At 65.8% G+C, this 57,671-nt stretch carries 40 protein-coding genes, 1 tRNA gene and 1 pseudogene (1 of these 42 running past the window's edge); 9 read left to right on the forward strand and 33 right to left on the reverse strand.

From position 1 onward, the window contains the following. The 4 genes and pseudogenes from VGC77_RS18560 to VGC77_RS18575 all read left to right on the forward strand — a co-directional run. A pseudogene (locus VGC77_RS18560) lies at window positions 1-814 on the forward strand (glycosyl transferase family 2); the annotation flags it as partial. 147 nt (window positions 815-961) lie between these two features. After that, a tRNA-Lys gene (locus tag VGC77_RS18565) sits at window positions 962-1,037 on the forward strand. A gap of 328 nt (window positions 1,038-1,365) precedes the next feature. Beyond that, the gene (locus VGC77_RS18570) at window positions 1,366-1,923 is read left to right on the forward strand and encodes a collagen-like protein (protein WP_331173045.1); all 558 of its coding nucleotides are present in this window, start codon (window positions 1,366-1,368) and stop codon (window positions 1,921-1,923) included. A gap of 193 nt (window positions 1,924-2,116) precedes the next feature. Further along, the gene (locus tag VGC77_RS18575) at window positions 2,117-2,482 is read left to right on the forward strand and encodes a hypothetical protein (protein WP_331173046.1); all 366 of its coding nucleotides are present in this window, start codon (window positions 2,117-2,119) and stop codon (window positions 2,480-2,482) included. A gap of 191 nt (window positions 2,483-2,673) precedes the next feature. On the opposite strand, the gene VGC77_RS18580 is transcribed toward VGC77_RS18575, so the two are convergent. The 3 genes from VGC77_RS18580 to cysK form a co-directional block, all read right to left on the reverse strand. Beyond that, the gene (locus VGC77_RS18580; RefSeq protein WP_331173047.1) at window positions 2,674-2,871 is read right to left on the reverse strand and encodes a hypothetical protein; all 198 of its coding nucleotides are present in this window, start codon (window positions 2,869-2,871) and stop codon (window positions 2,674-2,676) included. Between the two features lie 534 nt (window positions 2,872-3,405). After that, window positions 3,406-3,645 (reverse strand): BrnA antitoxin family protein, encoded by a 240-nt coding sequence (locus VGC77_RS18585; RefSeq protein ID WP_331173048.1) that lies wholly within the window; start codon window positions 3,643-3,645, stop codon window positions 3,406-3,408. A gap of 53 nt (window positions 3,646-3,698) precedes the next feature. After that, a complete protein-coding gene (gene cysK, locus VGC77_RS18590) occupies window positions 3,699-4,679 on the reverse strand; it encodes a cysteine synthase A (protein ID WP_331173097.1) in 981 nt (326 codons plus the stop codon). A 248-nt stretch (window positions 4,680-4,927) separates the two neighbouring features. On the opposite strand from cysK, the gene VGC77_RS18595 reads away from it, so the two are divergent. Beyond that, a complete protein-coding gene (locus VGC77_RS18595) occupies window positions 4,928-5,143 on the forward strand; it encodes a hypothetical protein (RefSeq protein ID WP_331173098.1) in 216 nt (71 codons plus the stop codon). Between the two features lie 197 nt (window positions 5,144-5,340). Here VGC77_RS18595 and VGC77_RS18600 read toward each other — a convergent pair whose 3' ends face one another. The 14 genes from VGC77_RS18600 to VGC77_RS18665 all read right to left on the reverse strand — a co-directional run bounded on the left by VGC77_RS18600 (window position 5,341) and on the right by VGC77_RS18665 (window position 34,194). Continuing rightward, the gene (locus VGC77_RS18600; protein ID WP_331173049.1) at window positions 5,341-6,714 is read right to left on the reverse strand and encodes an aspartate aminotransferase family protein; all 1,374 of its coding nucleotides are present in this window, start codon (window positions 6,712-6,714) and stop codon (window positions 5,341-5,343) included. A gap of 82 nt (window positions 6,715-6,796) precedes the next feature. Beyond that, window positions 6,797-8,113, reverse strand: coding sequence for a lysine 2,3-aminomutase (locus tag VGC77_RS18605; protein ID WP_331173050.1), 1,317 nt, complete (start codon window positions 8,111-8,113; stop codon window positions 6,797-6,799). 327 nt (window positions 8,114-8,440) lie between these two features. Continuing rightward, on the reverse strand, window positions 8,441-9,211 hold the full coding sequence (locus tag VGC77_RS18610) for an acyl-CoA dehydratase activase (RefSeq protein WP_011472513.1): 771 nt from the start codon (window positions 9,209-9,211) through the stop codon (window positions 8,441-8,443). Window positions 9,212-9,224: 13 nt separating this feature from the next. Continuing rightward, on the reverse strand, window positions 9,225-10,442 hold the full coding sequence (locus VGC77_RS18615; RefSeq protein ID WP_331173051.1) for a 2-hydroxyacyl-CoA dehydratase family protein: 1,218 nt from the start codon (window positions 10,440-10,442) through the stop codon (window positions 9,225-9,227). A 9-nt stretch (window positions 10,443-10,451) separates the two neighbouring features. Continuing rightward, window positions 10,452-11,582: a 2-hydroxyacyl-CoA dehydratase family protein gene (locus VGC77_RS18620; RefSeq protein ID WP_331173052.1), complete on the reverse strand. Its 1,131-nt coding sequence runs from the start codon at window positions 11,580-11,582 to the stop codon at window positions 10,452-10,454. Further along, a complete protein-coding gene (locus tag VGC77_RS18625; RefSeq protein ID WP_331173053.1) occupies window positions 11,579-20,884 on the reverse strand; it encodes an amino acid adenylation domain-containing protein in 9,306 nt (3,101 codons plus the stop codon). The genes VGC77_RS18620 and VGC77_RS18625 overlap by 4 nt, the downstream gene beginning before the upstream one ends. Beyond that, a complete protein-coding gene (locus tag VGC77_RS18630) occupies window positions 20,868-24,080 on the reverse strand; it encodes an amino acid adenylation domain-containing protein (protein WP_331173054.1) in 3,213 nt (1,070 codons plus the stop codon). Before VGC77_RS18630 ends, VGC77_RS18625 begins: the two co-directional genes overlap by 17 nt. Continuing rightward, window positions 24,077-27,388 carry an amino acid adenylation domain-containing protein gene (locus VGC77_RS18635; RefSeq protein ID WP_331173055.1) on the reverse strand — a complete coding sequence of 1,104 codons (3,312 nt, stop codon included), beginning with the start codon at window positions 27,386-27,388 and terminating at the stop codon, window positions 24,077-24,079. Before VGC77_RS18635 ends, VGC77_RS18630 begins: the two co-directional genes overlap by 4 nt. 12 nt (window positions 27,389-27,400) lie before the next feature. Continuing rightward, the gene (locus tag VGC77_RS18640) at window positions 27,401-28,558 is read right to left on the reverse strand and encodes an acyl-CoA dehydrogenase family protein (protein WP_331173056.1); all 1,158 of its coding nucleotides are present in this window, start codon (window positions 28,556-28,558) and stop codon (window positions 27,401-27,403) included. Further along, window positions 28,555-30,333 (reverse strand): asparagine synthase (glutamine-hydrolyzing), encoded by a 1,779-nt coding sequence (gene asnB, locus VGC77_RS18645; RefSeq protein WP_331173057.1) that lies wholly within the window; start codon window positions 30,331-30,333, stop codon window positions 28,555-28,557. The genes VGC77_RS18640 and asnB overlap by 4 nt, the downstream gene beginning before the upstream one ends. A gap of 2 nt (window positions 30,334-30,335) precedes the next feature. After that, the gene (locus VGC77_RS18650) at window positions 30,336-31,367 is read right to left on the reverse strand and encodes a hypothetical protein (RefSeq protein WP_331173058.1); all 1,032 of its coding nucleotides are present in this window, start codon (window positions 31,365-31,367) and stop codon (window positions 30,336-30,338) included. Then, window positions 31,367-32,899, reverse strand: coding sequence for a class I adenylate-forming enzyme family protein (locus VGC77_RS18655; RefSeq protein ID WP_331173059.1), 1,533 nt, complete (start codon window positions 32,897-32,899; stop codon window positions 31,367-31,369). The genes VGC77_RS18650 and VGC77_RS18655 overlap by 1 nt, the downstream gene beginning before the upstream one ends. Before the next feature lie 28 nt (window positions 32,900-32,927). Beyond that, window positions 32,928-33,197, reverse strand: coding sequence for an acyl carrier protein (locus VGC77_RS18660; protein ID WP_331173060.1), 270 nt, complete (start codon window positions 33,195-33,197; stop codon window positions 32,928-32,930). Between the two features lie 547 nt (window positions 33,198-33,744). Continuing rightward, complete coding sequence (locus VGC77_RS18665) at window positions 33,745-34,194, reverse strand: hypothetical protein (protein ID WP_331173061.1); 450 nt, start codon at window positions 34,192-34,194, stop codon at window positions 33,745-33,747. Window positions 34,195-34,681: 487 nt separating this feature from the next. Here VGC77_RS18665 and VGC77_RS18670 point away from each other — a divergent pair, with 487 nt between their 5' ends. Next, window positions 34,682-35,359, forward strand: coding sequence for a 4'-phosphopantetheinyl transferase family protein (locus tag VGC77_RS18670; RefSeq protein WP_331173062.1), 678 nt, complete (start codon window positions 34,682-34,684; stop codon window positions 35,357-35,359). Between the two features lie 117 nt (window positions 35,360-35,476). Here VGC77_RS18670 and tgt read toward each other — a convergent pair whose 3' ends face one another. The 5 genes from tgt to coaD all read right to left on the reverse strand — a co-directional run bounded on the left by tgt (window position 35,477) and on the right by coaD (window position 39,447). Further along, complete coding sequence (tgt, locus tag VGC77_RS18675; RefSeq protein ID WP_331173063.1) at window positions 35,477-36,610, reverse strand: tRNA guanosine(34) transglycosylase Tgt; 1,134 nt, start codon at window positions 36,608-36,610, stop codon at window positions 35,477-35,479. Continuing rightward, window positions 36,607-37,683 carry a tRNA preQ1(34) S-adenosylmethionine ribosyltransferase-isomerase QueA gene (gene queA / locus VGC77_RS18680; RefSeq protein WP_331173064.1) on the reverse strand — a complete coding sequence of 359 codons (1,077 nt, stop codon included), beginning with the start codon at window positions 37,681-37,683 and terminating at the stop codon, window positions 36,607-36,609. Before queA ends, tgt begins: the two co-directional genes overlap by 4 nt. Window positions 37,684-37,853: 170 nt before the next feature. Continuing rightward, the gene (locus VGC77_RS18685; protein ID WP_331173065.1) at window positions 37,854-38,324 is read right to left on the reverse strand and encodes a peptidylprolyl isomerase; all 471 of its coding nucleotides are present in this window, start codon (window positions 38,322-38,324) and stop codon (window positions 37,854-37,856) included. 32 nt (window positions 38,325-38,356) lie between these two features. Beyond that, window positions 38,357-38,920, reverse strand: coding sequence for a peptidylprolyl isomerase (locus VGC77_RS18690; protein WP_331173066.1), 564 nt, complete (start codon window positions 38,918-38,920; stop codon window positions 38,357-38,359). A gap of 29 nt (window positions 38,921-38,949) precedes the next feature. Continuing rightward, window positions 38,950-39,447 carry a pantetheine-phosphate adenylyltransferase gene (coaD, locus tag VGC77_RS18695; protein ID WP_331173067.1) on the reverse strand — a complete coding sequence of 166 codons (498 nt, stop codon included), beginning with the start codon at window positions 39,445-39,447 and terminating at the stop codon, window positions 38,950-38,952. A 322-nt stretch (window positions 39,448-39,769) separates the two neighbouring features. Between coaD and VGC77_RS18700 the strand changes: the two genes are divergently transcribed. Continuing rightward, window positions 39,770-40,027, forward strand: a complete 258-nt coding sequence (locus VGC77_RS18700) for a hypothetical protein (protein WP_331173068.1) — start codon at window positions 39,770-39,772, stop codon at window positions 40,025-40,027. Between the two features lie 154 nt (window positions 40,028-40,181). Here the strand turns inward: VGC77_RS18700 and VGC77_RS18705 are convergent, their stop codons facing one another. Continuing rightward, window positions 40,182-40,943 (reverse strand): SDR family oxidoreductase, encoded by a 762-nt coding sequence (locus tag VGC77_RS18705; protein WP_331173069.1) that lies wholly within the window; start codon window positions 40,941-40,943, stop codon window positions 40,182-40,184. Window positions 40,944-41,018: 75 nt separating this feature from the next. Next, window positions 41,019-42,209, reverse strand: coding sequence for an MFS transporter (locus VGC77_RS18710; RefSeq protein WP_331173070.1), 1,191 nt, complete (start codon window positions 42,207-42,209; stop codon window positions 41,019-41,021). Window positions 42,210-42,303: 94 nt separating this feature from the next. Here VGC77_RS18710 and VGC77_RS18715 point away from each other — a divergent pair, with 94 nt between their 5' ends. Continuing rightward, on the forward strand, window positions 42,304-43,227 hold the full coding sequence (locus tag VGC77_RS18715; protein WP_331173099.1) for a LysR substrate-binding domain-containing protein: 924 nt from the start codon (window positions 42,304-42,306) through the stop codon (window positions 43,225-43,227). 261 nt (window positions 43,228-43,488) lie between these two features. Here VGC77_RS18715 and gyrA read toward each other — a convergent pair whose 3' ends face one another. The 9 genes from gyrA to dusB form a co-directional block, all read right to left on the reverse strand. Continuing rightward, window positions 43,489-46,278, reverse strand: a complete 2,790-nt coding sequence (gene gyrA, locus VGC77_RS18720; protein ID WP_331173071.1) for a DNA gyrase subunit A — start codon at window positions 46,276-46,278, stop codon at window positions 43,489-43,491. A 423-nt stretch (window positions 46,279-46,701) separates the two neighbouring features. Next, complete coding sequence (gene hflX / locus VGC77_RS18725; protein ID WP_331173072.1) at window positions 46,702-48,084, reverse strand: GTPase HflX; 1,383 nt, start codon at window positions 48,082-48,084, stop codon at window positions 46,702-46,704. Window positions 48,085-48,095: 11 nt separating this feature from the next. Further along, window positions 48,096-48,344 carry an RNA chaperone Hfq gene (hfq, locus tag VGC77_RS18730; protein WP_006020546.1) on the reverse strand — a complete coding sequence of 83 codons (249 nt, stop codon included), beginning with the start codon at window positions 48,342-48,344 and terminating at the stop codon, window positions 48,096-48,098. A gap of 188 nt (window positions 48,345-48,532) precedes the next feature. Then, window positions 48,533-49,390 (reverse strand): D-amino-acid transaminase, encoded by an 858-nt coding sequence (locus VGC77_RS18735; protein WP_331173073.1) that lies wholly within the window; start codon window positions 49,388-49,390, stop codon window positions 48,533-48,535. Window positions 49,391-49,524: 134 nt separating this feature from the next. Beyond that, on the reverse strand, window positions 49,525-50,895 hold the full coding sequence (locus tag VGC77_RS18740) for a sigma-54 dependent transcriptional regulator (protein ID WP_331173074.1): 1,371 nt from the start codon (window positions 50,893-50,895) through the stop codon (window positions 49,525-49,527). Window positions 50,896-50,912: 17 nt separating this feature from the next. Further along, a complete protein-coding gene (locus tag VGC77_RS18745; RefSeq protein WP_331173075.1) occupies window positions 50,913-53,201 on the reverse strand; it encodes a PAS domain-containing sensor histidine kinase in 2,289 nt (762 codons plus the stop codon). A gap of 183 nt (window positions 53,202-53,384) precedes the next feature. Then, entirely contained in the window at window positions 53,385-54,827 is a 1,443-nt protein-coding gene (ntrC, locus tag VGC77_RS18750) for a nitrogen regulation protein NR(I) (RefSeq protein ID WP_331173076.1), read from the reverse strand. A 9-nt stretch (window positions 54,828-54,836) separates the two neighbouring features. Beyond that, entirely contained in the window at window positions 54,837-56,009 is a 1,173-nt protein-coding gene (locus VGC77_RS18755) for a nitrogen regulation protein NR(II) (RefSeq protein WP_331173077.1), read from the reverse strand. Then, window positions 56,006-57,076 (reverse strand): tRNA dihydrouridine synthase DusB, encoded by a 1,071-nt coding sequence (gene dusB, locus VGC77_RS18760; protein ID WP_414709695.1) that lies wholly within the window; start codon window positions 57,074-57,076, stop codon window positions 56,006-56,008. The genes VGC77_RS18755 and dusB overlap by 4 nt, the downstream gene beginning before the upstream one ends. Before the next feature lie 204 nt (window positions 57,077-57,280). On the opposite strand from dusB, the gene VGC77_RS18765 reads away from it, so the two are divergent. Then, on the forward strand, window positions 57,281-57,671 hold the 5' end (the start) of the coding sequence (locus VGC77_RS18765; protein WP_331173100.1) for a bifunctional 2-C-methyl-D-erythritol 4-phosphate cytidylyltransferase/2-C-methyl-D-erythritol 2,4-cyclodiphosphate synthase. Its footprint extends 806 nt past the window's final position; only the first 391 of its 1,197 coding nucleotides appear in the window; the start codon lies at window positions 57,281-57,283; its stop codon lies beyond the right edge, outside the window.

Here is a 57,671-nt window from a genome sequence, read left to right on the forward strand (position 1 = left end):
ATACGGCTTCGGCCTGCTTCCTGACACCTACGAAGCGTTCAAAAAGCAGCGGCACCGCTGGGCCTATGGCGGCTTCCAGATTTTCAAAAAACATTGGCGGCGTTTCCTGCCCGGCGCGACGCGGCTGTCGCCGGATCAAAAGCGGGAGTTTGCGCTCGGCTGGCTGAACTGGCTGGGTGCGGAAAGCCTCGGTGTGGTGGTTGCAATCCTTAATCTCATCTGGGTACCGGTCGTGTCGTTCGCCGACATCGCCATTCCCGACAAAATTCTCACTTTGCCGATTATCGCCTCGTTCTGCGTGTCACTGCTCCATTTTATCGCGCTGTATCGCCTGCGCGTGCCGGTGAAGACGGCCCAGATGCTGGGCGCGATGGTCACGGCGATGTCGGTGCAATGGACAGTATCGCGCGCGGTTGCAAACGGATTGATTACCGATCATCTGCCGTTCGCCCGCACATCGAAGGGCGGATTGTCGCTGATGTCGGTCGAATTCCAGGCGTTCTGGGAAGCCGTGATCGGCGTGCTGCTGTTGGTCGGCGCCGCGGTGCTGGTGGCTTCGAACGCCTACAAGGAAGTCCACGAAATCTACATCTTCGCAGCCGTCCTGGTGCTGCAGAGCCTGCCGTTCCTGGCTGCGGTGGCGATTGCGATCCTGGAGAATTCGCGGATCAATTCGTTTGCGTTCTGGAAGAATACCGGCGTGCGCACCGCCGAATTGATCGGGCTGCGGCCGGTGGCGCTGCCCAAGGCGATGCCGGCCGTGATGCCGGCGCCGCAGCCGGTGGCCTCGGAAATTCACCGCGACACCGCCTAATCGGTCCGCGGCGAAGTTCAGGAAACGAACGAAAGCCGACCTATAAATCCATGCGGCGCCACGCCGTTTCGGCGCCCACAGCAGCGGCGTAGCGGACCGCAGCGGACTTGACCCGCTTCGTTGCGCCCCCTACACAGCGCGTCACGTGAGCGCGTAGCTCAGACGGTAGAGCACGTGACTTTTAATCATGGGGTCGAGGGTTCGAGTCCCTCCGCGCTCACCATGTTTCCCGCTCGAAAAACTTGCGGCAAAGCTGTGGCAGCCGGCCCACGCCGAGCGCCGGCCGAGCGCCGTGGCGGATGGCATGCCGGCGCGGCCCCGACGCCGCGCCCGCCCCCTCGACCAGCCCGTCCCCCTTGCCTCCACCTCACCCTTGCCGCGACAAGATGCAGCAGTCTCAGGGGCCGGGCGCCGGCCAAGCTGTTATGCTTTTCGACGACGATGCCGGCGGGTCGGCGTGGCGCGCCAACCGCGGAACGAGAAGCCGTGCACCGGATTGCATCGGTTGATCGCGACCCGGATCGGGCGTTCGAGGAACGAAGGGAACCCACATGCTGAAACAAACTCTGCTGCTTGGCTGCGTCGCGCTGCTGGCCTCAGGGCCCGCGTCAGCGCTCGATCTCGATGAGCTGGCGATCCAGAGCGGCAAGCTGGTGATCATCGGCCGCACCACCAGGCCCAACCAGGAGGTCGTGGTGGTGGGCAGCGGCGACAAGGTGCAGAGTTCGTCGTCCCGCCGTTTCCGCTTCGCGCTGTCCTATCTGCCGGAGAGTTGCAAGCTCGACCTGCAGGCCGGTCCCGAACTGCTGAAGGACCTGCTGGTGGCCAATTGCGCGCCGCGCGGGCCAAAGGGTGAGCCCGGCGCCAAAGGCGAGCCGGGGCCACGCGGCGACGCCGGCGCGCAGGGCGAGCCCGGGCCGAAGGGCGATGTCGGCGCCAGCGGCGAAGCCGGTCCGCGCGGCGAGCCCGGACCGAAGGGCGATGTCGGTGCCCGCGGCGAAGCCGGGCCGAAGGGCGATCCCAGCCCCAGGGGCGAATCGGGGCCGAAGGGCGAGCCCGGTCCCAAGGGTGAGCCCGGACCGCAAGCCGAGCCCGGCTCCAAGGGCTGATGGGCGAGTTGATCAAGCGGGCGGATCGGCGCCCAGCGCAGGCAATGCGCCGGACGCGCCGCCGCCCGCTGCGAGATGGATCCCCGCTGCCCGAGCCGCGGCCATTGTTTCAATTTACGTTCCGTTAACCGCGGCCGGGTCTACTGTCTGCGTCGCAGCGCCGGGCGCTGGTCGACGCGGCGGAGTGATCGGCATGGCCGACTTGTTGAGCATCATCGCGGCGAACTACACCGCCGTCGGATTGAACCCGGGCACCGCCACGCCCTACAAGAACGTCGACGCCAAGAGCTATCAAGGCACCTGGGAAGGCACCTATAGCGACACCAAGAAATTCAAGATCACCATCACCGACGTCAGCGGCTTTCGCGCCCAGGTCAGGTATGAGAGCGCCGGCACCATCAAGTTTCAGTCGGTGCTGATCAAGGACAATGCCTTCCGGGTCGGCGACAGCAAGTTCACGCTGACCGGCACCGGCAAGGCCACGGTCAAGAACGCGGTGACCGATCCGGTCACCGGCTCGACCAGCCTGGTCACCGGCAACGCCACGCTGGACACCTGAGCCGCATCCCGGTCACCTGAGGCCTCCCGTCGCCGGGTTCGGCGGCAACGTGACTCGTCGCTGGCGAAGCGGCGTCAGCCGGCTCAGGCTTATAGCGTTTTCGGGCGAAGTGGATCCCGGTTCGCGTGAAGAAAACGCGTCAAAATAACAATTGTGGGCTCCGGTTCTGATCTATCAGAACCGGAACAGCGCTAGCTTTTCGGGCTGGCCAGCGCGTCGGCGGTCTTCCGGATCGTCTCGGCGATCAACAGCGCCTGGTCTTTGTTGACTGCGAAATCCCGCACCCCCTTGGCGGTGGTCAGCGACAGGATCATCAGGTCCGGCTGCTGCTCCGGCCAGCCGGTGGCAAAGCCGGTCACGAAGTCGGCCGAGGTGGAACGCTGGGTCATCGATCATCCTTTGAGCGCATTGCGGCGAGTGGACGGCACGCGTGGGTCGCTGCTCCACGGCGGCGGAGATACGCCGCCGCGCCGATCAACACAAGCGGGCGTCCGCTGCAGCCCGGCCCGCGGCCAATCAGCGTGTGTCGACCGTGCTCGCCCGGGGCGCATCCTTCGAGACGCCCGGCTTCGCTCTTCGAGCTTCGCCGGGCTACTCAGGATGACGGTGATGATGCTGAACGGCTTGATGCGGTGCCTTCGGATCGGTCGTGCGTACCATTGCTCCGCGCCGCCCGAGGTCCTCCCCCCACCACGCGCCGTCATCCTGAGGCGCCCGAGCAACGCGAGGGCCTCGAAGGATGGGCCTAGAAGCGAGACAGCGCTCAACAGCGTTCAGCCCATCCTTCGAGGCCCGCCTGCGCCGCGCCGCGATCGCACTGTCCCGGCGGGCACCTCAGGATGACGGCAGTGTGCTGGATGAGCGCAGCATGGCGACTGGGTGAAGCGCACAGGAGCGCGGCACGGCCACGATCCGCGCGCCAACTACTTCCCCGCCGCCTTGCGCAGCGCATCGTTGATGCGGTCCTGCCAGCCCGGCCCGCCGTCCTGGAAATATTCCAGCACGTCCTGATCGATCCGCAGCGAGACCATCTCCTTGACGCCGGGAATCGCAACGGGCTTCGCCGGCAATTCGGCGACCTTGGTGGTGGTCTTCTTGAAGGCCGCTTCGGCTTCGCTGCGCGCATCGGCCAGGGTGCGCGGGCGGCGTGGAGGTTGTGCCATCGAATGACTCTCTTGAACGGGCTGGCGGGCGGTGAATGCGTTTCCGGAAAAACTCAGATTCCCTCGAACAGCGCGGTCGACAGATAGCGCTCGGCGAATGACGGCACGATCGCCAGGATCACCTTGCCTTCGCTGTGCGGCCGCTTGCCGATCTCCAGCGCCGCGGCGATCGCCGCCCCCGACGAAATGCCGCCCGCAATGCCTTCGTTGCGCGCCAACGCCCGCGAGGTCTCGAGCGCAATGGCGCTGGAAATCTGGATGATCTCGTCGATCACCGAGCGATCGAGAATCTCCGGCACGAAGCCCGCGCCGATGCCCTGGATCTTGTGCGGGGTATGGCTGCCGCCGGACAACACCGGGCTCTCCGCCGGTTCCACCGCGACCACCCGAAGCGCCGGGATCCGCGGCTTCAGCACTTGACCGACGCCGCTGATGGTGCCGCCGGTGCCGACGCCGGCGACGAAGTAATCGATCTGCCCGCCGGTGTCGTTCCAGATCTCCTCCGCCGTGGTGCGGCGATGCACTTCGGGATTGGCGAGGTTCTTGAACTGCTGCGGCATCACCGCATTCGGTGTGCTGCGCACCAGGTCCTCGGCGGCGGCGATCGCGCCCTTCATGCCCTGCGCCGCCGGCGTCAACACCAGTTCGGCGCCGAGAAACGCCAGCATCTTGCGGCGCTCGATCGACATCGACTCCGGCATCACCAGCTTCAGCCGATAGCCGCGCGCGGCGGCGACATAGGCCAGCGCAATCCCGGTGTTACCCGAGGTCGGTTCGATCAGCACGGTGTCGGCGTTGACCGCGCCGGCCTGTTCCATGGCGATGATCATCGCCGCCCCGATGCGATCCTTCACGCTGGTCGCCGGATTGAAGTATTCCAGCTTGGCCAGAATCGTCGCCTTGACGCCATGCTGTTCCGGCAGCCTTCGCAACCGCACAATCGGCGTATCGCCGATCGCGTCGACGATGCTGTCAAACACCCGGCCCCGGCCCGGGTCGCGCGCGTGCACTGCATTCGGATCGGACGTCGTCATCATTGAACATCTCCCACGCGGCAAGACTGCCTGAAAACAAGCAAGTAGCACAAATTATTGCCACTGTGGCGCGGCGTTGCAAGCGACAAACCGCGCGACTGATCGCTGCACTGCAACCGAAAATCGCGGCTGCAAGAAATCACACAAGAAACGCATTTGTGTTGCGACATCGTCAGAGTTTCCAGTGTATGATTTCAGCAACTGATCCGTTGCGCCTGATCCTGAGCCCGATCCTGAGGAGGTCCCCGATGCCAGCACTCGCTGAAGTCCTGTCGACCAATACGCCTCGTCCCGCTCCGCGTGGCAGTGATCTGCCCACCTGCCCGGTTTGCGCCGATTCGATGGTCGCCGCCGAGGCTTCGGCATTCGTCGCCGACAACGTCATCAGCTATCTGTGGAGTTGCGATACGTGCGGCTATGGCTTCGTCACCAAACATGCGGTGAAGCGATTCGCCTGCAACTGATGCCGTGTAGTTGAAGCCGGTCGATCTGATCGTGGCGCGTTGAGCGCCACTTTTGATTTCGGATCTCCGCGATCCGCAGTCGATGGAAATCCAACTCAAGACAGATCCAACTCTAGACAGATTCAACTCTAGACAGATTCAACTCAAACCAGACCTGTCGCGCTGGAATTGCTCATCCTTAAGTTCCCGAAGCGAATCTAGATGAGCCGAGCGGCCGCTGCATCGGCGGCAAGCTTGTCGAGCGAACGGGCGATCCGTTCCAGGATGAGATCGATATCGGCGCGCGTCGCCACCAGGGGCGGCGCGACGATGAACCATTGCCCGAACCGGCCGCCCGCCGTCTCGCGCGCGTAAACCAGGAGGCCGAGGTCGAGCGCGTGGCGGCGCAGCCGGTTGAGGGCCTGAAACTCCCGCGGCAAGGATGCTTTGGTCGATTTGTCGGCGACCAGTTCGACCGCGAGCAGCAAGCCCAGTCCGCGAACATCGCCAACCAGAGGGCAAGATTGCTTCAGCGCCTCAAGACCGATCCGCAGCTCCGCTCCCCGCCTCGTGGCATTGGCGCAAAGATCCAGCCTGTCGAATTCGTCGAGCACCGCCAGTCCTGCCGCGCACGACACCGGGTTCGCATTGTAGGAATAGCTGAAATTGAATCCGCTCAGGCGCGCCAGCGTATCGGCATGCGTTGCTGACACGAACATCGCTGCGAGCGGCGCGTAGCCGGCCCCCAGACCCTTGGCCTGCACGATGATGTCGGGCCGGCTGTCGGGCCAGTGATGCGCGGCGAAGAACTTGCCCGTTCGGCCGGCGCCGCTGACCGCCTCGTCGAAAATCAGGAATACGCCGTGACGGCTGCAGGTGGCGCGAATGGCTTTGAAGAAACCCGGTGGCGGCACCACCGCGCCGGTCGAGACCCCGCCGATCGGCTCGACCAGGAGGGCCAGAACGGTTTCGGGACCGAGCGCAACGATCGTCTGCTCAATGGCCTGGGCGCAGGCCGCGGCGCTCGACTCCGGCGTCTCGCCCGGATTCAGGCGATAGGTGAAAGGTGCAGGCACCGCGTGCGCCGCCACGGCGAATCCTTCGAAGAAAGGCAGCAGCAGATCGTTTCCGCCAGCCGCCAGCGATGCGATCGTCGCCCCATGATAGGAGGGATTGAGCGAAATGATCCGGCAGCGCGCGGCCTGATTGGTCGCAAGCGCATATTGCCGCGCAAACTTCAGCGCATTGTCGATCGCCTCGCTGCCGCCCGACGCGAAACTGACACGTTCGAACCCGGCGCCGGCCATCCCGCTCAGCCGCGCGGCATAATCGAGATTGATCCGGCTTCTGGCGACCTGGGTGTAGGCGTAATCGAGCTGCAAAGCCTGCCGCGCCATTGCGGCGACGACGTTGCGATTGCCGTGCCCGAGCGCGCTCACCATCGGGCCCGACGATGCGTCGATGTATTCCTTGCCGTCCTCGTCCCAGAAACGAATCCCCTCGGCCCGTGCCATCATCGGGAGCGGCACCGGCTGCGGCCGGGCGTAGAACACATCCTGGGTCCCGCCGATCTCGGGGAAGCCGATCGCCATCATCCATCCTCGTGCGGATTTCCGGGCCCGGCCGCCGTCGGGGCACCACCCCGGACTGCGGCTCGCCGTCGTTGGCGCGGCATCAGTCCAGCAGGCATTCGGTGAGCGCGTGCAGCGGAGCCGTTCGATCGCGGTCGCCGGCCTGCTCGAAGGCAAACCGCTCGCCCCCGAATGCCGGCCGCATCTGATCGAGCCAAGTTGCGCCGGGATCGAAAGCGGCGAAGAACACCGTCTGGTTCAGTCTCGCGTCCCGTGCCTGAACGAAATCGCAGACCAGGATCTGCTCCTGCGGATCGGCCGATGGCATGGCGCCGCCGCCGTTGTGCAACACCGCGGGCAGTTGGCGATCCAGCAATTCGCTGCGCGCGACGACCCCGAGGATTCTGATCTTTCCGGGAAGCACGGACATCGTCGGCCCTTGCGCCGCGCGCGCCAGGCCGGAGACGTTCGCGGCAGCACGCCGGAAGATCTCGTGGGCGCGGACCAGCGGCACCGAGAAATAGTCGCGGGGGCCGGTGTCTCGCTCGATGAACATGTAATACGGGATCAGTCCGAGCCGCACGCCGCTGCGCCATAGTTCCGACCACAGCTCCGGGGCATCGTTGACGTGACGGATCAGCGGCGCCTGCATTCTGATCTGGGCGCCGGTGTCGCGGATGCGCCGGATCGCCTCGCGGGCAAGCGCTGGCTTAAGTTCGACCGGATGCGTGTAGTGCCCCATGATGGCGAGATGGCGGTTTGCCGCAGCAACCTCCTCGAACAGTCTGAGGCAGTCGTCGGCATCGGCATCGGACACGAACCTGTGCGGCCAGTAGGCGACCGATTTGGTGCCGATCCGGATGTTCTGGATGTGCGCCAGCTCGGGAGCCAGCAGCGGCTCGATGTAACGCCGGAGCGTTCGGGTTGCCATGATCATCGGATCGCCTCCGGTGATCAGGACGTCGGTGACTTCGGGGTGCGCACGAAGATAGGCGACGAGGTCGGAGGTGCTCCGCGTTTCGATCCGCATGCCTTGCATGCCGACAAACTGCGCCCAGCGGAAACAATAGGTGCAATAGGCGTGGCAGGTCTGGCCCTGGGCCGGAAAGAACACCACGGTCTCGCGATATTTGTGCTGCACGCCCGGGAGCGGACGACCGGCGAGCGTCGCCGTGTTGTGGGTGAGCTGGCCGCCGGGATGCGGGTTGAGGCGGCGGCGAATCCGATCGACCGCGCGCGCCAGCGCCTCGCTATCGTCGGCGCTCTCCACCAGGGTTCGAACGTCCTCGAAATCAGCCTCCGACAGCATGCCACGCTGTGGGAATACCAGCTGAAAGATCGGATCGTCCGGCACCCGCGACCAATCGATCAGGTTCTCCACCACGTAGCGGTTGGTGCGGAACGGCAGCACCCGCGCCACGATGTCGATCTCGTGACGAAGCTGCGCGTCGAGTTTCTGCCACTCCGGCAGTTCGGAAAGGTTGCCGCGGCCGATCGCATGATAGTGGGTCGGCTCTGTCGAGCCGGGCATCGTCACGGTCGTCATGCTCGCCCCCCGAACAAGCCCTCGCTTCGCGGTCGCGCGACACCAAGCATGATCAGGTTTCTCGGAACCGTCCCGCTCCGCCCCTGCCGCTGCAGCCTGGCCTTGTCCGAGGATCGCTGCTTGGTTCGCCGGATCATGCTGTGAGTTTCCATTTCATCTCGATCTTCGATCGGACGGTCGGCGCTGATTTTGCGGACCGCCTCAGGCCAGTCGCTGGGCGATGTAGGCGGCCCCGATCGCGCCTCGCACCTGCGGATTGTCGACGATGTAGATGCTGGTCTGCAGTTTATCTTCGAGCGCGCGGACCACGCCGCTGTTGAGCGCCACGCCGCCGCTCATCCCCACCGGCCCGCTGATTCCGACCTGGCGCAGCAGCACCACCGCGCGCTGGGCGATCGAGTCGTGAACGGCGCGGACGATGTCGGGCACCGGCGTTCCAACGGCGACCAGGGAAACGATCTCGGTCTCGGCAAAGACCGCGCAGGTGCTGCTGATCCGCAGCGGGTTGCGCGCCAGCGCCGAGGCTTCGCCGAGCTCGGAGAGCCCGATGCCCATCGCGCGCGCCGTCACCTCGAGAAAGCGTCCGCAGCCGGCGGCGCATTTGTCGTTCATGACGAACTGTTCGACGCGCCCGCCGTCGTCGATCCGGATGGCCTTGCTGTCCTGGCCGCCGATCTCCAGAATGGTCCGGATGTCCGGGTTCCTGAGATGCATGCCGATGCCGTGGCAGGTGATCTCCGAAACGTGCTTGTCGGCGAACGGCAGGTTCTCCCGCCCGTAGCCCGTCGAAACCACGAATTTGACGTCGCCCCGCGTCAAGCCGGACGCCGCGAGCACGTTTTCAAACGTCGTTTCGGCGGCTTTGCGGTTGGTGCCGCCGGTCAGGACCACGTCGAAAGCCACCACCTCGTCGTTCTCCATCAGGACCGACTTGGTCGACAGCGAGCCGATATCAATGCCGAGCGTAATCATCGCATCCTCTCATTCACTGCAATGTTTCCAGAAACGCGTCGACGCGGTTCTTGATATGGGGAAAGGCGTAATTGTTGCGGTCGACGGGATCGATGCTGATCGTCAGGTTCTTGATTCGCTTGCGCGCCGCCAGGGATCGGAACGTCGGACCGATGGCCATCATGTTGCGGCACCCCCAGGTGTTGGCGATGATGTATCCCTCGATCTGGTAGGCGTCGGTGATGTGGTCGAGGTCGCATTCCATTCGTTCCGCGTTCCAGTGATAGCGGATCGCGCGCTCGGCGATGCTGCGCAGCGGCTGCTCTTCGTCGAGCCCCATCAGGTTGGCTTCCCACAACGGCGCCCAGTACAGCACGTCGACGGAGCGGCCGAGATGCCGGAGCAGCTCGTCGGATTCGCCCGGGGTCTGGCCGATCCACATCACCCGCGGGCGCTTCGGCGCCCTGCTCTCGGCCAGCACCACCGCCTCCTCGTACAAGGTCTTGCAGAGATCGATGTTCTCCGGGGCGCCGAAATAGTTCATGCCAAAGATCTCCAGAAGCTCGCGCGCCACGCCGGGCAAAGCGTGGCGTTCGAGCAGCCGGGCCGCTTTGCTGTAGTACGCACGGGCGCGATTCGAATTCGCGATGCTGCTGCGCAAGAACTCCGGATCGGGATCGGACTGAAACACCCCGGCGATCCGCTTCAGCATGATCTCGATCTGCTGGACGAGATAGTCGAGCGCATCCTGATCCAGCAGATTCGGCGTGTGCAGCGCGAAGGTCGGCACGCCGTAACGCTTGCCGGACATGAAGATGGTCTTGAGAAGCCCTTCGCAGGGTTGATCGTTGGTGAGCACGAAGTCGGGCCGCGGATAGCATTCGGCGAGCATCATCCCGAATGGCCCGCGGAGGAACGAGCAGATGTCGCGGGACAGCTCGCGCTCTTGGGTGAGCCGGAACACCTGATCGATATCGAGCGACTGGGCCAGCATGTTCGACATCGACTCGATGTTCCACGGCAGAACGCCGGCGGCGAACACGATCTCGGTCGGGAATTGCTCGGAAACGTAAGCTACCTTCGCATCGGCCCTGTAGGCCTCGGCGATCCGGTCGCAATTCACGATCGAGCGCATCCGGGTCGCGGCGAGCCCCGGCGCGGTCTCTTCCGAGGGCGCCCGCTGGCGTCCGATCAGACGCAGCATGTTCTCGTATTGAGTCGCGCGCTGCTGCGCGATGCTGTCCAGGTCCATCTCGCCTCCTCAGAAAAATCGCGGCTCCAGGAACGTCTCGATGCGCGTCTTGATGCTGGCGATATTGCTGCCGTTGTGCTCGCCTTCGATGAACAGAACGGGGATCTTCTGCTCGCGCAATTTCTCCTTGATGTAGGGGTAGTCGTGCAGGTTGGTGTCGCAGAATTTCAGGGCGAAGTAGATCACCGATTCCACGCGATAGTCCCGCACCAGGTCGAACAGGTGGCGCAGCCGGATGTCGGTATCGATGCAGCGCGCGCTGGTGTGCTTTTCCAGATAGTAATCCGCGATGGCCGCGACCGGCTCCGCGTCGGCGTCGATCCTGCCTTCGAAATACTTGACCCCGTTACTGATATCCCCGCAGACGATATCGGCGCCGGTGGCCTCGATGACCTCCACGATCGCCGGCTGGTCGAAATAGCTGCCGCAGATCAGCACCCGGTGCCGCGGCCGGCCGGCCCGGGGTTGCTGCGACGCCGCAGCGTCGAGCAGCGCCGCCAAGCGATCGTTGAACTCGTCCTTCAGGCCCGTTGTTGCCGCCTTCACGAGGTCAATCGACTGCTGGCCCGTCAGCAGCGGGATGCCGCGCTTGTTGCCGTCGTAGAGCCGCTGCATCAGCTCACGCGTGCGGTTGCACCGCGCGATGCCGTCGCGCAGCGCGCCCTCGCCGATCGGCCGGCCGTAGCGCTGCTCCAGCCGGCCGATCAGCTTGCGGAGCTGACCGGCGAAGAACGATTTCGACAACGGGCTCGCATCGTTGGGAAGTTCGAGGAACCAGCTTTCACAGCCGGGAACGGTCCGCGCCCAGGTCTCCCACAGCCGCTTGCGCATATCGCAGGCGTCGACGAACACCACCGCGTCCGCGAAGCCGTAGACGCCGGCGAGACCCTCGCCGAAACAGCTCAGCACGTAGGAGCAGTAGTTGCTGCCAAGATGCACGCTTGCCCTATCGGTCTCGGTGCTGAACTCGCCGGTCAGCCGGAACGGGACCGCGCCCGCGGCCAGCAGGATCTCCTCGGGGGTTTGGATCGACAGGTAACCGATCTTCGGCCGGTCGATCCCGGCGAGGAGCGCGAGGCGATCGCGGTGCAGGTCGAGCACATCCTCGACCGCGGCGGCGATGGATTCGTGTCGCGTCATGGCGGCGTCGTTTCCCCTGTTGGCGTGATGGCCTGGCGTTCGCCGCGCAAGGCCTCCGAGAGATGGCGGGAAAGGTTCGCGATCGACGGCGCCTGCAGCCATCGGCACAGGTTCGGGGCAACGCCGAACCGGGCCGTGAGCCGCGCCTGCAGCGTCATCGCCGCAAGCGAGGTCAGGCCGACATCGCGCAGGTCGGCCGCGGGGTCGGCCGCGGACACGCCGACAAGCTCCTCGACGATGGTCCGGATCTCGGGAACGAGGCTCGGGTCCGCAGCATCTTCCGTCGGGATCGGCGGCGATGGCTCTTCCGGTATTGGCAGAGCCTCGACTGCGACCCGATCCGTCTCGTCGCGCGGGATGGCGGCGACCTGGACATAGGCCTCCGGGATCATGTAGCCCGGCAGCCACTCGGCGAGATGCCGCTTCAGGTCGCGGACCAATGCCGAGGCCGAGTCCGGCAGCGCGCCGGTGGTAACGACGAGCGCGCACAACGTCGGTGGAGACTGATCCGCATCGCCCCGCACGACGGCCGCGTCCGCAATGTTTGCGTGCCCGCGCAAGCAATGTTCGATCTCGGCCAGATAGACCCGATGGCCGTCGATCTCCACATCGCCGCGTTCCATCAGTTCGATGCCGCCGTCCGCGAGCCGCCTTGCGCGAAGTCCGGAGCGGAAGATGCGAGCGTCGGGGACGTGCGGGTTTGCCGTGAAACGCCGCGAGGTCGAAGGCTCGTCGCCGAGATAACCGCGCGCCAGGCCGGCCCCGCCGAGGCAGAGTTCGCCGGTCACCCCGATCGGCAGAAGGCTGTCGTCGTGACCGAGGATGTAGGTCTGCGAACCGATGATCGGCGCGCCGACGAGGCTGCCGGCGGTCTCGGCCGTCACCGGCTTGCACGTCGTCACCTCGCTGTGCTCCGGCAGGCCGAAACAGCTGACGAGTTCGTAATTGCCGCGCCGCAGCGGGGTGATGGCGCTGCCGGTCGCAATCAGCGTCCTCAACGGCAGATCCGCGGTCCCGGCGAGCCGTTCGCACAGCATCGCCGGCAGCCAGCCGACCGTCACGCCGTGGTCGCTCACGCCCTTGACCAGCGTCGTGGCAGACCGCCGCGCTTCCTCCGGTGCGATCCAGACCGAGGCGCCGGCGCACAGCGTCGAGATCAGCGTGAGCAAGGCGGCGCCCGAACTCAGATCGCCGTACATCACAGTGCGATCCGCCTCGACGATCGCGAACCTGGCGACGAACCATCGGGCGCGGTCGAGCAGCGATCGGTGCTCGATCATGACGTGCTTCCGAATGCCGCCGCGGTCGGTCGCGAGGCTGACGACGGCGAGCGCGTTCGGATCAGCCGGACCATCGGGAAGAGCCGCGACCGTTTCCGCGTCGCTCGCGGCGTCGAGCAGCAGCGCCGGGATGCCGAGTTCGTCCGGCTTGGCGTCGCGGTCGCAGAGCAGCAGTGCCGCGCCAGTCTCGGCGAGCCGGGCCGCGACCCGCCGCGGCGGATCGTCGGTTGCGAGCGCAACGCAGGTTGCGCCGGTGGCCCAGATTGCAAGGACCGCACTGACCATCTCCACCGAGGGACGAGCGAGCAGCGCCACGATCATTCCCGGCCCGACACCTTCCGCCGCCAGCCGCCTACCGAGCTGCCGCGTGCGCTGGTGGAGGGCGCGGTAGGTCACGGTGCCGCCGTCAAAGGCCACGGCGACGCGATCCGGAGCGGCGCGGACCCGCCGCTCGAACAGAGTGACCACGGTTGCCGCCGCCCAAGCGTCGTCGGCGCCGGCCGGAGCGGTGTCCCCGACGCCGGCTAGCAAGGCTGCCTTTTCGGCCGGCGTCACGATCTCGATTTGCCGCAGCGTCCGGCCGGGATCTGCAACGACCTGGCCGAGAATGTGCAGATAATGGCCGACAATCCGCGCCGCGGTGCTGCGGCGGAACAGATCCGTGTTGTATTCGATTTCGATATCGAGGCGCCCCGGCCGCTCGACCGCGCCCATCGTCAGGTCGAACTTGGCGACGTCGTAATGCGGGTCGATCTCTTCGATCTCGAGGCCCGGGATCTCGATGCTGGTGAAGGCTTGATCCTGAACGACGAACACCGCGCTGAACAACAACTTCCCGGTGGCGGCGTTGTGCTGCACCATGATGTCCCAGAGCTGATACTCCTGGTGCTCGACGGCGCCGCGCACCCCGGCCTTGACCTCCTGAAGGAATTCGTCGAAGCGCCGCTCGGCGCGCGGCCGGCTGCGGATGACGTGGGTGCTGACGAACATCCCGACCACGTCGTGAACGTCGGCGAGATAGCGACCGACCGTCGGCACGCCGACGATGATATCCTCGCTGCCGCTGTATTTGGAGAGCAGCACGTTGTAGGCGGCGAGCAGCAGCACGTAGAGCGTGACGCCCTCGCGCGCGCAAAGCGCCTTGAGGTCGTCGTGCAGCGCAGCGTCAGCGGTGCAATTGATCCGGCTTCCGGCGAATCCGAATGCCTCTTTGCGCGGAAAATCCGACTCTAGCCGGATCGTGTCGGGAGGCGAATCCAGGACCCGGCGCCAATAGGCTTCATGGACGCGCATCCGATCGCTGCGCAAATGGCCCTGAAGCCACTCCGCGAAATCCTTGTAGGTGATGTCGGGACGCGGCGGATGCGAACCGGCGTAGAGCGCCGCGATCTCCTTGAACAGCAACCCCATCGAGGTGCCGTCGCTGACCAAATGGTGCATGTCGATCAGGAGAACATGGCGGCCGGGACCGCGCGGCACCACCGCCGCGCGGATCAGCGGCGGCGCCGACAGCTGGAACGGCCGGATGAAGTCGCGCGTGACCTCCCCGATCTCCGCATCGCCGCAGCCCGGCAGACGGGCGATCGAGAAATCCACCTTCGGAACGACGTATTGAACCGCGCCGCCGTCCACGCTGATGAACCCGGTGCGCAGCGCTTCATTCCGGTCGATGACCTCGCGGAACGCGTCTTCGAGCCGGGCAATGTCGAGGTCGCCGCCGATCTCGAACGCCATCGGAAGGTTGTATTCGACGCCGCCGCGGGCCGTGCAGACCGCATAGAGCAGCGCCTGGGTCGGCGTCGCGGCGTAGTGCAGGCGGTTCTCCACCGGCACCAATGGCGGCGCCACGCTGTCCGACCCCGTCGCGAAGTCCTCCGCCAACCTGGCGACGGTCGGCCGGTCGAACACCGCGCCGAGCGCGACGGCGGTGCCGAACGCCTTGTTGGCCTTGGCGATCATGATGGTGGCGCGCAGCGAATCGCCGCCGATCGCAAAAAAATTGTCGTGAATGCCGACCTGCTGCCGGTCCAGAACCTGCTGCCAGATCGCGGCCAGCCGAGCTTCGGTCGACGTGCGGGGAGCCTCGCCGGCGGCCGGAGCGTCGCTGTCCGCGGGCGGCAGCGCCGCCAGATCGACTTTGCCGCGCGCATTCAGCGGGATTTCGTCCAGCATCACGAAAACCGCCGGCAGCATGTAGTTGGGAAGCCGCTGGCTGAGAGAGCCGCGCAGATCGGCGAGCCGCGCGGCGTCGCGCCAGGCGATATAGGCGTAGAGCTGCTTGTCGCCGTTGCGATCTTCGCGGGCGACGACGACGGCGTCCTGCACCGCCTCATGGCCGAGGATCGCGGTTTCGACCTCGCGCGGCTCGATGCGGCAACCGCGAATCTTAACCTGGCCGTCGCTGCGTCCGAGATAGTCGATCGATCCATCCGGCCGCCACCGCGCCACATCCCCGGTGCGGTACATCCGTTCGCCCGGCTCGAACGGGTTGGCGACGAACTTCTCGGCGGTTCGCACCGCATCGCCGAGATAGCCGCGCGCCAGCCCCGCTCCGGCGATGCACAGTTCGCCCGGAACGCCGATCGGAATCGGCTTGTCGGCCTTGTCGAGCAAATAGACGCGGATATTGCCAATCGGCTTGCCGATCGGGATCGGTCCGTCGGCCGCGACGACCGGGCCGCTGGTGGTCACCACGGTGCTCTCGGTCGGCCCGTAATTGTTGACGAGCTGGTAGCGGCCGCGGCCGCCGCGGCGCAGCCGGTCGCCGCCGGTCAGCAACAGCCGCAGCGACCGATTGTCGAACTGCACGAAGAGTTCGCAGATCTGCGTCGGCAGGAAGCTGACGGTGATGCCGGCGTCGTCGAAATAGCGCGCCAGCCGGGCCAGGTCGAGCCGGATCTCCTGCGGGACAATGTGCAGCGCGGCGCCAGCCTGCAGCGAGGGAAGGATCTCCCACACCGAGGCATCGAAACTGAAGCGGGCGTATTTGGTGGTGCGGTCGGCGCTGGACAGCGCGAAGCTGCGGATGTGCCAGGCGCACAGATTGTTGACCGCGGAATGCTCGACCATGACGCCTTTCGGCAGCCCGGTGGTTCCGGAGGTGTAGATGACGTAAGCGAGGTTTCGGCTCGATGCGGTGCCCCCGAGATTGCTGTCGTCACCCTGGTAGAGCGCCGGCTGGCTGAGGTCGAGCGACGGCCGCCCCGCCTCGCCCCACGGCTCCGCGCCGGCGAAAACAACCAGCCTGGCCTTGCTATCCTGCAGCATCATCGCGGCGCGATCGGCGGGGCAGTCGGCGTCGATCGGCAGATAGGCCGCCCCGGCTTTGAGAATCGCCAGGATGCCGATCATCATTTCGAGCGACGGCTCCGCCACGATGCCGACCACGTCCTCAGTGGCGATGCCGCTGCGCCGCAGCAGCCGCGCCAGCTGGTTGGCGCGCCGGTTCAACTCGCCGTAAGAGAGCGTCTTCGTGCCGGACACGACCGCCGCTGCATCCGGCGTGCGGTCCGCTTGGTCCTCGATCAGTTCGTGAACGGTGCGGTCTGCCGGATAGCTGGCCTCGGAGCGGTTGAACTCCACCAGGACTTGCCGGCGCTCCTGCTCGGTCAGCGGATCGAGATCGCGGAGCACCCGCGCCGGGTCGGACGCGATCTGCTCCAGCAGATGCACGAAGTGACCCGCCATTCGCTCGATGGTGTCGCGCCGGAACAGGCCGGTGCAGTACTCCAGTTCGAAGACGATGCCGTCCGCGCGCTCTTCGGCCAGCAACGTCAGGTCGAACTTCGAGATCTTCCAGGGCACGTCCTCAAGCCGCACGGTGACGCCATCGGCCTGGAACGCGTTGCGTCCGCCCTCGAGCGTCGCAAACACCGTGTCGAACAGCGGATTGCGGCCGAGGTCGCGTTCGATCTCGAGCCTGTCCACCAACTCTTCGAACTGGTAGTCTTGGTTGCTGTAGGCATCCAGCGCGTGCGCCTTCACGGTGTCGAGATAGTCGGCGAAGCGAAGCTCGCCGCGCGGCCGGTTCCGTGTCGCCAAGGTGTTGACGAACATCCCGACCACCCGCTGCAGCGAGGCCATCCTCCGCCCCGCCACCGGGATGCCGACGACGATGTCGTCCTGGCCGGTGTACTTCGACAGCAGTACCGTGTAGGCGGCCAGCAGCGTCATGAACAGGGTCGCGCCGGCCGCCCGTCCGATCGCGCGCAGCCGTTCGGCGAGCGCCGCATCGATCGCGAAGCGCACGAGGTCGCCATCGAACGAGCGGATCGCCCCGCGCGGAAAGTCGGTGGCAAGCGAGAGGACCGGCGCTCCCCCCTCGAACACCGCTCGCCAATACGCCTCCTGGTCCCGAACCTCCGCGCTCGCGGAACGGAGCTGCTGCCAGGCGGCGTAGTCCTTGTACTGGACAGCCGCGCCCTCCAGCGTCCGGCCTTCGTAGAGCGCGCGCAGATCGTCGATGATGATGTCGATCGAAAGCCCGTCGGCGACGATGTGGTGGAGGTCGACGAGAATCCTGTGCTCGACCGGGCCGGCCTGCAGGATGGTCGCTCGAAGCAGCGGCGCCCGCTCGAGGTCGAACGGACGCACAAATTCCTGGATCGCCTGCGCCAGCGATGCGGAGGCGCCGGAAGGCCGGGCTTCGAAGGCGAAATCGACCTTGGCATGCACCTTCTGGACGATCTGGTCGTCGATCAGCAGGAACGAGGTCCGCAGCGACTCGTGCCGCGCCAGCAGCGCGCGGAAGGCGCCTTGCCAGCGCGCCCGATCGAACGGCCCGGTCACGTTCAACGCGAACGGGACGTTGTACTGAACATCCTGTGGCGCCAGCTGATGGATGATGAACAGTCGCTTCTGCGCCGCCGAGACCGGGTAATAGTCCCGCGGGGCAACGGCTGCTATTTCTGCGCGCGGGTCCTTGCCGGCTTCATCGACCAGGCCGGCGAGGCCGCGGATGGTACGGCGCACAAAGGCGTCGCGCAACGTGACACCGGCCTGCAGCTCGCGGTTGACGCGGGCAATCATCAGGGTGGCCTTCAGCGACTGCCCGCCGAGATCGAAGAAGTCATCGTCGAGGCCGATCCGCTGAACGCCCAGCACCTGCTGCCAAATGGCGGCGATCGCGCGTTCCGCCGCGGTGCGGGGCGCGGCTGAATCGCGGCTTCCGGTCGGCTCGGCCGGGTCGGGCAGCGCTGTCCGGTCGACCTTGCCGCTGCGCCCGATCGGAAGGCGATCGACGATCACCACGCGCGACGGCACCATGTGCGCCGGCAGCCGCTGCGCCAGAAGGCGACGGAGGTCGGCGGTCTCGATCGCGCCGGCCGCGACGACATAGGCGCATAGATAGCGATCGCCGGCGGCGTCGGTCCGCGGCGTCACCACGGCGTCGATCACCCCGGGGCAGCGCAGCAGCGCCGTCTCGATCTCTCCGAGTTCGATCCGGAAGCCGCGCAGCTTGACCTGATCGTCGTTGCGCCCGAGGAATTCTAGCGCACCGCTTGGCAGGGCGCGCGCGAGATCGCCGGTCTTGTAGAGGCGGATCTCGCGGCCACCGAGATGCCGGATGACAAACCGCTCGGCCGTCATCTCGGGATTGTTCAGGTAGCCATCGGCCAGGCAGACCCCGGCGATATGCAACTCGCCGATCGCTCCCCTCGGCACCGGCAGCCCGTAGCGGTCGAGCAGCAGGACCGCGGCATTGTCGATCGCCGTTCCGATCGGCACCGACGCCGCCTTGTCGAGAGCCGGGTCGAATTTGTAGATCATGCAGCCGACCGTCGCCTCGGTCGGTCCGTACTCGTTGTAAAGCTCGACACGGCCGTCGAAGCCGCTGTCAACTTTCCCCGCCAGGCCGGTCTTGAAATCCTCACCGCCGACGATCAGCGCGCGCAGCCGACGGTTGGCGGCAGCCCCGTCGCGCAGCGCCTCGGCGAGCAACGCCAAATGCGTCGGCGTCACCTTGAGCAGCTCGACCCGATCGTCGCGAAGAATATCCCGCATCAATCCGATGGCGTCGTCGTTGCGGTACACGACGATCCGGTTTCCCGAAACCAGCGGCGCGAACACCGACGTAATGGTGAGATCGACCGAAAGCGGCGAATGCAGCGCGAAGGCGGCGGGCGCATCGCCGATATAGGTCCGCACCGCCCAGCCGACGTAATTGGCGAGCGCGCGGTGCGAGATCATCACGCCCTTCGGCACGCCGGTCGAGCCCGAGGTATAGATCACGTAAGCAAGGTCACGGCCGGTCGGCGCGGTGCGGTCCGGCAGGTCGCCGTCCACGTCGCTGGTGGCGCGGTCGAGGATGAGATCCACCGGACCGAGGCCCGCGAGCGGATGGGCGTCGCTCGGCAGCAGCGCCACCGCCATCCCCGACCCCGCCGCGATCGCCCGGAAGCGGTCCGCCGGCGTGTTCGGCTCGAGCGGAAGGAATGCGGCGCCGAGTTTGAGGATGCCGAGGATCGCCGCAACCGCCTCGATCGACGGCGCGGCGACGAGGCCGACGATCGCCCCCCGTCCCGCTCCGGCCGCCTGCAGCCGCGCCGCGACCGCGTTCGCGAGGCGGTCGAGCGTCGCGTAGTCGATCGTCTTGCCGTCGCAGGCAATCGCGGGTGCCGCCGGATTTGTGCGAGCCTGGATCTCGAACAGTTCCACCACGCTCTGCGCCGCCTCCGTCGGCTGCGGCAAACCCGTGACAACGGCGCGCCTTTCCTCGACGCTCGACACGTCGATGTCACGCAGCGGAATTGCGGGGTCGGCCACAACGGCCTCGAGCGCCGTGACGTAATGGGTGGACAGGCGTTCGATCGTGTCGCGACGGAACAGGTCGGTGCAATACTCGAAGTCGAATTCCAGCTCGCCGTGCTGATGCTCGATCACGGTCAAGGTGAGGTCGAATTTGGCGATCGCGTAGTCAAGCTCGTAAGAGCTGAATTCGATGCCGCCATAGGCCGTCGGCGTCGCATGCGACGACAGTGCTGTGAACATCGTGTCGAACAGCGGGCCGCGGCCGAGATCGCGCGGCGGCGCGATGCGATCGACCAGATCCTCGAACTGACTGTCCTGGTTCTCGAACGCATCGAGACACTCGCCGCGAACCTGCTGCAGATAGTCGCTGAAAGCGAGCTCGCCGCGAGGCCGGCTGCGCAGCGCCAAGGTATTGACGAACAAGCCGACCACGCCCTGGAACCGTTCGGCGTTGCGGCCGGCTGCGAGCGTGCCGACCACCAGGTCGTCCTGGCCGGTATATTTCGAGAGCACGACGTAGTAGGCGGCGAGCAGCAACATGTACATCGACACGCGGTGGCGCGCCGCGAGTTCGCGCAACGCGGCACTGAGCTGCGGATTGGGGCGAAGCGTCACCCGGTCGCCGTCGAACGACTGCGTGCTCGGCCGCGGGAAGTCGGTCGGCAGGTTCAGCGCCGGCCGCTCACCCTCGAGCAGGCCGAGCCAATAGTGCTGCTGCTGCCCGGCCGCCTCGCTGCCGGCGAAGTCGCGCTGCCAGAGCGCGAAATCCTTGTAGTCGGCCGGCAGCGGAGGCAGCGTCTGGCCGTCATAAAGCCGGCCGAGCTCGTCGCTCAGGATGTCGATCGACACGCCGTCGCAGATGATGTGGTGCAGATCGAGCAAAAGCACGTGCTCGAGCGAGCCCAGCCTGATCAGACAAGCCCGCAGCAGCGGCGGGCGATTGAGATCGAACGGCCGGACAAAACGCCGCTTGATCGCCTCGACCTCGCTCTTGCCGCGTGCCCTCTCGACATCGAGCGGGACGCGGAGCGGCGCCTGACGCGTCTGGATGATCGTCCCGCCAGCGATCCCGAACGACGTCCTCAGGCTGTCATGGCGCGTCACCAGCGCCGACAGCGCGTCCTGCAGCCGGGCCGTGTCGAGCTTGCCGTTCAGCCGGATCGCGACCGGCACGTTGTAGGCGATACTGTCCGGCGACAGCCGGTTGAGGACATACATCCGCCTCTGGTTCGCGGACGCGGGAAAGTTGCCCTGCTCAACCGGCGACGCCATCTCGGTGCTCCATTTGCGCCAGTGAGCCGACCAGCCGCGCCAATTCCGCCACGGTTGGCGCATCGAACACGTTCCTGAGCGTGATCTTCAGTCCGAACATTTTGCTCAGGCGCGAGGCCAGGGCGCTGGCCTTCAGGGAATGGCCTCCGATCTCGAAAAAATTCGCGGTCGCGCCGACATTCCGGGTCTCGAGCAACTCTTCCCAGACCCTGGCGATGGCGATTTCCGCCGCACTCTCGGGGGCGCGGAGGGACCGCGGTTCGGCCATCCACCGCCGTGGCTCGGGCAGCGCGCTGTAATCGATCTTGCCGTTCTCGGTCAGCGGCATGAAATCGATGCGGCAAAAGGCGGACGGCAGCATATAGGCCGGAAGCCGAGCCGCCAGTCGCTGCCGCAACTCCTGCGCGCCGACGTCGGCGGCGGCGATGTAATAGGCGCACAGGAACACGCTGCCGTCGTCGGCCTTGGCGGGGACGACGCAGGCCTCGTGAAGCCGGCCGTCCTCTAGAAGCCGGTTCTCGATCTCGCCGGGCTCGATGCGGAAGCCCCGGATCTTGATCTGCCGGTCGGCCCGGCCCACGAATTCCAGCACCCCGTCGGCACGGCGGCGGACCAGGTCGCCGGTGCGGTAGAGCCGCTCGCCCGCGACGTGAGGGTTGGTGACGAAACGCTCGGCGGTGAGCGCGGGACGATGAAGATAGCCGCGCGCGAGGCCGACGCCCCCGACGTACAACTCGCCGACCACGCCGATCGGGCTCAACAGCCTGTGACGGTCGAAGACATAGGCCGTCGAATTCGGGATCGGCCGGCCGATCGGTATCGTCCGCGGCTCGACCCCGGTGACCACGTGACAGGTCGAATAGGTGGTGTTCTCACTTGGGCCGTAGGCGTTGATCAGCGTCAGCCGCGGGTTGGCTTTCCGAATCCGCTCGACGTGCCGGGTCGACGCCACGTCGCCGCCGGTGATGAGATAGCGCAGCGGACGGAACACCGCGGGGTCGGCATCCGCGAACTGGTTGAGCAGCGCCGGGACGAGAAACAGGATCGTGATGTTGTGCCGGGCGAGTTGCTCGCCAAGCGCGGCGTGGTCCAGCAGGGTCTCGTCGTCGATCTGGTAGAGCGGCAACCCGTTGAGCAAGGCGCCCCAGATCTCGAATGTGGTCGCATCGAAGGCCGGCGCCCCGGTCTGAAGCATGCGGTCGTCGGGGCGGAATTCGAGATAATCGACATTGGTCACGAGATTGACCACGCTGCGATGCTCGACCATGACGCCTTTGGGTTTTCCGGTCGACCCCGAGGTGTAGACGACGTAAGCGAGATTCGACGGCGCGGTCACATGCGCCAGCGGCCCATCATCGATGCCTGCAGCCTCGGCGTCGCGCAGACGCAGCACCGGGACGTCGAGATCGAGGTCGCGCCGGTCGTCGTTCGGCATGATCACGACCTGCGGCCGCGCGTCGCGCAGAATGTCGCCCAAAAGCCGACTCGGGCTGTCCCGGCCGAGCGGCAGGTAAGCGCCGCCCGCTTTGAGCACGGCGAGTTCGCCGAGCACCATCTCAACCGAGCGGCGGCCGATGACCGCGACGATGCTGTCCGGCCCGACCCCGCGGGCCCGCAACAGCCGGGCGAGCCGATTGGATGTGCGGTCGGCGTCGGCATAGCTGATCCGGCCGATGGCGTCGGCCAGCGCGATCGCCGCCGGCCGGCGGCGCGCCTGCTGCTCGAACAGCTCGTGGATGCAGCTCTGTGCGGCGAACGGCGACGGCGGCGGGTTGCATCCTTCGAGCAGCTGACGCGCCTCGGCGTCGCCGACCACGGCGAGACGATCGAGAGCAATGTCCCAGCCACCCGCCAGCCGGTCGAGCAAGGTGATGTAGTGGCGCCCCAACCGGGCCACGGTGCCGCGTTCGAAAATGTCGGTGTTGTGCTCGATCCGGATTTCCGCCCCCGCCGATCCCCAATGGATGTCGAAGATCAGATCGACCTGAACCGCCTGGGTCTGGGTGGCGACATCGATCCAGCGGGCCTGCGCAACGCCATCGAATTCCGTGGTATCCTCGGGGTCCGGCACCAGGTTGAACATGGTTCGGACCAACGGAATGCGGCCATTGCCGCGGGCCGGAGCCAGCTTCTGAATCAGCCGCTCGAACGGATAGTCCTGCATGAAATAGGCTTCTTCGACCCGTTCGTGCACCGCCTGCACCAGCCGTTCGAAGCTGTCGTCGAAGCGGACGTCGGCGCGCACCGCCACCATGTTGACGAAGAATCCGACGGTGTTGGCGAGTTCCGCGCTGTAGTGCCGGCCCGAGAACAGCACCCCGGAGGTGATGTCCTGCTGCTGACAGATCTTCTGCAAGAGCACGAGGTAGGCGGCGAACAGGCTGGAAAACAGCAGAACGCGCTGCTCCCAGCTCTGCTTCTGGAACGCCTCGATCAGGTGGAGCGGAATCGCGACGATCTCCAATCCGCCGTTCAAGGACATCGCCGATGACGGCGCCGCATCGGTGGGCAGATCGAGCGCCGGCGGTTCGCTTTCGAACCGTGCCAGCCAATAGGCCTCCTGCTCGCGGGTCCGCTCCGCATCGAAATGACGGCGCTGCCAATGCGCGTAATCCGAATAAGTCAGCGTCGTCGGCGATGCCGCGACCGGCGCATCGCGGGTGAGCGCGTTGTAGATCGACGTCAGGTCCCGCCACAGGATCAGCACCGAGGCGGCGTCCGCGATGATGTGGTGGACCCGCAGCAGCAACGCCTGATCGTCTGGCCCGAGCCTCAGCAGCACCACCTCGAACAACGCATCGTCGGGTCTCCATCGCGTGATCGGATTTCGGCAGATCGCGGCGATCTCACTTGCCAGTGCGGCATCGCGGTCGGGGCCGGCCGCCGCCGCCGCGTCGATGTGCCGGACAGCGCGTTTGAGATCCTGATCGAAGCTCTGCACCGGGCGCTCGCCGCGCCGTGACACCCGGGTACGCAGCACGGCATGCGCGGCGGCCAACAGCTCGACCGCCCGGCGCAGCCGCCGCAGGTCGAGCTGGCCGACCAGCCGCTTGCAGGTGTTGATGTCCCAGATCGAGCTGGCGGGATCGAGCTCGCAGAAATGCAGAACCCGCTCCTGCTGAAAGGTCAGCGGACAAGGAGTAGTCCGGTCGCCGGCTGGGATCGGCGGATATCTGCGAATCCCGATCGCTGTCATGGCGAGCCGTCTCGGCAAGACAGGTCGGCGGGCGGCGCCGGTCGCGCCGGAATCTGCACGATGACGATGCGATCCTTGATCGACGATGGTTGCTGAAGCATCGGCTCGATCAGCACGGCGATCTCGGCGATGGTCGGCAACCGGAGAAAGTCCATCGCCCTCAGCCGGGTCCCCAGCGCCTTGTCGAGGGCGGCGATGAAACGCAGCGTCAGCAGCGAGTTGCCGCCGAGGTGGAAGAAATTGCTGGCCGGGGTCAGGCCGCGGAGGTCGAGCAGGTCTTCGGCGATCGCGATGATCTTGCGTTCAAGCTCGGTCGCCGCGCGTTGCGCCGCGGTCGCCGGCGCGCCGGTCAGGGTCGGGGCCGGCAGGCGCTGGACGTCGATCTTGCCGCTCGGCAGCCGCGGCAGGCGGTCGAGCGGCACAAACACTTCGGGAATCATGAAGCCGGGCAGCCATGCGATCAGGTCGCTCGAAATCCGCTCGATCGAAGTCGGGCGATCCTTGTCGAAGGCGAGATAGGCGACCAGGCTGTTCTGGCCGAACGCGTCGCTCCTGACGGTCACGGCGGCCTCGGCCACGCCGTCGCAGGCGCGCAATTTCTGCTCGACCTCCGCGACCTCGACGCGGAAGCCGCGGATCTTGACCTGGGTGTCGGCGCGGCCGAGGTAGTAGATCAACCCGTCGTCGCCCCATTTCGCGAGGTCGCCGGTGCGGTACAGGCGGAGCCCCGCCAAATCGGGGCTCGGGCAGAATCGCTCCGCCGTCAGGTCGGGCCGGTTGAGGTATTCCGTCGCAAGCCCGACGCCGGACAGGCACAATTCGCCGATCACACCGACCGGAACCGGACGAAGCGCCTCGTCAAGGATATGCGCGCCGGTGTTGGAAACCGGCCTGCCGATCGGCACCCGCGCCGCCTCCGTGCCGCGCGGCAGCGAATGATAGGTCGCGTAGATCGCGGCCTCGGTCGGACCGTACAGGTTTTCGAGCCGGACCTTGGGGACCAGGCGATGGAAGCGATTCACCAGGTCGGGCTTCAGCGCCTCGCCCGCGGCGAAGACGTAGCGAAGCCTGTCCAACGGCGACGTGGCGCCCGCCGGCTGGCTCTCCAACAGCACGTCCAGCATCGAAGGCACGAAATTGACGTGCGTCACCGCAAATTTTTCGATGGCCTCGAGCAGAGCGCGGCTGTCGCGCTCGGCGCCAAGGTCGAGCACCGCGAGCCGGCCGTCGTCGAACAGCCAGCCGAACAGTTCGGCAGCCGACACGTCGAACGTGAAGTTGGTCTTGAACAGGATGGTCTTGCCGGCCAGCGGATAGCTCGCCTCCAGGAATTCCAGCGTATTCATCAAGGCGCGATGGCTGACCACCACCCCCTTCGGATTGCCGGTCGAGCCGGAGGTGTAGATCACATAGGCTGGCCGCTCAGGGTCGAAGCTGCGGTCCGGATCGATGCCGGGTCCGGCGTAGGACGCCGCATCGTCGACCCGGATCACCGGCAGCGGGCCGCGCTGGCGCTGCGGATCGGATGGCGGCTCGCCCGCCGCCAGCAGGCAGCGGACGCCGCCGTCCTTCAGGATGAAGTCGATCCGCTGCGGCGGAAAGCCGGGATCGATCGGCAGGTAGGCCGCGCCGGCCTTCAGCACCGCCAAGATCGCCACGACCATCTCGGGCGAACGTTCAAGCAAGACCGCAACGATGTCGCCTTCGGTAACACCGGCCTCGACCAGCCTGGCGGCCAGCTGGTTGGCCTTGCGGTTGACCTCGCCGCAGCTGAGCGTGCCGGCGGACGAGAGCAGCGCCGGCTGGTCGGGGGTGCGCGCCGCGCGGTGTTCCAACAGGCCGACGATGCCGCGGCCGGGCGCCGCGGCGACCACATTGCCTTCGGCGAACGAACGGACCAGTTGCCGCTCGTCCGCGTCGAGCATCGACAGATCGCGCAGGATTGCGTCGGGGCGCTCGATCATCGCGGTGAGCAGCACCTCGTAGTGGTGGAGAATGCGCCGGACGCTGCGCGGCTCGAACAGCTCGGTGTTGTATTCGAGGCGCAGCTCGGCGGCATCGGGACCCGTGTGGAAATCGAGCAGCATGTCGACCTGTGTCGCGGTGATCTCAGGCTCCAGAACGCGCTCGCTGCGAACGCCGCCGAACGCGTGGGTCGGCTCGAAGTCGGTGACCATGTTGAACATCGCGGAGAACAGCGGATTGCGGCGATGTTGGCGATCCAGCGCGAGGCGGTCGACGAGACGTTCGAGCGGATAATCCTGCATGCGATGGGCGCCGGTCACGCGGTCGTGGACCTGGCGCACGAAGTCGCTGACGGAGGTTTGCGGGTCGATCCGCAGCCGCAGCGCGACGCTGTTGGCGAAGAAGCCGGCGAGCGCCTTCAGCCTGGGATCGTGGTGACGCCCGGAGAATACCGTGCCGATGATGATGTCGTCCTGCCGGCAATATTTGCAGAGCAGCAGAGCCTGCGCGCCGAGCATCGTCGAGAACGGGACGACGCGATGCTTCAGGCTGAACGACTGCAGCCGGGCGACCAGATCTGGCGACAGCGGACGCGTTTCCACGGCGCCGCGAAATGACAGCTGCGGCGGCGCCGGAAGGTCGGTGGGAAGATCGAGCTCCGGTGGCCTGTCGGCGAACTGTGACAGCCAATAGGCCTCCGCCTCGTGGGTGTTGCGCTCGGAGAAGCGGTCTCTCAGCCAACTCGCGTAGTCGACATAATCGAGGTCGAGCGGCGCCGGGTCGCCGGTGCCGGCACGCCGTGCATTGTAGAGACGCTTGAGGTCGTTCCACAGGATGCGAATCGTGATCGCATCGGAAATGATGTGATGCAGCTTCAGGACAAGTTGCCACTCCTGCTCCGACCAGCGCACCAGGACAACCTTGAAAAGCCGGCCGCCGTCGAGCGTGAAGGGAAGCCCGTACTCCTGGTTCAGCAGGCTCTGCGCGTCGGCTTCGAAGGCCGCGGCGCTGTCGGCGCCGCCGCTGTCCGGGCCGGCAGAGCGATCGACGAACGCGAAGCTGCCGTCGGCGCCGTCAAGACGTGACTGGAACAGCGTGCCGTCGACCAGGGTGATCCGGGTGCGAAGCGCGGCGTGACGATCGATCAGCGCCGCGACCGCATCTTTCAGGGCATCGATGTCGAGCACGCCGGACAGCCGCCGGCACGACGCCCGGGTCCAGATCGATTTCTGCGGCGAGATCTCGTCCAGGTAGAAGATGCGTTCCTGCTGAAACGACAGCGGATACAGCGCCGTGTCCGACGCCTGCGCAACATTCCGGTTCGCGATGTTGATGGTGGGCATCCCCGTCTCCCTTCACCGACCCGGAATCCGGGGCGAACGCGCCTTGATCATCTCGTCGGCGATGATCAGACGTTGGATTTCCGATGTGCCGTCGCCGATCTCGGTCAGCTTGGCGTCGCGATACAGCCGCTCCAGCGGCAGGTCCCTGGAATAGCCGGCGGCGCCGTGAATCTGGATCGCGTTGCGGGTGATCTCGACCGCCCGCTCGGAGGCGAACAGCTTCGCCTCCGATGCCACCTTGGCCAGCGGCAGCCCCCGATCGCGTAGTTCGAGGCCGTGCGCCAGCAGCAGACTGGCTGCGTCGATACTGGTCTCCATGTCGGCGAGCATCCGCTGCACCAGCTGGAAGCGGCCGATCGGCTTGCCGAATTGCCGCCGGCCGACCGCATGGTCGACGCATAGATCGCGAGCGCGTTCGGAAATGCCGATGGCGATCGCTGCCATGTCGAGCCGTGCCGCCGGCAATGTCTGCTGCAGGATCGCGAAGCCGCCGTTCCGGCGCCCGATCAAATTGTCCTTGGGCACCCGGACGTCATTAAATGCGAGTTCGCCGGTGTCGGAGGCCCGCATGCCGAGCTTTCGCTCGCGCCGCCCGGTCGCCTGGAATCCGGGCATTCCTTTCTCGACCGCAAACAAGCTCAGTCCGAGGATGCCGGCGGCCGGTGACGTCTTGGCCACCACCACGGCCACGTCGGCGACATTGGCGTTGGTGATGAAGACCTTCGCGCCGTTGAGAAGATAATGGTCGCCGGCCTCGGTCGCCGTGGTCGCGGTCGCTCCGATGTCGGAACCGCTGCCGGCTTCGGTCATGGCGAAGGCGCCGATGGCGTCGCCGCCGATCAGAGCCGGCAGCAACCGTTGCTTGAGCCGCTCGGAGCCGCCGAGGAAAATCGGCAGCGCCGCCAGCGTGGCGTGCGCCACGGCGCTCATCGCGGTCGAGGCGCAGGCCTGCGCGATCTCCCGGATCAGCCCGGCATGGACGGCGAAGCCGAGCGCGAGGCCGTTATAGTCGCTCGGAAAGCCCGCGCCGAACACGCCGAATCGCCCGACCGCCCGGAACACATCGATCGGAAACTCTTCGCGCTCGTCGGCGGTCGCCGCGCCCGGCGCCACCACGCGCTGGACGAAGGCTCTGCTATTGCTCAGGATTTCGGACTCTGCGTTTGTCATGCCGCCACCCCGAATGCCCGGTGCCACGCATCGAGCGCGACCAAAGCGTGCGCGGTCCTGAAGATCGCAAGATTGTCGGTGCCGGCGAACTGGTTCTTCTTGTGAAAGAAGTCGTCGACCTTCTTCCTGTCGAAATAGCCGGCGATGCGCGACTCCGGCGCCTGCACCAGCGCGTTGGCGCGATTGCGCTCGGTCCAGATCGATTTCGGATCGACCGGGATGGGAACAGGCCGCTTCCGCCGCGTCACCACGGCGGCGGGCAGCAGATCGGCGGCGAGGGTCCGCAGTACAACCTTGTTGCTGTCCGGCTTTGCCTTGTACGCCGCCGGCAGGTCGAGGACGTATTCGACCAGGCGGTGATCCAGGAACGGCACCCGCGATTCCACGCCCCACGCCATGCTGGTCTTGTCGAGACGTTCGAGCATCTCGACCAGATAGTACTTCAGGAACAGGTAAAGCAGCTTGTTGAGCGGATCGTCGCTCTCGAAGCTCGCCATCTCGGCCGACAAGGTGGTCCGGATCCGCTCGCGGCACCGCGTTCTCGCCACGAAGGCCGGATCGAGAAGTGCTGCGACCTCGTCGAGATAGGGCGCCCACGGGAATTCGGCCGGCGTGCCCGCGCCGCAGCCATCGAGGAAGAAATGGTAGCCGGCGAACAGCTCGTCGGCGCCCTCCCCCGACATCACCACGGTCACGTTCGGCTTGACCTCGCGATAGAGCAGGAACAATGACGGCGCGGTCAGGTCGACCGGCTTCTCGACGTGCCAGGTGACGCGGCTCATGACGTCGCGATACTCGTCCGACCGAAACAAAAATTCGGTGTGGTCGGTGTGATAGGCGCGCGCCACCAGCTCGGCGTAGGGGCCGTCGACGTCGTCGTGCCGAAGCGTGTCGCCGTGGTCGTAGCCCATCGCGAAGGTCTTGAGCCGGCCGCCGACATGTCCGGCGGCGAGCGCCGAGACCACGCTGGAATCGAGGCCGCCGCTCAGAAGCGTGCCGAGCGGAACGTCGCTCACCACTTGCGCCCCGACCGCCGCGTCGAGCATTCCGCGCAGCACGTCGCGGCTGTCCTGCAGCGAGGTGCCGGCGTGGCGCACGGCCGCGCGCGGCATCGACCAATAGATGTGCAGCCGCAGTTCGCCGTCCTGCAGCGCGAGGATGCCGCCGGGCGGCAGCGAGCGGATCCCCCGGAACATCGTTCTGCCATCGAGCAGCGACGTGCACAGCAGATAGTCCGCGACACCGTCGTGATCGACCTCGCCGCGCGCCGCCGGGTGCGCCAGGATCGCCTTGATCTCGGAAGCGAACAGGAAGACGTTGCCGAACACGCCGTAATAGAGCGGCTTGATGCCGAGCCTGTCGCGCGCCAGCACCAGCAGCCGCTTGGTGCGGTCCCAGACCGCCAGCGCGAACATGCCGTTGAATTGCGCGACGCAGTCGATGCCGTCTTCCTCGTAGGCGTGGACGATGATCTCGGTGTCGCAATCGGTGGCGAAGCGATGGCCGCGACGCTGCAGCGCCGGCCGCAATTCGCGGTAATTGTAAATTTCACCGTTGTAGGTGACCCAGACGGTGCCGTCCTCGTTGCCGAGCGGTTGACGTCCGCCGGCGAGATCGATCACCGAAAGCCGCCGATGACCAAAGCCGACGGCGCCGTCGATGTGGACGCCGGAATCGTCCGGACCGCGGTGCGCGAGCTGCGCCGTCATCGATGCCAGCGCCTCCGGCGAAACCGCCCCGTCGCGCAAGTCGAGGACGCCGCAGATCCCGCACATCGCTAAGCCCTCGGCCGGCAATTATCGCAGGAGCGGCACAGCAGATCCCGTTCGATTTCCGAAGCCAGATCGATGACGGTGCCGCTCGGATCGTTCAGCTTGTCGAGCGCCGCCTCGCGGGACAGGATGCCGAGCCTGACCAGCCGGCTCATTTCGTAATCATACGGATGGAACTGATACAGGTTCTTGTGCCGGATGATGCCGAATGCGTTCAGCCGGCAATTGGTCGAACTTGGATCGACGTCGGTGGGCTTCGACCAGCCCAGCTCGGCGAGAACGCGGTAGATCTCGTCCTCGTCGTAGCCGACGATCGGCAGCGGACTGACGATCGTCGGAAACGGGCGGGTTTTGTACTCGTCGGCGGACAGCATCAGATAATCATACGCCCATGATCCGGTGCGCTCCGCCAGCCGCGCGAACAGCTGCCGCCGCAGCGGATACGGAATGACGTTGTCCTTGAAGATCAGCTCCTGATCCGAGGCGAGCACCTGCCCGGGTGTGTTGCCGAGCATCACCAGCGGGACATTCTTCTCGATCGCGACGCGCAGCATCGTGGTGATGACGATGCGGATGCACGAGATGCAGACGCTGCTGCCGAACTTGGTCAGGTGATCCGGATAGACCCGCGCCAACGCGCTCTCCAGGAACAGCGCATTCATGTGATCCTGGCGGTGCCGCACGATGATGTGGTCGATCGCCAGCGCGGAGACCACGTTGCGCATGTTGGTGAGGCAGGCCGCCGAGACGAAACCGTTGTCGAACGTCACCGCCAGCAGCCTGAGACCGAACCGCGACGCCAGCAGATGCAGAAGATAGGAGCTGTCCTTGCCGCCGCTGAACGCCACCACGGCGTCGTAGCGATGGTTCTGCCGCTTGGCATCCGCGATGACGGCCGACAGCGCCTCGGTGAGCCGGGCGGCCGGCCCCGGCGGCTCTGCGGTGGAAAACTCGCGGCACAGCGAGCAGACGCCGTCCTGGTCGATGGTGATTCCGGGGAAGCTCTCGGGAAGCACGCATACGTTGCACCGACGCATCACACCTGCTCCATCCTCAGCCGGCCGCGGTCGATCTTGCTGTTGCCCGTGGTCGGCAGGCTGTCGACAAAGACGACGTCGTCCGGGACCATGTAGTAAGGCAAGTGCCGCCGGCAGTGTTGCGCCACCGCGGTCGCGCCGAGCGTCGCGCCGCGTCGGCACACGATGAAGGCGCGCAACGCCTGCGCGCCGCTGGGGTCCGGGCGGCAGGTCACCGCGGCCAGCGCGACCCCGTCGAGCGTTTGCAGGCAGGCCTCGACGTCCTCCGGATAGAGCTGATAGCCCAGCCGCTTGACCATGGTGTCCTTGCGGCCGACGAAGCGCAGATAGCCGTCCGCGTCGAGCGTGCCGAGGTCGCCGGTGTAGACGCTGCCGTCCCGGAACGTCGTGGATGTCGCACGTTTCCAGTAGCCCGGCGACACGAAGGCGCCGGCATGCACGATTTCTCCGACGGTGCCTGCGGGACAGCGCTGTCCATGCTCGTCGACGATGCTGATGCTCACGCCGGGCAGCGGCCGACCGGCCGAGCCGAGCTTGGTCAAGAACTCCGCCGGGGCAAGACAGGTCGATCGGAACGCCTCGGTGGTTCCGTACATCATGTAGAAATCCGTCGAGGCGAGCGTGCGCTTCAGCCGAAGCAGGTCGGCCTCGGGAAAGCTCTCCCCGATCAACGACAAATAGCGCAGGCAAGGCAGCGCCGCGTCGGCGAAGGCGGGGTGGCGGTCTTGCATCATGCGCCAGAACGACGGAACCGCATGAACGCCGGTGATCCGCTCGGCGGCGAGCGTCGCCAGCACATCCTTCGGAAACAGCGAGTCCTGTAGAACCAGCGTGCCGCCGACCAGCGTCATGGTGAAAAGCTGGCTCAATGCGCCGTCGAACGAGAACGGCGTCAGGCTGATCAGGCGGTCGTCGGCGACGTTGCCGAGCAGCTGCGCAGAGACCAAGGTCGCCTGCGACAGAATGCCGTAGGTGACCATGATGCCCTTTGCCGACGCCGTGGTGCCGGAGGTGTAGATGATCGCCGCGAGATCGTCAGCGGCGCTGGCGGCGTCGGCGAAGGTCTCGCCGGCCGCGGCGTGATCGCGCAGGACGGTCGACAGTTCGATCGCCGCGACGCCCGCCGCATCCGGATCGGCGGCGACCGCCGGGCCGTCCGCGCCGAGCCGGATCAGCAGCGGCGGCAGCGCCGAGGCGCGGCCGGCGCGCTCGACCACTGCGCGCTTGCTCGGATGGAAGAACAAGGCTGCCGGCTCGCACTCCGCCAGCACGTGACTAAGCTTGTCGTCGCGGAACGCCGGGTTGACATCGACCAGGACCGCGCCGAGCTTCATGACGGCGAAGATCACCGCGACCTCCTCGACGCATTTTGCAGAGTAGATCGCGACGCGCATGCCGCGCTCAACGCCGGCGCCTTTAAGGAATGCAGCAATTTGGCTCGACATCACGTCAAGCGCCGCATAGCTGATGCGCCCGCCGTGCCAGGCAATCGCCTCCTTGCCGGGGCGGTCGCGCGCAGTCCGGCGCAACATGTCATGGACCGGGATCATTCCGGGATGACTAGCCATGTGAACGCGCGGCGGCGGCGCGAGCGGTGTTCGCCTGAAGCGTCAGCACCAGGTTCACCAGACCATCGACGGTGCCGAAACTCGCCATGTCGATCTCGTCGCCGGTGATTTCCAGACCGAACGTCTCTTCGATAAACGCCACCAGCGACAGCACGTCGAGCGACGTCAGCACGCCGCTTTCAAACAGGTTGCTGGCATGGTCGAATCCGCGTTCGGATGAAATCTCTTCAATATAGGCGACGATCGAATCGCGAATGCTCATCGGCAGTTCCTCGGGCGCTGGCTCGGTTACTCTGGACCGTTCAACTCGACACTTCCGCTCACCTACTCACGAACTTTACGCTACTTACAAATGTCCACTACTTACAAACGTCCATTACTTGTCAACGTCACCTACTTACACACTTCCACCACTTACCAACTCCGACCACTTACGGACTTCCACGACTTACAGAACGTCAACCCGGGGACACTTCTGCTCACCACAAGTCTTACTTCTGTTCACCGCAAATCAACTCCCCGCAAATCAACTCACCGCAAATCTACTCACCACAAGTCTCAGCTCTGTTCACCACGGTCCAATCTCACTCGATCCTCTCTTCTCACTCGATCTCTCTCGACCCGCGGCTCTCTCGACCTGCGGCCGGGACGCCGCAAATGGCAACAAGGCACAACGGCAACAAGGCACAATGACAACAGGCCCGGCGCATCGTTCGCAGGGGCAACCGTTCTCAGCCGCAGGCATGACCAGATAGGTCCGCCTGCGCGCGCTGAATCAGGGGGAAAGGTTTAGGCCACGGCCGGGCCGCTCAGGCCGCCTGACCCGTGTTGGGAACGACGCTGAGCCAGGTGCCGGCCGCCGCGACCAGAACGGCGGGGACCTCGATCCGCCGCGTCAGGATCGCATTCGGATTGATCTTGATGAACGCCAGTCGCGGCTCCCGCGTCGCCGCCGCCTTGTCGGCACCCTCCTCCGTCGGCTTGACGTCGGCCTGCTCCTTCGCAGCCGGCTCTTCACCCTCGGCGGGCGGCGCCTCCGCGGCGACCGGCCCGAGCGCCGGATAGTCAATATCGATCACATCCCCGGCGGCGATCTCGTACTGCGCCCCGTTCAGATCGACGAGGTGAAGGGCATCGGTGCTGGTCAACACCGTCGCGACGATCAGGACATCGGCTGGCGCCGCATCCGTCTTGCCATCGGCGGTCGCGGCCGGCCTCGAGGTGGATTGAAGTGCGGCTGCCAAGTGATCGACGGTCATTATTTGCTCCTCTGAGTGACCTCTCGTTGCGGACTCAAGCGTCAGCGCCTCGCCCCAAAACGTCGGGCGCCTGATAAGGGAGTTGATCGTCGGAGCGACAGAAACAGAGAGCGTACTGACGGACACAACGTAACGCAGGCTCCGGCGCACTCTTCGCGGCACAGATTACCTACGCGCTTCGCGCGCCCATAAATGTCGATCCGTGTTGCGTCTTGTTGTTGCGGACGAAAAAAATACCGCCCGAAAGCTTGATAATATCGGCGTTTCCGTTGAGCGCCGTTGGTAGACAGCTTTCCGGTAATCACAACTACCGAGGCTGCTACGAATGCGATGCTATGAACGCCCCGTGCCTTGAACGACGGCCTAATCAAAACTATCATATCGCATCGCTTTGGCAACTATTAATTGAATGGCCGCATCGACGATCGTGTCTGTTGCATGACGTAGCTTGCGACAACTCATTCAAAAGTCGTAGTCGCGATCTTCGGTGTCGATCAGGGCTGATATGTGGGAACGTCTCACCGAGCTGACCGTCAATTCTTCCGGAAATGCGCGGGTGTATCTCGCCCAGACGGGTAGTCCGGCGCCCTTGCCCGCCGAAGAGAGCGTTCTGAGCTGCGGCGAGCGGACACGAGCGGAGCTGTTCGCGCTGCCGTTGCTGCGCTCCCGTTTCGTGTGGCGACGGATCCTTCTGAGAACGGTGATTGCCGCGCGTCTCGGCTGTCAGCCCGGCGAGGTCGCACTGCAGTCCACGCGCGCCGGACGACCGTTCGTCGCGGGTTCGGACCTTGGCGTCAGCATCAGCCATTCGCGCGATATCGCGCTGATTGCCGTCACGAGCAGTTACGGGCGGATCGGCGTTGACGTCGAAGCGGTGGTGCCGATGCCGGATCAAGGGCAGATTGCCGAGATCGCATTCACCGCGCAGGAGCAGAGCGAATTGAAACGGTATGATCGCTCAAGCGAAGCGTTCTACCGAATTTGGACCTGCAAAGAAGCGTGTCTCAAAGCAATCGGCACCGGCTTCCAGCTGGACCCGCGAGCCGTGGAGATCGGCCTTGCGGATCTGGCCGCACCGACGGTGCAGCGCGCCCCTGGATCGTCGCGGCTGTCATTGATGTGCTTCGAACCGATTGCCGGATACACCGCTGCGCTGGCGATGTAGACCGACAACGAACCAAGCTGCGGCAATAGCTACAGCCGCGGCTCCCGAGACCAGGATCACGGCGCCGTCGATGGACTATGCGCGCCAGCTACCACAGCGGATCGAGCTCACGCAGCTTTACAGCGCCGCGATGTCGCCCTGCGCCCAGTCGGCGCGGGTCTGTTCGCGAAATGCCTGAAACCGGCGCTGCCCGATCGCCGCGCGGATCTCGCTCATCAGGCCTTGATAGTAAGCGATGTTGATCTCCGACAACAGCATCGCCCCCAGCGTCTCGCCCGACTTCACCAGATGATGCAGATAGGCGCGCGAGCAGTTGCGCGTCGACGGCCAGCTACTGCGCTCATCGAGCGGACGCGGATCGTCGGCGTGCCGCGCGTTGCGCAAATTCACCGCGCCGTAGCGGGTGAAGGCCACGCCGTGGCGACCGTTGCGGGTCGGCATCACGCAGTCGAACATGTCGATGCCGCGCGACACCGCCTCCAGAATGTCCTCCGGCGTGCCGACGCCCATCAGATAGCGCGGCCGGTCCGGCGGCAGCACCGGCGCGGTCTCCTCGATCATCGCCAGCATCACCTGTTGCGGCTCGCCGACCGCGAGCCCGCCGATCGCGTAGCCGTGGAATCCGATCTCGATCAGCCCGCGGGCGCTTTGCTGGCGCAATTCCGGCACGTCGCCGCCCTGCACGATGCCGAACAGCATGTGGCCCTGCGGCGCACACTCGAAGGCGCGCTTGCAGCGCTCCGCCCAGCGCAGCGACAGCCGCATCGCGCGGTCGATGTCGTCGCGCTCCGCCGGCAGCCGCACGCATTCGTCGAGCTGCATCGCGATGTCGGAGCCGAGCAATAATTGCACGTCGATGGCGCGCTCCGGAGATAGTTCAATCGCCGCGCCGTCGATATGCGAGCGAAAATTCACCGCCTGCTCGCTGACCTTGCGCAGCTGCGCCAGCGACATCACCTGGAAGCCGCCGGAATCGGTCAGCATCGGTCCGTTCCAGGTGGTGAACTTCTGCAGGCCGCCGAGCGCCGCGATCCGCTCGGCGCCGGGCCGCAGCATCAAATGATAGGTGTTGCCGAGCACGATGTCGGCGCCGGCGTCGCGCACCTCGCGCCAGTGCAGCCCCTTCATGGCGCCGAGCGTGCCGACCGGCATGAAAGCCGGCGTCCGCACCACGCCGTGCGGCGTGGTCAAAACGCCGGTCCGCGCCGCGTCGCTTTGTCCGAGCAGTTCGAAATGATTGGGCAGCGTCATGAGCGATCCGGAAACAGCAGGCAGGCGTCGCCATAGGAATAGAACCGATAGCCGGTGGCGACCGCGTGCGCATAGGCCTTGAGCATGGTCTCGCGGCCGGCGAAGGCCGACACCAGCATGACCAGCGTCGAGCGCGGCAGATGGAAATTGGTCATCATCAGGTCGACCGCCTTGAAGCGATAGCCGGGCGTAATGAAGATCGCGGTATCGTCGGCGAACGGCTGGATGCTGCCGTCGTCGGCGGCGGCGCTTTCCAAAAGCCGCATCGAGGTCGAGCCGACCGCGACGATGCGGCCGCCACGAGCGCGCACGGCGTTCAGCGCCTCGGCGGTGTCGCGCGAAATGGTGCCCCACTCGGCGTGCATCTTGTGGTCGGCGGTGTCATCGGCCTTCACCGGCAGGAAGGTGCCGGCGCCGACATGCAGGGTGACGCGGTGGATGCTAACCCCACGCGCGGCCAAAGCGGCTTCCAGCTGCGGGGTGAAATGCAGCCCGGCGGTCGGCGCCGCCACCGCGCCGTCGTTGCTGGCGAACATGGTCTGGTAGTCGGCGGCGTCGCGGTCGTCCGGCGCGCGCTTCGACGCAATATAGGGCGGCAGCGGCGGCGCGCCGAGCTCAGCGATCGCCTGATCGAGCGCCGGCCCGTGAAACGAAAACGCCAGCGTGATCTCGCCGGCGTCACCCTTGTGCTCGACGGTGGCCTCTAACTGGCCGAGCAGGCAGACCCGGCCGTCATGGCCGAAGCGCACGCTGTCGCCGACGTTGAGTTTCTTGGCGCCCTTGACCAGCGCCTGCCAGCGCGCGCCGTCGAGCCGCTTGATCAGCGTGGCGTCGACCCTCGCCTCGGCGTCGCGGCCGATGCGGCGGCCGGCAAGCTGCGCCGCGATCACGCGGGTATCGTTGACCACCAGCGCGTCGCCGGTGGCGAGCCAGTCCGGCAGATCGCGCACCACGGCGTCGTGCAGCGCCGCGCCGGGCTTGACCACGAGCAGGCGCGCGGCATCGCGCGGCTGCGCCGGCCGCAGCGCGATCGCCGAGGCCGGCAAGTCAAAGTCGAATAGATCGGTGCGCATGAGGGGTTGGCACTGAATGCTCCCTCTCCCCGCTTGCGGGGAGAGGGGTGGGGTGAGGGGGTTGATGAGCTGCGACCGATCGCAACGCCCCCTCACCCGACCCGGCTACGCTACGCTTCGCCGGGTCGACCTCTCCCCGCAGGCGGGGAGAGGGGAAGAGGCGCCGATCGTTATTCAGCGGCGTCGTCGGCGGCCATCCGGGCCTTGACGATCTTGTCGGGATCCTTCACCGGCTCGCCGCGCTTGATCTTGTCGACGTTCTCCATGCCCTCGGTCACCTTGCCCCACACCGTGTACTGGTTGTTGAGGAACGCGGCGTCGTCGAAGCAGATGAAGAACTGGCTGTCGCCGGAGTCGGGGCTGGCGGCGCGCGCCATCGAGGTGGTGCCGCGGACATGCGGCTCCTTGTTGAACTCGGCCTTCAGCTTCTGGCCGCTGCCGCCGGTGCCGGTGCCCTGCGGACAGCCGGTCTGCGCCATGAATCCCTCGATGACGCGGTGGAACACGATGCCGTCATAGAAGCCTTCGCGGACCAATTGCTTGATCCGGGCGACGTGGTTCGGCGCCAGGTCCGGGCGCATCTCGATGGTGACCGGACCTTGGGTGGTTTCGAGGATCAGGGTGTTTTCGGTAACGGCCATGATGGAATTCCTGTTCAATGGATTGTCGATGATTACTTGATGTCGGAGGCGACCTGGACCTTGATCATCTTGTCGGGGTCGGTGACCACGCCGCCCGCCGAACCCGGAGGCGCCTTCTTAAGCTTTTCGACCACGTCCATCCCGGACACCACTTCGCCGATCACGGTATACTGGCCGTTCAGCCCGGAACCGTCGGCGAACATGATGAAGAACTGCGAATTGGCGGTGTCGACGCTGTCGCCGCGCCGCGCCATGCCGACGATGCCGCGCTTGAACGGCACCTGGGAGAATTCCTGCTTCAAATTGGGGTATTTCGAGCCGCCGGTGCCGTTGAAGTTCTGGCCGTCGCCGGTCTGCGCCATGAAGCCGTCCATCACCCGGTGGAACGGCACGTTGTTATAGAAGCCCTCGCGGGTGAGCTGCTTGATGCGCTCGGCGTGCTGCGGCGCCAGATCAGGGCGCAGCTTGATCACGATGCGCCCCTTGGTCGAGTCGATCACGATCGCATTGGCCTTGTCGAGACTGGCCGGCAGCGATTGCGCGATGGCGGGAGCCGCGCACAACAGCGCGGCGATGAGGCCTAGAATTCGGATCATGATAACTCCGGATCAGAGAGAAAAGCCGGTCAGCCGGCGAATTTGGTGGTCAGGCTGTGGGCGACCTGCGGCGGCACGAAAGCCGAAACGTCGCCGCCCATCGCAGCGATCTGCCGCACCAGTGTGGCGGTGATCGGGCGGACGCTGACCCCGGCGGGGATGAACACCGTATGCAGCTCGGGCGCCATGGTCTCGTTCATGCCGGCGATCTGCATCTCGTAATCGAGATCGGTGCCGTCGCGCAGCCCGCGGATCAGGATGGTGGCGCCGACCCGCTGCGCCGCGGTGACGGTGAGATTGTCGTAGGTGGTGCAGTCGAACGCGCAATGCGCGGCGCCGGCGATCGGCGCGAACACCGTCTCCACCATGTCCAGCCGCTCCTGGGTGGAAAACAGCGGCTTTTTGCCCGGATGCACCCCGATCGCCACGATCAGGCGGTCGCACAGCGCCACGGCGCGGCGGACGACGTCGAGATGGCCGTTGGTGACGGGGTCGAAAGAGCCGGGATAGATCGCGATACGGGGCATCCCTTCGTCTAGCCTGCCGACCGCGGGCTCGCAAGCGCCCGGTTCCGGCCGGCCCGGCTTCCACGTCAAGGTTTATTTTCCATTCGCCCTTGAACCAATTGGGGGGCTCGCGCGTCATCCGGGTGCAACACGCGAAACTCTGAAAACATTGCAGCTTTTCTCGCAATGTTTCGTAACGCCGGGGCGATGAAACAATTCGGCGGTGCGACGAAGCCTGATGACCGGGCGGACGACAAGGTCCTGAAACCGGAGCTGGGTAAATCACCAGCTTAGGGAAGCGACAAACTAACCGGCCGCAAAGGCCATTCGACAGGGGTTCGTCATGATCAAGGCTCTTTCCGCCGTCGCCATCGCCGCGTTCGTTGCAGCCGCCCTCACACTTTTGCCGGGATTTGCGCCGCAGGTCGAAGCCAGCGTGCCGGTGGCGCTCGCCAAGAGCGATCGGCTCGACATCCGCCCGGTCGGCCGCGACTGCTCGCAGCAGGCCTGGCCGAACTTCGAAGCCTCCTGCCTGCGCACCGCCGGCGCCAAGACCCTGACCATCCACGAAGCCCGGCTGGTCACCACCGAGCGCCGCTAAGACAATTCGAGTTTACCCAAGCGCTTCCTCCAAGTGGCGCTTCTTCGATGGCCCCCGGAGTGCCCGCCGGGGGCCTTTCGATTTGGGGGCGTCCAGGCGAAGCGTTGCGCCCACGCCCCGCTCCGCCCCGGCATCCCGCGTCGGGATCGAGAGCTCACTTGCCGCCGGTGACATCGAGGAACGTGCCGGTGACGAAGGAAGCCTCGGCGCTTGCCAGCCACAGGATCGCCCGCGCCACCTCCTCAGGCTGGCCGCCTCGTCCCATCGGGATCGAATCCTTGACGCGATCCACCCGTCCCGGCTCGCCGCCGCTGGCATGCATCTGCGTGTAAATGTGCCCCGGGCGAATGCAATTGACGCGGATCCCCTCGCGCGCGACTTCCTTGGCAAATCCGGTCGTAAATGTCTCAAGGGCCCCTTTCGACGCGGCATAGTCGACATATTCGTTGGGACTGCCGAGCCTGGCCGACGCCGACGAGACGTTGATCACGACGCCGCCGCGCCCGTTGTGACGATACGACATGCGCTTCGCTGCATGCTGCGCGCACAGCATCGGGCCGATCGCGTTGACCGCGAACATCCGCTGCATCCGCTCGAAGCCGAGCTCCTCCAGCCGGGACTGCGGCGCGATGATCGCAGCGTTATTCACCAGCACATCGATGCGGCCGAAATTCCGGTCGATCGCGGCGAACAGCGCAGCGACCTGCTCAGGATCCGCGTTGTCGGCACGCACCGGCAAAGCGCGACGGCCAGCAGCTTCTATTTCGGCCGCCACCGCCCGCGCCGCAGCCTCGTTGGAGACGAAGCTCAGCGCGACATCGTAACCTTGCGCGGCGGCAAGCCGCGCCGTCGCCGCGCCGACGCCGCGACCTCCCCCCGTGATCAGAATGAGCGGTGCCTGTGTGCTGGCTTGCATCAGCGGACCTTGCTGTGGCGGTGGGGATCACGATGAGCGCCGGCCCCGCCCGCATGCCGGCGGCTCATGGTCGGCTTAGGACCGCAAAACGGGTCGGAGAGAAACCACCATCGGGATGATGGCCGCTGCGGTCAAAGCGGCCGCCATGACGCCCATGGTCTGGTCCGAGTGGTCCGCGATCGTCCCATACAAGATCGGCGCCAGCGCGCCGGCGCCGATGACCCCGGTGTAGAAGATCGCGAAGGCGCGCCCGACCTCGCCTTTTTTCGCCAGTTCGGGAACGGTGCCGTAAAGCACCGACGACGTGCCGTTGAGGACGATCCCCAGCAGCGGCAGCGCCACCAGCGTCGCGGGCAGAGACAGCTTCAGCGTCGCGATCATGAACAAGGCGGTCATCGCTTCCGTGGCGACGACGCTCCAGATCACGCCGAGCCGCTCGCCGAGCCAACCGCAGCAGGCTTTGCCCAGTGCCCCGCCGGAGAACAGCAGCGCCAGGCCGACGCCGATGGTGGTTTCCGTGCCGCCCTTGGCATGCAGCAGAAACGGCAGAAACAACAGGTAACCCATCCGCGTCGCGGTATCGAAAGCCCCGATCGCAACCAACAGCGGAAAACCGCGGCCGTCGCTTCCGCCGGACCTCGATCGTTGTCGTGGTGCCGCGAAGCTTTGTTTCGGCAAAATGCCGAGCAAAGCGAAAGCCACCGCGAGGCCAATTGCGGCCATCATCCCGACGACAGGCCGCCAAGCGATCAGCGGCAGCAGCAGCGCGGCGAGCGCCGGGAAGGTCGCCTTTCCGACGTCCCCGGCAAAATTGTAAACCCCCAAGGGCCCGCGCGACGCCGACCCGTAAGTCTCTGTGACGAGGAGCGAACCACGCGGATGCTGGATGCTCGATCCGATGCCGGCAAGGACGAGGCCGACGCACAGCCCCGGCAATCCGAGCGGCAGCGCCATCACCAGAAACCCCGCCGCCGCCACGGCTGTCGCAAGCGCCAACGCCACACGCGGGCTCATGCGCGAGGTCAGTCGATCGGCCGGAATCTGCAGACCGCCCATGGTTCCAGAATACAGCGACCGCAGGATCGCCAGACCGGCGTAAGACAGTCCGAACTCGGCCTGCCAGATCGGCAGGAACGCATAGAGTTGATCGGTGTAGCCGTCGTGCAGACAATGCGCGACGCAAGCGCCCGTGAGGTTGCGCCGCGATGGCGCCTCTTCGGTGTCGTGCTTCGGCTTTGTCCAATCCGCGGTTGTCGTGCTTTGCATGCTCTGGCCTCCGGATTGAGACCCTATACGCGTGAGTTTTCATCGAAAAGCTGGTATGGAATCACAGGTATCGTCCACTTTTCTCACAGGTTCCATGCGCGGCCTCCCTCCTCTCAATGCCTTACGCGTGTTCGAGGTCGCCGCGCGGACCGGCAGTTACTCCCAGGCCGGGGCGGAGCTGAGGTTGACCCACGGGGCGGTCAGCCGGCAGATCGCGGTGCTGGAGACCTGGCTGGGGCAGCGGCTGTTCGCGCGCGTCGGGCGCCGCATGGTCGCCACGCCCGCCGCACGGGCGTTTGCCGCCGAGGTCAGCCAATCCTTTGACCGCTTGAGCACGGCCGCGGAAGCCTGCGGACATCCTGCGGTGCGCCATATCCTGCGCGTCAACGTCTCGACGACCTTTGCCATGCGCTGGCTGATCCCGCGGCTCGATCGGTTTCAATCGACGCGGCCCGACGTCGAAGTCGCGGTGACCACGGCCACGACACTGCATGACGAGTTGCGAGGCGGCTTTGACATCGCGATCCGGCGCGGACCGGCTGAACAGTCGTTATGGCCGCAATATCGCGTGGTCCATTTGTTCGACGAGGTCGATACGCTGATCGCCAGCCCGGGCTTGCTGGAGCGCCTGCCGCTCGATGAGCCGGCCGACGTCTCGAACCATGTGCTCTTGAGCAGCGAGACGCGCCCGGGTGACTGGATCGACTGGCTGGAGCACGCCGGACTATCTTCGAAGGCCGGGCAACGGCGGCGCGTGTTCGATCATTTCTTCGTCACGCTGCAGGCGGTCGTCGACGGCCTTGGCATCGGCATCGGCCCGCTGCCGGTTCTCCAGGCCGACGTCGCGCTGGGACGCATCGTCGCTCCGTTTCCAGCCATTCGCGTTGCACGCACCGGCTACGTGGCGCTGATCCCTTTCGATGCCAACAAGACCTCGGCGCTCACCAGCTTCATCGACTGGCTGGTGGCAGAGGCGCGTAGCAAGGGTTCAATTGAAAAGCCGGGCGATCGCGTTTGAACAGTGCCGGTCAGCGACAGCACGGTGAGCGCGCAAGCATCGGCCCGCAAGCCAACCGCGCCGCTAGCAACTGACCTGCCGGTACGGCCTCAAAGGCTCGCTCAAATAAGCAATCAATCAGGCCTTCGACCCGTCATTGCGAGGAGCTCTTGCGACGAAGCAATCCAGGGCCACGCAATGAGGCCCCTGGATTGCTTCGCGCCGGCTTCGGCTCGCAATGACGAAAACCCTGATCTTCCGTGCTGCGTTTCGGCCAGCCTCTCAGCCTTCGCCGTTCTCCGGCCCAGCATTGTCGTGGCCGTTGCCATTGCCGTTTTCGGTGTCCTCGCCGAGGCGTTCGACCGAGACCACGTGCTCGTCCTCGGCGGTGTTGAACACCGTGACGCCCTGCGTCGAGCGGCCGACGATGCGGATGCCGCCGACCGGGCAGCGGATCAATTGCCCCTTGTCGGTCACCAGCATGATTTGATCTTCTTCCTCGACGGGGAAGGAAGCCACCAGCTTGCCGTTGCGCGAATTCACCGCCATCGCGACGATGCCTTTGCCGCCGCGTCCGGTGGTGCGGTACTCAAACGACGAGGTGCGCTTGCCGAAGCCGTTCTCGCTCAGCGTCAGCACGAACTGCTCGTTGGCCGACATTTCGGCGTAGCGATCCGGACTGAGCGCAGCGATCGCCTCGACCTCCTCGGCCTCGGTGTCCACGACCTCGGCCGCTTCGGCGGCCTCGACCGGCTCGGCCTCCTCGCCGGTGGCGGCGCGGCGGATCGCGCCGGACTGCTTCAGATAGGTGCTGCGTTCGGCCGGCGTGGCATCGAAATGCCGCAGGATGGTCAGCGAGATCACCTGATCGCCATTCGCCAGCGCCATGCCGCGCACGCCCATTGAGGCCCGGCTCTGGAACACGCGGACGTCGGTGACCGCGAAGCGGATGCACTGGCCGCCGGCGGCGGTCAATAGCACGTCGTCGCGGTCGGTGCAGATCTGCACGTCGACGATCGCCTCGCCGTCGTCGAGCTTCATCGCGATGATGCCGGAGCGGCGCACGTCGACGAAGTCGGACAGCTTGTTGCGGCGCACCGTGCCGCGGGTGGTGGCGAACATCACGTCGAGTTCGGCCCAGGAGGATTCATCCTCCGGCAGCGGCATGATGGTGGTGATGCGCTCGCCCTGCTCCAGCGGCAGGATATTGATCAGCGCCTTGCCGCGGCCGTTCGGCGGCGCGATCGGCAGCCGCCAGACCTTTTCCTTATAGACCTGGCCGCGCGACGAGAAGAACAGCACCGGGGTGTGCGTGGAGGCGACGAACAGCCGGCTGACAAAATCCTCCTCGCGGGTCTGCATGCCGGAGCGGCCCTTGCCGCCGCGGCGCTGCGCCCGATAGGTCGACAGCGGCACCCGCTTGACGTAGCCGGCGTGCGACACCGTCACCACCATGTCCTCGCGCTGGATCAGGTCTTCGTCTTCGACCTCGCCTTCCTGCTCGACGATCATGGTCTTGCGCGGCGTTGCGAATTCCGCCTTCACCGCCGCGAGTTCGTCCTTGATGATGCTCTGCACCCGCGCGCGGGAGCGCAGGATTTCCAGGTAGTCGGCGATCTCGATCGCCAGCTTGTCGAGTTCGTCGGAAATTTCCTCGCGGCCCAGAGCGGTGAGCCGGGCCAGCCGCAGATCGAGGATCGCCTTGGCCTGTTCAAACGAAAGCCGCGCGGTGCCGTCCTCGTTGAGCCGATGCCGGGGATCGTCGATCAGCGTGATCATCGCCGCGACGTCCTTGGCCTCCCAGTCGCGCGCCATCAAGGTGTCGCGCGCGGTCGCGGGATCCGGCGAGGTGCGGATCACCCGGATGATCTCGTCGATATTGGCGACCGCGATGGCGAGGCCGACCAGCACATGGGCGCGGTCGCGCGCCTTGTTGAGCAGGAATTTGGTGCGCCGGGTGACCACCTGTTCGCGGAACGCCACGAACAGCCGCAGCAGATCCTTCAGGTTCATCAGCTGCGGACGGCCGGCGTCGAGCGCCACCATGTTGGCGCCGAAATTGGTCTGCAGCGGCGTGAAGCGATAGAGCTGGTTCAGCACCACGTCGGGCACCGCATCGCGGCGCAGTTCAACTACGACGCGGAAGCCGTCGCGGTCGGATTCGTCGCGCAGATCGGAAATGCCCTCGATCTTCTTCTCGCGCACCAGTTCGGCGATGCGCTCCACCATGGTGGCCTTGTTCACCTGGTAGGGAATTTCCGAAATGATGATCGCCTCGCGATCCTTACGGGTCGGTTCGATCGCCACCTTGCCGCGCATCACGATCGAGCCGCGGCCGGTGTGATAGGCGAGCCGGATGCCGGCGCGGCCGAGGATGATGCCGCCGGTCGGGAAATCCGGACCCGGCACGATCTTGGTCAGGTCGTCGATGCTGAGCGCCGGATCGTCGATCAAGGCGACGCAGGCGTCGATCACCTCGCCGAGATTGTGCGGCGGGATGTTGGTCGCCATGCCGACGGCGATGCCGCCGGCGCCGTTGACCAACAGATTGGGGAACTTGGCCGGCAGCACCCGCGGCTCTTGGAACGAGCCGTCATAGTTGTCCTGATAGTCGACGGTGTCCTTGTCGAGATCGTCGAGCAACAGCTGCGCGATCTTGGTCAGCCGGGATTCGGTGTAGCGCATCGCAGCCGCGGCATCGCCGTCGACCGAACCGAAATTGCCCTGGCCGTCGATCAGCGGCACGCGCATGGAGAAGTCCTGCGCCATCCGCACCATCGCGTCATAGACCGACTGGTCGCCGTGCGGGTGATACTTACCGATGACGTCGCCGACGGTGCGCGCCGACTTGCGATACGGCTTGTTCCATTCGAAGCCGTTCTCGTACATCGCGTAGAGAATCCGCCGGTGCACCGGCTTCAAGCCGTCGCGAGCGTCCGGCAACGCGCGGGCCACGATGACGCTCATCGCGTAATCGAGATAGCTGCGTTTCATCTCGTCGAGAATCGAAACGGGGCGGATATCCGAGGGCGCCGGCGGCTCTCCGGACTTCTTATCGTCGGTGTCGGACAAAGGGTGATTTCCGGTCAGAATCTGTTTCGAATTTTATAGCTGATCGGGCGGCCGCGAACCACCCTTAACTGGTTCCGGTCGAGGGTTTTTCCCTTCGTTTTTCCAAATACTTACGCGGGACGCAGGGCTCACCTTGCGGGGTCATTCCGGGGCGCGAGGCCGCAGGCCGAGCGAACCCGGAATCTTGCCGCAAGCACAAGCACCCCGCGCCACGCCCGTCGCGAGATTCCGGGTTCGCTCACAGCTTCGCTGTTCGCGCCTCGGAATGACGACTTTGGCGCGGAGGACCACACGTTTGCGCCTACCCACTCGTGCGTTAACGGAACGCCGCATTCGTAACGGTCCCGGTTCTGCGGAGCAGCGCTTCGCGCTGCGCCGCGCCCGGGACACAAGACCTCAAAACCGACGTTGAGGTGTCGGCCCCTACTCCGGATGCAACACCGCGCCGAACCGGCTGATCACGGCGTCGCGCTTGGTCGGATCGACCCGCACCGTCATGGCGAAGCGGCCGTCCGCGAGCTCTTTCTCCAGCACCTCGGCGTTGCGGTGCAGCCAGCTCACCCCGGCGCCGTCGGCGGCGTCGATCGAGAGATCAAGCGTGATCCTTGCCGCCGCCAGCCGGTCCTCGATCGCCAGCAAGAGCGCGTCGACACCCTCGCCGGTGACGGCGGACACCAGCAGGCAGGGATGCTGCGGGTCGCGGCGCGCCGCGATGTTGCGCAGATTGGCGAGCTCGTCGGCGGCGAACTGATCGATCTTGTTCCAGACCTCGATGATGCGGCCGCCGCCGCCGGCCTCCGGATCGATGCCGAGCTGCCGCAGCACGGCTGCGACGTCGTCCTGCTGGGCGTCGGCGTCCTCATGGGCGATGTCGCGGACGTGCAGGATGAGGTCGGCTTCCAGCACCTCTTCCAGCGTGGCGCGGAACGCCGCTACCAATTGCGTCGGCAGATTGGAGATGAAACCCACGGTGTCGGACAGCATCGCCTTGCCGCCATGCGGCAGATGCAGCGCCCGCAGCGTCGGATCCAGCGTTGCGAACAGCATGTCGGCGGCCTGCACCTCAGCGCGGGTCAGCCGGTTGAACAGCGTCGACTTGCCGGCATTGGTGTAGCCGACCAGCGCCACCACGCGGTACGGCACCCGCTGCCGGCCGGCGCGGTGCAGCCGGCGCGTGCCCTGCACCTTCTTGATCTCGTTTTCGATCTTGCTGATGCGGTCGCCGATCAGCCGGCGGTCGGCCTCGATCTGGGTCTCGCCAGGGCCGCCGAGAAAGCCGAAGCCGCCGCGCTGCCGCTCCAGATGGGTCCAGGAACGCACCAGCCGCGAGCGCTGATAGTTGAGATGCGCGAGCTCGACCTGCAGCGCGCCTTCCTTGGTCTTGGCTCTGCGGCCGAAGATCTCCAGGATCAGCCCGGTGCGATCCAGCACCTTGGCGCTCCAGGCCTTCTCCAGATTGCGCTGCTGGATCGGCGACAGCGCGCAGTCCATCACCACCAGATCGGCCTCATGGGCCTTGATGGTGCCGAGGATCTCCTCGACCTTGCCCTTGCCGAGATAGGTCGCCGGGCGGATTTGGCTGATCGGCGCCAGGATGGCTTCGGCCACCATCAGGTCGATCGCCAGCGCAAGGCCAGCGGCTTCCTCGAGCCGGGCCTGCGAACTGCGCTGGGCGTGAATCTCGGCCTGCGGATCGGGATCGCCACGACGCGCACGCAAATACGGACCGATAACGATGGCTCGTCCGGTCTGGTTTGCTGACGGCTGCGGCCGGTCAGCGGCCCCTTCGAAGCTGCGGGGTTCCAATCAGTTGGTTCTCAAGCTGGAGCGTCCTCGCCACCTTCGAACAGTTGGATCGGGGCGCCCGGCATGATGGTCGAGATCGCATGCTTGTAGACCAGCTGCGAATGACCGTCGCGCCGCAGCAACAGGCAGAAATTGTCGAACCAGGTGACAATGCCTTGCAGCTTGACCCCGTTGACCAGAAAGATCGTGAGTGGCGTCTTGGTCTTACGTACGTGGTTGAGAAAAGTATCCTGTAGATTCTGTGCGCGGTCGGCCGCCATTTTTTTTGTCCCGAGTATCGTTTTGTTGCTTTTTTTAAACCAGACGCCGCTCCTCTGCAGGAGAATTGCCTCGGTTGCCACCTCGCCCTGAGATCCCCCTCCGGCCAGATGTCAAGATGATTAGACGGCACGGGTCGTTTGAAGGCAAGCCAGTTCGCGCAGCGGTGGTGTCGCAGCGGGCAGAAAGTTCATGAAAAACACGAAAAGCGGTGGAATTCCTCCCGCAGCCGCCTGGCAATTCTCCCGGGCTTACCGTCGCCCACACGTTGTCCGTCGATCGCCACCACCGGCATCACGATCTGGCTGGAGGCGGTGACGAAGGCCTCGGCGGCGCCGTGCGCCTCCTGCGGCGTGAACGGCCGCTCCTCGAATCGCAGCTGCAACGCCGCCAGCGCCTCGATCAGCACCGCGCGGGTGATCCCGGCCAGGATACCGCTGTCCGCCGAGCGGGTCACCACCCGGCCCTCCCGGGTGACGATCCAGGCGTTGCTGGAGGCGCCCTCGGTGACGTAGCCGTCGCCGTCGACATACCAGGCCTCATAGGCGCCGTGCTCGCGCGCCGCCTGTTTCGCCAGCACGTTGGGCAACAGCGCCACCGTCTTGATGGCGACCCGCGGCCAGCGATTCTCCGGATGCGTGATCACCTTGATGCCGTGCGCCGCGGTGTCCTGGTTCTTGGCGAAGTTCAGCGGCCGCGCGGTGACCACGATCGAGGGTTTCACCGAAGCCGGCGGGAAGCCGTGGTCGCGCCGCGCCACGCCGCGGCTGACCTGCAGATAGACGATGCCGTAGCCGACCCGGTTGCGGCGGACCACTTCGCGCAGCACGATAAGCAGCGCCGACAGCGGCATCGGCAGCGCGATCCGCAATTCGCTCAAAGAGCGCTGCAGCCGCCCCATGTGCCTGGGGAAATCCACGATCCGGCCGCCGCGCACTTCGCAGACCTCGTAGACGCCGTCGGCGAACTGATAGCCGCGGTCCTCGATATTGACGCTGGCGTCGCGCAGATCCTGATAGCGGCCGTTGACATAGGCGATGCGAGCCATTTGCTATTCCAAGTGTAACTAGAGCTATTCCGGTTCTGATAGAATCAGAACCGGAGCTCTAGATTGTTATTTTGACGCGTTTTCTTCACGCGAACCGGGATCCACTTCGCTCGAAAACGCTTTAAAGCTAACGCTCAGCCGACGCCGAGCGCCTTGAGCTTGCGATGCAGCGCCGAGCGCTCCATCCCGACGAATTCGGCGGTGCGCGAAATGTTGCCGGAAAACCGGCTGATCTGCGCGATCAGATAGTCGCGTTCGAACACTTCGCGGGCCTCGCGCAGCGGCAGCCCCATGATGTGCTCGCCATTGTTGCCGGTCGGCATGGTCGGCACCATCGAGCCGACGTCCTGCGGCAGCATGTCCGCGGAGATGATCACCTCCGGGCCGCCGCCGGCGAGAATCATCACCCGCTCGACGTTGTTGCGCAATTGCCGGACGTTGCCCGGCCAAACATGCGACTGCAGCACCGCCATGGCGTCCTGCCCGATCTGGCGCTTCGGCAGCCCGGTGGCGAGCGAAATCTGGTCCATGAAATAGTCGATCAGTTCGGGGATGTCCTCGCGGCGCTCCGACAGTGGCGGCACCCGGATCGGCACCACCGAGAGCCGGTGATAGAGGTCTTCACGAAAGCGGCCTTCGGCGATTTCCTCTTCGAGATTGCGCGCGGTCGAGGAGATGATGCGGACGTCGACATTGACCTTGATGGTGCCGCCGGCGCGCTGGAAGGTCTGGTCGACCAGTACCCGCAAAATCTTGTTCTGGGTCTCGCGCGGCATGTCGCCGATCTCGTCGATGAACAGCGTGCCGCCGTGGGCCTCTTCCAGCGCGCCGGCCTTGCGCGGCTGCTCGCCATTGCTCTGCTCGACGCCGAACAGTTCGACCTCCATGCGCTCCGGCGTGATCGCCGCGGCGTTGATCACCACGAACGGTCCCTCGGCGCGACCGGAGGCGTTGTGCAGCGTGCGCGCCGCCAATTCCTTGCCGGCGCCGGACGGTCCGACGATCAGGATCCGGCTGTTGGCTTTGGCCGCGCGCTCGATGGTCTGGCGCAGCTGGTTCATGCAGGCGGAATGCCCCATCAGCGTCGAGGCGATCGGCGCCTGCTGCTTCAGCTCCTTGACTTCGCGCTTCAGCCGCGAGGTCTCCAGCGCCCGCGTCGCCACCAGGATCAGCCGGTCCGACTTGAACGGCTTCTCGATGAAGTCGTAGGCGCCGCGCTTGATCGCCGCCACCGCGGTTTCGATGTTGCCGTGGCCGGAGATCATCACCACTGGCACGTCGGCGTGCTCGCGCTTGATCTGCTCCAGCAGTTGCAGGCCGTCGAGCTTGGAGCCCTGCAGCCAGATGTCGAGGAACACCAGATTGGGCCGCCGGTTCGACACCTCGGCCAGCGCCGAATCGCTGTCGCGCGCGGTGCGGGTGGTGAAGCCCTCATCCTCGAGGATGCCGGCGACGAGATCGCGGATATCGGCTTCGTCGTCGACAATCAGAATGTCATTGGCCATGGGTCGCGCCTGTCATTTTAGTTGCCGCTGGTGACGGGGATTTTCGATTCGCCGGGCATCGAGATCGCCGGCTGGCTGGGCTGCTCTTTCGGCGGCTGCCCGGAGATCGAGAAGCGCAGCCGCATCCAGGCGCCGCGCTGCTGCTCGGGGCGGATGTTGGAAGCGTCGTTGAGCTCGATGGCGCCGCCATGATCCGCCAGCACCCGGCCGACGATGGCGAGCCCGAGCCCGGTGCCCTTTTCGCGGGTGGTGACGTAGGGCTCCAAGAGCCGCGACCGCGCGGTCTTCGGCAGCCCGATGCCATTGTCGATGACGTCGATCACGATGTCCTCGCCCTCGCGCGCGGCGACCACCTCGATCTTGCCCTTGCCGAGTTCCTCGGCCGGCACCGCCTCGATCGCCTCGGTGGCGTTCTTGATGATGTTGGTCAGAGCCTGCGAGATCAGCCGGCGGTCGAACCGCGCCCGCATCGGTTCGTCCTTGATCTCGGCTGCGATGTCGATGTCCGGATGGCCGACCCGCATCAGGAACACGGTCTGCCGCACGGTGTCGGCGACGTCCTCGCCTTCGATCACCGGCTTCGGCATCCGCGCGAAGCGCGAGAATTCGTCGACCATGCGGCGGATGTCGTCGACCTGGCGGATGATGGTGTCGGTGCACTGCTCGAAGATGCCCTTGTCCTCGACGATCAGCTTGCCGAATTTGCGCTTGATGCGTTCGGCCGAGAGCTGGATCGGGGTCAGCGGGTTCTTGATCTCGTGGGCGATGCGGCGGGCGACGTCAGCCCAGGCGGAGGTGCGCTGCGCCGACACCAGCTCGGTGATGTCGTCCAGCGTGATGATGTAGCTGTCCTGCGAGTGGCTGGTCTGCTCAGCGCTGATCCGCACCGACAGGTTGCGCTCATGGCCCTCGCGGTTGATGGTGACCTGGCCCTGCAACAGCCGCTGCGCGCTCTCCCGCGCGGTCTTCATCATCTCGTCGAGTTCGGGAATGATCTCGGTCAGAGGATGGCCGAGCGTTTCGGATTCCGAGTGCCCGATCAGCTTCTCCGCCGAGCGGTTCAGCACGCCGATCGAGCCCGAGGCGTCGACCCCGATGATGCCGGCGGAGGCTGACGACAGCACCGCTTCGATGAAGCGGCGGCGGCTGTCGATCACCTCGCTGGCGCTGACCAGTTCGTCGCGCTGGCTGCGCAATTCCTGCGTCATCTTGTTGAAGGTCTCGCCGAGATGCGCGAGGTCGCCTTCGGATTTGATCACCGGCACCTGGACGTCGAGGTCGCCGGTCGACACCATGTTGGCGGCGCCCATCAGCCTTCGGATCGGCGCCACCAGCCAGTTGGCGAAATTCAGCCCGATCAGCACCGACGACATCAGCACGGTGAGCGCGATCACCGTGAACATCAGCGCGAACGCCACCTGCACCCCGAGCCGGCGGGATTCCACTTCGGCGTATTCGGCGACGCTGGCCTGGGTCTGGCGCAACTGCGCCACCACCCGCGGATCGAGCAGCCGCGCGACATAGAGGAAGGTGTCGTCGAAGGCGCGCAGCCTTATCACCGCAGCGACGTAATTGGCCTCGATGAACACCGCGATCTGCGGCTCGTTCTCGTCGACATTGCTGAGGAATTCCGGCGCCGGGGTGTCGAAGTCCTGGCGGATGCCGGTCTGCGCCGATTCCAGGATGTTGCGGTCCTTGTCGATCAGCATGGCGCCGGGAAGATTGCGCGACGCCGCACTCGCGGTCAGCAATTCGCGGAAGGTCTGGCGGTCCTGATCGAACAGCGGCCGGGCGTGGGTGATGTCGGCGGCCATGCCGATGATGTCGCCGCGGATCAGTTGCGCGTGCTCGTGCAGATAGGCGTTGGCGACGATCAGCGAATTCTGGATCACCGCGCGGGTCGGCCCGGAGAACAGCTTGTCGAGACCGCGGTCGATGGTGACGTTGGCGACGATCGACACCAGCACCGCCGGCAGCACCGCGATCACCGAGAACAGGCTGACGATCTGCACATGCAGCCGTGCCGCGGCGCGGCCGCGGCGGCGCGCCTGCACCACCTGCCACAGTTCGCGGACGATGATCAGCACCAGCAGCAGCACGGTGCCGGCGTTGATCATCAGGAAGGTGATCACCACCTGCCGGGTCGGCGCGATCGGGGTCAGCCCGGTCAGCACCACGAAGGTCAGGAACGCCGACGTCAGCGCCAGCGCCACCGCGAACGGCGCCAACAGCTTGCGCAGCGTGCGCCGGCGCGGCTCGGCCTTGTGCGGTTCGGAAGATGGGGCCGCCGTATCTGCGCTGGTCATACCGGAACTGGGGGTGAGCGTGGAACGCTGCCGGGCTGCGCGGACACGCGCCGACTGATGCATTCCTACAACAATGTTGCTCAATTACGACAATTCCGCGGCACCATCCGCCGCGAAATTTCGCCTCATCCGGGCATTTGTTGTGGATTGCTCCGATTGAGACGCAATCCGGCGCCGCAAGGTTCAACCGCCGCTGCGATAGACCTGGATGTCGAGGTCGCGGATCTTCTTGCGCAGCGTATTGCGGTTGAGACCGAGCAGATCGGCGGCGCGGATCTGATTGCCGCGGGTCGCCGCCAGCGCCGCGGTCAAGAGCGGCACCTCGATCTCGCGCAGGATGCGGTGATACAGCCCGGGCGGCGGCACGCCGTTCGGGAAGCTGGAAAAGTGCGACGACAGGTAGGTCTCGACCGCGCCGCCGAGATTGTCGACGGTGTTGGAGATGCTGCCGCCGGACACCACCGCGGGCGGCGCCAGTTCGCCGTCGATCACCGGGCCGGTGATCACCTCCTGCGGGTACAGCGCCGCAAGCCGCCGCGCCAGATTCTCCAATTCGCGGACGTTGCCGGGCCAGCGGTGCTGCTTCAGCCGCTCCAGCGCCATGGCGTCGAGCTTCTTGGCCGGCAGGCCGTCCTTCTCGGCCAGCGCGAAGAAGTGCCGCACCAGGTCGGGCAGATCCTCGATGTGTTCGCGCAACGGCGGCAGCCGCAGCGGCACCACGTTGAGCCGGAAGAACAGATCTTCGCGGAACAGGCCCTGCTGGATCAGTATCCGCAGATCCTTGTTGGAGGCCGCGACGATGCGGACGTCGGTCTTGATCGGGGTGCGGCCGCCGACCGTGGTGTATTCGCCCTGCTGCAACACCCGCAGCAGCCGGGTCTGCGCTTCCATCGGCATGTCGCCGATCTCGTCGAGAAACAGCGTGCCGCCCTCGGCCTGCTCGAAGCGGCCCGAGGCGCGGGTGTTGGCGCCGGTGAAGGCGCCGCGCTCATGGCCGAACAATTCCGATTCGATCAGGTCGCGCGGGATCGCCGCCATGTTGACCGCGACGAACGGGCCGTTGCGGCGCTTGCCGTAGTCGTGCAGCGCGCGCGCCACCAGTTCCTTGCCGGTGCCACTCTCGCCGGAGATCATCACCGTGAGGTCGGTCTGCATCAGCCGCGCCAGCACCCGGTAGATCTCCTGCATCGCCGGCGAGCGGCCGACCAAGGGAATCGAATCGAATTCGGAATCGTCGGCGTGGCTGGCGCCGCGGTCCTTCGGCTCGGCCAGAGCGCGGCCGACGATGGCGATCAGCTCCTTCAGGTCGAACGGCTTCGGCAGATATTCATAAGCGCCGCGCTCGGAGGCGCGGATCGCGGTCATGAAGGTGTTCTGCGCGCTCATCACGATGACCGGCAGATTGGGCCGCATCTTCTTGATCCGCGGCAACAGGTCGAAGGCGTTTTCGTCCGGCATCACCACGTCGGTAATCACCAGATCGCCCTCGCCCTGGCTGACCCAGCGCCACAGCGTCGCGGCGTTGCCGGTCAGCCGCACCTCGTATCCGGCACGCGACAGCGCCTGATTGAGCACCGTGCGAATGGCGGTGTCGTCGTCGGCGACAAGAATACTACCTGCGGGCATTGTCAGTCCTCATCTTGCATCCTGGGCGGCACGGGACGACGCCGGCGCGTCGTCGCCAAGGCCTTGATTGTAATTTTTTGCGGTGTTGTACATCGGCAGCAGCACCCGGAACGTGGTCTTGCGCGGCTGCGACTCGCATTCGATGATGCCGCCGTGATCGCCGACGATCTTGGCGACCAGCGCCAGCCCCAGCCCGGAGCCCGACGGCTTGGTGGTGACGAACGGGTCGAACAGGTTCGGCAAAAAGTCTTCCGGCACGCCGGGACCGTTGTCCTTGACGCAGAATTCCAGCGGCAGCGACACCCGGGATTTCTTGCCCGGCACCGACAGCCGCACGCCGGGGCGGAACGCGGTGGTGAGCTGGATCTCGCCATCGGTGCCGAGATCGACCACGGCTTCGGCGGCGTTCTTCACCAGGTTGAGAAACACCTGGATCAGTTGATCCTGATTGGCCAACACCGGCGGCAGCGAAGGGTCGTAATCCGAGGTGAATTTGATGTTGCGGGCGAAGCCGGACTGCGCCAGGCGCTTCACATGATCCAGCACCGAATGGATGTTGACCGGGCCGCGCGCCACCGGGCGCTCGTCGCCGAACACCTCCATGCGGTCGACCAGCGTGACGATGCGATCGGCCTCGTCGCAGATCAGCCGGGTCAGCATGCGGTCTTCGGAGGACGCCGCCTGCTCCAACAGTTGCGCGGCGCCGCGAATCCCGGACAGCGGGTTCTTGATCTCGTGCGCCAGCATCGCCGCCAGCGCGATCACCGAGCGCGCGGCGCTGCGATGGGTGAGCTGGCGGTCCATCTTGTCGGCGATGGTGCGCTCCTGCAGCATCACCACGATATGGCCGGGGCGTTCGGCGAACGGCGCGACGTGCAGATCGACCTGGCGGTCGCCGCCATTGCGCGGCGTGCCGAGATCGACCTTGTATTCGTTGACCGGCGAGCCGGAGGCGCGAACTTGATCGATCAGCGCCAGCAACGGGCTGCCGAACGGCACCAGCTCGGTCAGCGACTGCCGGCGCAGCAGTTGGGTGGAAATCTCGAAGAAGGATTCCGCGGCCATGTTGGCGTCGACGATCTTGCCGTCGGGCGCCACCAGCATCACCGGATTCGGCAGCGCGTTGAGGATGGCATCGCCATCGGTATGCGCGATGCGGCGCGATTCAGCGGCGCTACTCATGCGGCGGCCCTCCAGGCAAAATCATCAAACGCGTCCACCAGCGCGCGGCGCACCGCGGCGGGATCCTCGGCGGTGAGAATCCGCTGGCGCCAGGATTTCAGCGCCGCCGGCTCGGCGTCGGCGGCGCGCGCGGCGACCTCAAGCGACCAGCCCAGATGCTTGCGGGCGTGGCGCAGGCCGACCTGCACGCCGTACAGCCTCAGCAGATCGTCATACAGCGCCAATAGATAGTTCAGTTGCTCGGGCAGTGCCGGCGGCAGCTCGGCGACGCCGGTCTGCAGCTGCCGGCCGATCTGCCCCGGCAGCCAGGGCTGGCCCTGCGCGCCGCGGCCGATCATCACCGCGTCGGCGCCGGACTGCCGCAGCGCCTCGACCGCGGCCTGAAACGAGGTGATATCGCCGTTGACCACCAGCGGCAGCGCGGTCGCCTCGCGCACCGCGCGCACCGCGGCCCAATCCGCCGTGCCCTTGTAGAACTGATTGCGGGTGCGGCCGTGCACGGTGATCAGCTGCACGCCGGCGGCCTCGGCGCGGCGCGCCAGCTCCGGGGCGTTGAGGCAGTCGCGGTCCCAGCCGAGCCGCATCTTCAGCGTCACCGGCACCCGCACCGCGGCCACCGTGGCCTCGATCAGCGTCAACGCGTGGTCGAGGTCGCGCATCAGGGCCGAGCCGGACTGCCCACTGCCGCCGGTGACGTGGCGCGCCGGGCAGCCCATGTTGATATCGATCAGCTCGGCGCCGCCGGCCTCGGCAATGCGGGCGCCCTCGGCCATCCAGCGCGCCTGGCAGCCGGCGAGCTGCACCACATGCGGACCGATGCCGGCGGTGTCGCAGCGCCGCACCGACATCGCCCGGCCGCGCGCCAGATCGTCGCTGGCGGTCATTTCCGATACCACCAGGCCGGCGCCCAGCGCCGCGGTGAGACGTCGGAACGGCGCGTCGGTGATGCCGGACATGGGGGCCAGGAATGCCCTGTTCACCACCTCAACAACGCCAATTTGCAACGCCGGATGACATGTGAAAGGAGAGGTGGTCACAGCCTTCTCGTGGTTCGGCGACGGCAACATTGCGTCGTCTCGCGCTCAAATCTTGAGCAAAAATTTCATGTGCCTACAGTTTAGCCAATTCCATCAGACTTGCAAGTGCATTGCAGCAATCGCCTGACGATTTGCCGTCATTCTGCGGTGAATCGTGATGTTTTTGTGCCCCGCCGTGGTAAGTGCTTCGCCTCGCCCATCCTCCCCTCCCCTTCGCTGTGACTGCTGATGCCGATGTCCAACCCCAAGAAAACTGCCGCAATTATCGTCGCCGGCGGCCGCGGCCTCCGTGCCGGCGCCGGCGGGCCGAAGCAGTACCGCACATTGGCCGGGCAGCCGGTCATTTTTCGGGCAATGCAGCCGTTTTGCACGCATTCCGAGATTTTCGCGGTGCAGCCGGTCACCAGCCCCGACGATTCCGAGCTATTCCAGCAGGCGGTCGCCGGCCTGAGCTACCAGCCGCCCGCCGCCGGCGGCGCCACACGGCAGGGCTCGGTCCGCGCCGGCCTCGAAGCCTTGGCCGACCAGGCGCCGGACATCGTGCTGATTCACGACGCGGCGCGGCCGTTCGTCGACGCCGCCTTGATCTCGCGGGCGATCAAGGCCGCCGAGATCACCGGCGCCG

The organism is Rhodopseudomonas sp. (genome assembly GCF_036404135.1).
GTDB lineage: Bacteria > Pseudomonadota > Alphaproteobacteria > Rhizobiales > Xanthobacteraceae > Rhodopseudomonas_A.

Excerpts from the sequence above, each read along its gene's own strand:
- VGC77_RS18570 (WP_331173045.1), top strand. The coding sequence starts at position 1,366 with ATGCTGAAACAAACTCTGCTGCTTGGCTGCGTCGCGCTGCTGGCCTCA.
- VGC77_RS18575 (WP_331173046.1), top strand. The coding sequence starts at position 2,117 with ATGGCCGACTTGTTGAGCATCATCGCGGCGAACTACACCGCCGTCGGA.
- VGC77_RS18580 (WP_331173047.1), bottom strand. The coding sequence starts at position 2,871 with ATGACCCAGCGTTCCACCTCGGCCGACTTCGTGACCGGCTTTGCCACC.
- VGC77_RS18585 (WP_331173048.1), bottom strand. The coding sequence starts at position 3,645 with ATGGCACAACCTCCACGCCGCCCGCGCACCCTGGCCGATGCGCGCAGC.
- cysK (WP_331173097.1), bottom strand. The coding sequence starts at position 4,679 with ATGACGACGTCCGATCCGAATGCAGTGCACGCGCGCGACCCGGGCCGG.
- VGC77_RS18595 (WP_331173098.1), top strand. The coding sequence starts at position 4,928 with ATGCCAGCACTCGCTGAAGTCCTGTCGACCAATACGCCTCGTCCCGCT.
- VGC77_RS18600 (WP_331173049.1), bottom strand. The coding sequence starts at position 6,714 with ATGGCGATCGGCTTCCCCGAGATCGGCGGGACCCAGGATGTGTTCTAC.
- VGC77_RS18610 (WP_011472513.1), bottom strand. The coding sequence starts at position 9,211 with ATGATTACGCTCGGCATTGATATCGGCTCGCTGTCGACCAAGTCGGTC.
- VGC77_RS18615 (WP_331173051.1), bottom strand. The coding sequence starts at position 10,442 with ATGGACCTGGACAGCATCGCGCAGCAGCGCGCGACTCAATACGAGAAC.
- VGC77_RS18620 (WP_331173052.1), bottom strand. The coding sequence starts at position 11,582 with ATGACGCGACACGAATCCATCGCCGCCGCGGTCGAGGATGTGCTCGAC.
- VGC77_RS18625 (WP_331173053.1), bottom strand. The coding sequence starts at position 20,884 with ATGGCGTCGCCGGTTGAGCAGGGCAACTTTCCCGCGTCCGCGAACCAG.
- VGC77_RS18630 (WP_331173054.1), bottom strand. The coding sequence starts at position 24,080 with ATGACAGCGATCGGGATTCGCAGATATCCGCCGATCCCAGCCGGCGAC.
- VGC77_RS18635 (WP_331173055.1), bottom strand. The coding sequence starts at position 27,388 with ATGCCCACCATCAACATCGCGAACCGGAATGTTGCGCAGGCGTCGGAC.
- VGC77_RS18640 (WP_331173056.1), bottom strand. The coding sequence starts at position 28,558 with ATGACAAACGCAGAGTCCGAAATCCTGAGCAATAGCAGAGCCTTCGTC.
- asnB (WP_331173057.1), bottom strand. The coding sequence starts at position 30,333 with ATGTGCGGGATCTGCGGCGTCCTCGACTTGCGCGACGGGGCGGTTTCG.
- VGC77_RS18650 (WP_331173058.1), bottom strand. The coding sequence starts at position 31,367 with ATGCGTCGGTGCAACGTATGCGTGCTTCCCGAGAGCTTCCCCGGAATC.
- VGC77_RS18655 (WP_331173059.1), bottom strand. The coding sequence starts at position 32,899 with ATGTTGCGCCGGACTGCGCGCGACCGCCCCGGCAAGGAGGCGATTGCC.
- VGC77_RS18660 (WP_331173060.1), bottom strand. The coding sequence starts at position 33,197 with ATGAGCATTCGCGATTCGATCGTCGCCTATATTGAAGAGATTTCATCC.
- VGC77_RS18665 (WP_331173061.1), bottom strand. The coding sequence starts at position 34,194 with ATGACCGTCGATCACTTGGCAGCCGCACTTCAATCCACCTCGAGGCCG.
- tgt (WP_331173063.1), bottom strand. The coding sequence starts at position 36,610 with ATGACGCTGCCCAATCATTTCGAACTGCTCGGACAAAGCGACGCGGCG.
- queA (WP_331173064.1), bottom strand. The coding sequence starts at position 37,683 with ATGCGCACCGATCTATTCGACTTTGACTTGCCGGCCTCGGCGATCGCG.
- VGC77_RS18685 (WP_331173065.1), bottom strand. The coding sequence starts at position 38,324 with ATGGCCGTTACCGAAAACACCCTGATCCTCGAAACCACCCAAGGTCCG.
- VGC77_RS18690 (WP_331173066.1), bottom strand. The coding sequence starts at position 38,920 with ATGATCCGAATTCTAGGCCTCATCGCCGCGCTGTTGTGCGCGGCTCCC.
- coaD (WP_331173067.1), bottom strand. The coding sequence starts at position 39,447 with ATGCCCCGTATCGCGATCTATCCCGGCTCTTTCGACCCCGTCACCAAC.
- VGC77_RS18700 (WP_331173068.1), top strand. The coding sequence starts at position 39,770 with ATGATCAAGGCTCTTTCCGCCGTCGCCATCGCCGCGTTCGTTGCAGCC.
- VGC77_RS18705 (WP_331173069.1), bottom strand. The coding sequence starts at position 40,943 with ATGCAAGCCAGCACACAGGCACCGCTCATTCTGATCACGGGGGGAGGT.
- VGC77_RS18710 (WP_331173070.1), bottom strand. The coding sequence starts at position 42,209 with ATGCAAAGCACGACAACCGCGGATTGGACAAAGCCGAAGCACGACACC.
- VGC77_RS18715 (WP_331173099.1), top strand. The coding sequence starts at position 42,304 with ATGCGCGGCCTCCCTCCTCTCAATGCCTTACGCGTGTTCGAGGTCGCC.
- hfq (WP_006020546.1), bottom strand. The coding sequence starts at position 48,344 with ATGGCGGCCGACCGCGCACAGAATCTACAGGATACTTTTCTCAACCAC.
- VGC77_RS18735 (WP_331173073.1), bottom strand. The coding sequence starts at position 49,390 with ATGGCTCGCATCGCCTATGTCAACGGCCGCTATCAGGATCTGCGCGAC.
- VGC77_RS18740 (WP_331173074.1), bottom strand. The coding sequence starts at position 50,895 with ATGGCCAATGACATTCTGATTGTCGACGACGAAGCCGATATCCGCGAT.
- VGC77_RS18745 (WP_331173075.1), bottom strand. The coding sequence starts at position 53,201 with ATGACCAGCGCAGATACGGCGGCCCCATCTTCCGAACCGCACAAGGCC.
- ntrC (WP_331173076.1), bottom strand. The coding sequence starts at position 54,827 with ATGCCCGCAGGTAGTATTCTTGTCGCCGACGACGACACCGCCATTCGC.
- VGC77_RS18755 (WP_331173077.1), bottom strand. The coding sequence starts at position 56,009 with ATGAGTAGCGCCGCTGAATCGCGCCGCATCGCGCATACCGATGGCGAT.
- dusB (WP_414709695.1), bottom strand. The coding sequence starts at position 57,076 with ATGTTGCCGTCGCCGAACCACGAGAAGGCTGTGACCACCTCTCCTTTC.